Genomic DNA, 57,671 nt, shown 5'->3' on the forward strand with positions numbered 1-57,671 from the left:
AGATCCGGCGAAGGCAAAAGCCTTTACCGGATTATTTTTTTGAAGACAGAAAAAAGCCCCTTACAAAGGACCGGAATTGCTGGTCTTTGTAAGGGGCTGAATCGCTTCAGCTGCAAGTATTAGTATTTCTTCAATTCAGCTTTATCACGCAAGTGAATGTTTTGTTCGTTGTCTTCGATCATTTCGATGACCATTGGTTCGGTTGTTGCATAAGCTTCAGCCAAGGCTGCATCCAATGCTTCTTTTGAACGAACGCGCGTTGCTTTGATACCGTAGCTTTCGGCCATTTCTTTGTAGCCGATATAGTCGATATCAACACCTTCTTCTTGTCCTTGGTAATCTAGTTCTTGTTGGAATTCAACCATGTTGTATTCCTTATCAACCCAGATTACTTGAACAATGTTTAAGTTGTAGTGAGCAACTGTTGCCAATTCTTGTGATGAGAACATGAAGCTTCCGTCACCGCCAGAAGACAAAATCTTTTCGTCTGGACGAAGGAACGCAGCAGAGATTGCCCATGGAAGACCAACACCTAATGTTTGTTCACCATCAGACATCAAGAAATGTTTTGGTTGGTAAACATTTAGGTAAGAGCCCATCCAAACTTCGTGACTACCACCATCCATTACGACAGTTGTATCAGGATGTTTGTCGATGACCTTTTGCAATGAATCAACAATTTCTAATGGGTGCAATGCATCATCAGAAGTTGTTTCTGGAACTTGTTTCTTCGCCATCAATTTTTCTTGCAATGTGCGAATAACAGCTTTCCATTCATCGGTAATGTCTTGTTCAGAAATTGTTTTGGTAATGTTCTTCAGGTTTTTGGCAATGTTACCAAGTACTAGTGTGTCAGGGATATACGTTTCATCCAAGTGATCCACTACAGTATCAATGTCAACCACGGTTTTCTTATCAGCATTCCATACAGATGCCCAATATTCAACCAAGTTCAAACCTAAAGTAATAACCAAGTCACTGTTGTAAACTAGTTCATCACCAGGCAAGTTGTTAAACAAACCAACACGACCAACATAGTTTTCGTTAAATTCGCGAGTCAACAAACCAGTTGCTTCAAAGGTTTCAACCACTGGAATACCGGTTTTTCTTACGAAGGCTTGGATTGCTTCCGCAGCCAATTCATCCATCGCACGAGCACCAATAATAATTACAGGACGTTTTGCTTGTTTGATTTTATCTACTGCAACGGAAATGGTTTCTTCATCACTGATTGTGTTGGTCAATTGATCTGCAATAGTCGTAAATTCAAGACCTTCTTTTTCAGTTTCAGCAAGCAACACATTGCCAGGTACGTCCATAAATACTGCACCAGGGTTGCCGTTGATACTTGCGATGTAGGCATTCGCTACTTCATCAGCAAGAGCATTTGTATCTTCAATTTCTTTTGCATATTTTGTTACGGTTGAATCATTCATCACGCCGGCGATGTTAGGGTTTTGTGGATAAGGTGTTAACAATTTTGCTTGTGGCACTTGTCCAGAAATCGCTAAAACAGGGTCACCGTCAGAAGTTGCTGTGGCTAATGAAGTTACAAGATTCAAAGCTCCTGGACCAGAAGTTGTCATCACAACACCAGGTTTGCCAGTGATGCGGCCAATTCCTTGTGCCATAAAGCCCGCGTTTTGTTCGTGTCTTACAGTCACAACTTCAATTTCTTTTTCACGTTTCTTTAAAGCCATCAATAAAGGACCAAGCTTACCACCAGGTAATTGGAAAACATATTTGACGCCGTTCTTTATCAACGTGTCTACAATTAAATCTGCACCATTCATACTCATAATAAATCTCTCCTAAAAATTTTTTAGCAAGTTTTATTTATTGGAATCACAGATAAGCAAAAGAAATAAATTTGACTTACGAGAAGAAATATAATCTCATTTTGCGAATTTGTAAAATAATAACTCTCGCGAATTTTTTCTAGTGATATTTCAGTAAAGAAAACTTAAACTTCTCGCAGCGTGAAAGTCAGTCAAATTAATCGTATCAATGCGAGCTTTCCTAACGAGCTTTGCTGCTATTTTTAGCTATTAGATGAAAGCATTAGTAAAACAGGTGGCGTATCTTGTCCAAATTCTAATCGCAACGTTTCACAGGAAAAGGAGTTCGCACCGTCTTTTTTTGAGACGGGAGTAAATATTTTACTTTTTGTAAGTAACGTACTAACATAGCTCCATACCTATCAGGGAGGCGAAATTCTTTGGTAAGAAAAATATACAACTGTAAAGAAGGCTGTTCGGTGGAATCCACCTTACAAATCATCTCGGGCCGTTGGAAAAGTGTGCTATTGTACCATTTAATTTTTGATGGTGAATTGCGCTACAGTGAACTGCAACGAATGATTCCGGGAATTACCCGTCGGATGCTTTCCTTACAATTAAAAGATTTAGAAGCAGATGAACTAGTTGAACGAGAAGTTGTTCAGGAAAAACCGTTAATGGTGGTTTATCGAGTGACTGACTATGGTTACTCGTTGAAGCCAGTCATTGAAATGCTGAATAACTGGGGAGAAGCCTACAATCAACGTTACGCCGGACAATTAGAAGAGGAATGCTTAAGCTGCTATTAAGAATTCCACAGGTGAGCGTTCTGATGTATGGAACTGACTATTTTTGTTAAGCTTGTCTGTGAGGAGTGGGTAGCGATGATTGGCAATATCGATAAATTGTATGAACGGTTAGAAGCGAATATGGACAATCGTGTCTGGTGGGATACTGAGAATCTTTGGGAAATTGTCGTAGGGGCGATCTTAGTTCAAAATACCAACTGGAAAAACGTGGATTATTCTTTAGATAATATAAGAGAAGCTATCGGCTTTATTCCAGAGAAGCTTGCAGCTATCGACATACTGGAGCTGCAGGAATTGATTCGTCCCAGCGGTTTTTATAAAAATAAATCGCGAGCGTTAAAGGAAATATTCGCTTGGTTTGAAACCTACAATTTTGACATCGCTGCTATCCAACAAAAAGATTTACCTTCTCTTCGGGAAGAACTGTTAAGCATTCGCGGGATCGGTCAAGAAACGGCGGATGTGCTGCTGATATTTGTCTTCAATAAAGTTTCTTTTATTGCGGATCGTTATGCGCAGCGAATTTTTAATCAGTTAGGTTTAGAGGAAATGCTCAATTATTCAAAGCTGCAGGCCATGATTAAGCTGCCGACTGATTTCACCAATCAACAAGCCCAGAACTTTCACGGGTGGCTGGTTGATTACGGTCAAATCCATTTGAAATCAGAGGAAGCATGGGAAGCTGGTTTTTTAAGTGACTTTGAGTTAGAGCTGGTGTAGGCAAGGACGTATAAATAATTTCCCTAATTTACATTTTTGCCAGGAAGGTTTAGTCTATTGTCGTTGATGAAACATAACATTAGTTTTTTTATAGGAGGATGTACAATGAATAACCCATTTTTAGGTTTACAAGATGTGCCGTCTTTTGATGTCGCAAGTAAAGATATTGTTGATGGTGGACTTTCAGATGTAAAATTTATGTCTGGTGATTTCGGTATCGAAGGTGGACAAGACATTTCACCAGAAGTTAGCTGGTCAGGCGCACCAAGTGATACAAAGAGCTTTGTTGTTACTTTGTATGATCCAGATGCTCCAACTGGTTCAGGTTTCTGGCACTGGGCTGTTTCTAACATCCCTGCTTCAGTAAACGAATTACCACAAGATGCTGGTAACAAAGACAATTCAAAATTGCCTTCAGGTGCGATCCAATTACCAAATGACGCACGTGCGAAAAAATATATCGGTGCTGCTCCTCCCAAAGGACATGGCGTACACCACTACTTCTTAACTGTTTGGGCATTAGATGTAGAAACAGTTGATATTCCAGAAGATTCTACTCCAGCTTTCTTAGGCTTTAACATGTTTGGTCATGTATTAGCTCGCGGAGTATTGAACTTCGAAGTAGAAGTAAAATAAGCTTTATCTCAATCAGAAAGGAAGATGTATGATGAATTATCCTACAGAAAAATTTTTCGGTGAATTAGAACAAGTACACGCTTTTTACGGCGAAATGCCAACAGGCGTTAGCGTAACAGAAACAGGTCGTATCTTCATCAACTTCCCTGAATGGGGCGACGATGTAAAAGCAACTGTTGCTGAAATCGTGGATGGCGAATTAGTCGCTTACCCAAGCCAAGAACTTAACACTTTTGATCCTGAAAACCCTGAAAAAGGCTTTTTAAGTGTTCAAAGTATCGTAGCTGATGGTGAAGGTACTCTATGGGTACTAGATACTGCTGCTCCAAACTTTGACGTTCCTGTTAAAGGCGGCGCAAAATTAGTTGCGGTTGATTTGGAAAGCAACACCATTCGCAAAGTCTATACTTTCTCTAATGATGTTGTCCTAGATTCTACTTATCTAAATGATGTACGGATTGACTTGCGTCGTGGTTCTGAAGGAGTCGCTTACATTACTGACTCTTCCATTACAGGACCAGGTGCGTTGATCGTGGTTGATCTTGGTACTGGCGATGCCTTCCGTATTTTAGATGGTACTCATTCTACTTCTGTTGATCCTGACTTCGTTCCTAAAGTAGAAGGCGAAATCTTGATGAACCGTGAAGCAGACGGCTCAACTTCTCCATGGCAAGTAGCTGCTGACGGAATTGCGATCTCACCAGATGGCAAAACGTTGTTCTTCAGCCCATTATCAAGCCGTCATCTTTACTCTATCGATACTGATTTGATTTTCGATAAAGATATTGAAGATGAAGAACTTGAAAAACATGTCAAAGACTGGGGCGAAAAAGGTGCTTCAGATGGTATGATTACAGCAGCAGATGGTACAATCTACGCTGGTGACTACGAAAACAATAGTATTCGTGTCATTAATACCGATGGTTCAATGGAAACATTGACTCATGACCCTCGTATTTTATGGCCTGATACTTTGTCAATTGGACCAGACGAATACTTGTACTTCAATGCTAACCAATTGCAACGCCAAGCTGGTTTCCACAAAGGCGAAGACTTACGGGAAAAACCTTACAGCTTATTCCGTATCTTTATCGGTAAAGGCCCAGCAAAAGTAAAATAATTATTTGAAGATCGCTGACATATGTTAAATAACTAATGAAATATCCGAACTATAAGATATTGCTCCTACGCTTTTGTAGGTCTTGGTCGCAAAGCTGCGACACTTTGGAGCTTTCATCACTTGTAGTTCGGGTATTTTTATCTGTAAATTACTTATGCCACTGAGTATTCACGAAGGAGAAAAACATGACTGATCAAGCAGAATTACGCAACGAAATATTAGCTGTTCACAAACGCCGCTTTGCGACAAAGGCTTTTGATCCAACCAAGACAATTGCTGAGGAAGACTGGATGACGATTATGGAAGCAGCCCGTTTGTCACCAAGTTCTTTTGGCTATGAACCTTGGAAATTTTTATTAGTTGAAAGCCAACAGGTCAAAGATGATTTGCAAGATGTCGCTTGGGGCGCACGGAATAGTTTGAATGGGGCTAGTCATTTTCTAATCGTACTAGCGCGTAAGAACTTAACCGGTAATAGTCCTCATGTAAAACACATGGTGGAAGATGTATTCGGTGTTCCTTATTCAAAAACATCACCTCAAACAATCTTCTTCAACAATTTCCAAAAGGATGACTTCGGTTTAACGGATGAACGCTCATTGTTTGACTGGGCCTCAAAACAAACCTACCTTCCTTTGGCTAACATGATGACAACTGCTGCTTACCTGGGAATTGACAGTGTGCCAATTGAAGGCTTTAATAAAGAAGCAGTCGAAAACTATTTAGCAGAGAAGAACATCATCGATTTAGATGAGTTTGGAGTTTCTTATATGGCTGGCTTCGGCTACCGTGCTCAGGAAGTTCCTGAAAAGAAACGTCAAAACCTGTCTGATATCTACGATGTGATTAAATAAAAGGCAAAATCTTTTTAAAATGGCGGATTTTGCTTCATAATTAGAACAAAGACAAGGAGGAATTCACATGTCAGAAAAGAAGTTTATGCATGCAGTTGGATTTTTTGAAGGGCTGCCTATCGATGAGGCACAAAGTTTTATTGATGAAAAAGAATTGGTTCCTAATCCTGGCCCTAGAGATGTATTAGTAAAAGTAAAGGCAGTTTCGGTAAATCCGGTAGATACAAAGCTGCGACAAGATACACGTAAGCGAAATGCCTTGCGAGTGTTGGGCTTCGATGCGGTCGGTGAAGTGGTCGGTATAGGAAAAGAAGTCGAAAAATTCAAAGTTGGCGATCGGGTCTTTTATGCGGGTACAACTACTCGTGCCGGCAGTAATCAGGAATATCAAGCAGTCGATGAACGAATTGTAGCATTGGCGCCTGAAAACTTGTCTGATGAAGAAGCTGCAGCTTTGCCATTAACTTCTTTGACAGCTTATGAATTGCTTTTTGAAAAGTTCGGTTTAATTCCTGAAGAAAATGCCAATAAGGGTAAAAAAATTCTAGTTATTAACGGAGCCGGTGGAGTTGGTTCAATCTTGAATCAATTGGCACACTGGGCTGGATTAGAAATTTATGCTACGGCAAGTCCTAAAAACTTTGAATGGCTGGAAAAATTAGGCGTGGATCATCCAATTGATTACCATGATGATTTGAAAGCTAGCTTGCGTGAGCTAGGTGTTCATGAAGTGGAGTATATTGCTGTACTATTTAATATCACTCGTTACTTGGATCAAATCAAACACATGGTCAAACCTTTTGGTCATGTGGGTACTATCGTGGGCATTCATGAACCAATTGATATCAGTGACTGGAAAAACTTGTCGGTCAGCTTTGATTGGGAGTATATGTTTGCGAAAACCGATCATGATTATCAAATTGAAACCCAAGGCCAAGCCCTAGAAGTAATTGCTAACTTGGCGGATGAAGGCAAGTTGGTAACAACGTTGAGCAAAGTTTATTCAGATGGCATCAATGCTGCTAGTTTGAAGCAAGCAACAAAAGATGTCGAAACAGGACATATGCTGGGTAAAGTAGTCATCAGCGGACCATTTAATGGTGGTGAATAAATAGCTGAAAGCTGCCGGTTTATTTTACGTTTTGTAAAATGAACCGGCAGCTTTTTTGTTTAAGTGAGGGTCAATCATGAGTTATCCAACCATTCGCAAACGACTAGACAAATTAATCCAAAAAGTTCAAGTTAGCGACCGGAAGGACAATGATCAAGTCATGCAGCTGATCAACCAATTAGAGAAAGAAGGAAAAATCAATCAAAAGATTGCTGAAACTGTTGTTAGTGAATACAGCAAATCCTTAAATTGTTTGATTGTAGAATAAGAAAGATCCATTAGAATCGCTTAACTAAATGAAAGAAATGCTCAAGACTCGTCGTTGAGGGAGTCTTTTTGTATGCATTTCGACAAAAAAATCTGGAAATTTTAGGTGTTTTTCAAAAATAGAAGAACTTTTTGGTCGTTTATGGCAAAAAAACTTAGCAAATTCTTTCTAAAATTAGAATAAGGAAACGGTTTATCCGACTAATTTTGTCAGAAAACTCAGACAATCTCTCTCATTTATTTGTGATAAAAATAACTATGTTCAGAGGGGTTGAAGATCGTTTGTAGGTTGATATAAAGCTATTTTAAAGATGTGTAGTTGAAGCTACCGACTATTTTGTGAAAACGATTGCTCTTCTGGTCAGTAAATTCTAATTAAAAAATATTTTCGGGTTGTGAAACTGATACATACACGATGTCGCTTAATTAGCGAGGTTAAATAAGAATTATTAGAAGCGTTTGGGTTATTTATTATAATTCAAGGAATGAGGGAGCGTTAGCGTTGTAAGCGATGACAATTAAGATATATACTAAGAATGTAGGTGACAGGAAAACGGTTTATTGATCATGGGTGTTATCTTTCGGATTTTAGTCAAGCAAGAAAGATAACGATTGATCAACAACGCAATCACCCGTAAAAAAAGTGTAATGGAGGAATCAAAATGAGTTCAAAAGTACTGGATCAGTTTCTTGAAACAAATTTGAATGAACTAAAAGAAAAAGGTTTGTTCAATACGATTGATGTGATTGAGGGCAGTAATGGCCCCAAGATCACAATCAACGGAAAGGAATTAATCAATTTAGCTTCAAACAACTACCTGGGATTTGCTACAAGACCTGAATTGATTGAGGCCGATGTGAAAGCAACTGAAAAGTATGGAGCGGGTGCTGGAGCAGTGCGTACCATCAACGGTACATTAGATATCCATCGTCAGTTGGAAGAAAAAATTGCTGAATTTAAAGGAACAGAAGCCGCAATTGCTTTCCAATCCGGTTTTAACTGCAACATGGGTGCGATCTCTGCCGTGATGAAAAAAGGCGACGCCATTCTTTCAGACGAATTAAACCACGCTTCTATCATTGACGGCTGTCGTTTATCTGGCGCAAAAATCATTCGGGTAAATCACCAAGATATGGAAGATTTAGATAAAAAAGCCAAAGAAGCAACAGAAAGCGGCGAGTACAACAAAGTAATGTACATCACCGATGGCGTATTCTCAATGGATGGCGACGTAGCCAAAATCCCAGAAATCGTTGAAATTTGCGAAAAATACAATGTCATTACTTATGTAGATGATGCTCATGGTACTGGCGTTATGGGTAAAGGTGCCGGAACCGTTAAACAATTCGGCATGCAAGACCACATTGATTTCCAAATGGGTACTTTATCTAAAGGGATCGGGGTTGTTGGCGGCTATGTAGCCGGGACGAATGAATTGATTACTTGGTTGAAATCGCAAGCTCGTCCATTCCTTTTCTCAACTTCTTTAACACCAGGCGCAGCCGGAGCATCGATTAAAGCGATCGAGTTGATCCAAGAGCACCCTGAGTATGTGGAAAAACTTTGGGACAATGCCAATTACTTCAAACAAGAGTTGAAACGCATCGGTTATGACATTGGGAAATCAGAAACACCAATTACCCCAGTGATTGTGGGAGATGAAAAATTAGCCCAAGAATTTTCTAAGAAGTTAATTGAAAACGGTGTCTATGCCAAACCAATCGTATTCCCAACCGTACCACTAGGAACTGGTCGAGTACGCAATATGCCAAATGCGGGGCATACGAAGGAAATGCTGGATGACGCCATTAAGATTTACGAAAAAGTCGGTAAAGAATTGGAAATTATCAAATAAAAATTACTCAACTATAGAAGGGAAGTTTTTTAGATGAAAAAAGTATTAATCACAGGTGCTTTAGGACAAATTGGATCAGAATTAGCTGAACGGTTACGTCGCGATTTAGGGGTAGAAAATGTCATTGCCACTGATATTCGCCGACCTGACAACAATCCAACTGTAGAAAATGGACAGTTTGAAACCTTAGATGTTCAAGACTACGACAGCTTTTTAGATATAGCAAAACGTTATGATGTAGATACGATTATTCACCTGGCAGCACTATTGTCAGCGACTGCCGAACAACGTCCAGCCTTTGCTTGGCAATTAAACATGGGTGGATTGATGAATGGTTTAGAAGTGGCTCGTGAATTGGGTGACGGTATTAAATTCTTCGCGCCATCTTCTATCGCAGCTTACGGACCAGATGCTGAACCAGACAGCACGCCACAGGATACGGTGATGCATCCTACTACCATGTACGGAGTGACGAAGGTTGCTGGAGAACTGCTAGAAAACTATTACCATGATAAATACGGTGTCGATACTCGTTCCGTTCGTTTCCCAGGTTTGATTTCTTATAAGGTAGAGCCTGGCGGAGGAACAACCGACTACGCAGTGGATATTTTCTACGAAGCATTGAAAAATAAATCATACAAATCATTCATCGCTGAAGGTACTTACATGGACATGATGTATATGGATGATGCGATTGATGCGATTGTCGATTTAATGAATGCGGATTCAGATCGTTTGGAGCACCGCAATGCCTTCAATATTACAGCAATGTCCTTTGCACCAGAAGAAATTGCAGCAGCAATTAAAAAACGGATTCCAGAATTTGAAATGGAATATGATGTGGATCCCGTTCGTCAAGGAATTGCCGAATCTTGGCCAAATGCCATCGATTGCCAATGTGCTGTTGATGAATGGAACTTCACACCAAGCTATGACTTGGAACGTATGACGGACGAAATGCTGATGCGCTTAGAGAAAAAATTTGAGACTGAAGGCATGGTGGCAAAATAACCAATAGAAAATGATTGAGAAATTTATTAGGCGGTAATAAGAAAAAGGTGAGTGTTTTACTGTCACACCAGCCTTTTTCTGAACCGCGTGATAAAATGTTGGGCAGAGCGCAAAAAGCCGCTTTTTATTTTTTGCTCAATGGCACTTATTAGATACATAAATAGCGGCTTGCATTCACAAAAAATATAAATCGAACGAAAGAGGGGGAGAAAAGCATGGCATCAAACGAACAAGATGTTGTTGCTTCAAAAGCAACCCAAGAAGGTGAATTAAAACGAACGATGACCTTCTTCCCGGCGTTATCCACCGTTATGGGAACGGTAATCGGCGCGGGAGTATTCTTTAAGGCAGCTAGTGTTGCTGCTGTAACCGGATCAACCAGCATGCATATGCTGTCATGGTTCTTAGGAGGATTAATCAGTGTCTGTGCCGGATTAACGGGAGCAGAGCTGGCAGCGGCGATTCCTGAAACAGGCGGAATGCTGCGCTATATTGAACGAGCTTATGGAAAATTTCCAAGTTTCTTACTAGGTTGGGCGCAAGTAATCATCTATTTTCCAGCCAATGTTGCAGCCTTATCCATTATTTTCGCAACCCAGTTTAAAAACCTGTTTGGCTTAGGTAATGGGATGATCGTACCCATTGCGATTGTCGCAGCGGCTTCGATTATGCTGATTAACTTCTTAGGTTCTAAAGCCGGCGGCATGTTCCAATCAGTGACGTTAGTCTTCAAACTGATTCCATTAGCCTTAATCGTTATCTTCGGTTTAATGCGAGAAGGTGCCGTAGAAGTCAGCCTGTTCCCGGTTCAAGCGGGCCCTAATGTAGGCGGATTTGCCTCAGCGTTAGGTGCTGGACTACTAGCGACGATGTTTGCTTATGACGGTTGGATTCACGTAGGGAACTTAGCCGGTGAGTTGAAGAAACCTGCCCGGGATCTACCTCGAGCAATTGCTGGCGGTATTTTAGGGATTATGGTGGTTTACTTATTAATAAACTGGGCGTACTTAAAAACTATGGCCATTCCAGAATTAGCCGGAAATGAAAACGCAGCGATGGAAGTTGCGGGACGAATCTTTGGCGGTATGGGTGGTAAGTTAGTCACGATCGGAATTCTGATTTCCGTTTATGGAACAATCAACGGCTACACCATGACCGGTATGCGTCTGCCTTATACAATGGGGATTGAAAAACAATTACCGTTTTCTAAGCAATTGGCAAAATTGAACAGAAATTCGGTTCCTTATATTGCCGGTATTTTAGAGTTAGTGATTGCAGTCGGTATGATGATGGTGGGCGGCTTTGATATGTTGACGGATATGCTGGTCTTTGTCATTTGGATTTTCTATACGTTAGTCTTTATTGCAGTAATTAAGTTAAGAAAAACCGAACCAGATTTGCATCGACCATATAAAGTTCCGTTGTATCCATTTATTCCAGCGATTGCGATTGTTGGGGGCGTGTTTATCCTAATCATGACCTTGATTAATCAATTCTCATTAGCAATGGTTGGTCTACTGATTACAGCACTAGGCATTCCTGTTTACTTCTATATGATGAAACGTAATGCACGATAATAAATACTTTGACATCAGCGGCTGCGGTTGCTGGTGTTTTTTTCTCTCAAAAAAGACAAAAAAAGATTGCTGGAACTACTCAAGCCCCAACAACCTTAACGTGTTATTCATTTTTAAACATTTGGATTTGATTCTCTTACTTCAGCTGCGCGTGAAATAAGCGGGAAAAAGCGTAAGCAATAGATAGCACAGATACCAACAATTACGTAAATAATTTTTGCAAAAGCTGTCGCTGGTCCGCCAGCAATCGCCGCTACTAAATCATACTCGAACAAACCAACTAATAACCAGTTCAAGCCGCCGACAATTAGTAAACCAAGAGCGATATAGTCTAATGTTTTCATGGGTTTTTCCTCCTTTTTCTTAAGATATTTTATATGTTATAGCTTTTTTCGAGTGCTTACAAAGATATGGACTTGTCATTTCCCAGTATGAGGAAAGTCTAATTCCGAAATAACAAATTGCGAAATAATTAGATGTGAATCGGTTTTTTTCAGCTGAATTCCAAGCAAAAAATGTCAAAAGGAGACTGATCCCACGAATTCACGAATATTTTAGCGAATTCTCACAAAAATCAGTTGCTTTTTCTGGCCTTAAATTATAAGATATTTCAGAAAGTTATGAAATATTGTTAATCGGAGGCTGTTATGGGAAATTATTTAGTGTTGCAAACGGATTTTGGTTTAGGAGATGGTGCGGTCAGCGCAATGTATGGGGTCGCTCACATGGTGAGTTCAGATATTACTATCAGTGACTTAACCCATGATATTCCTCCATATGATATTTGGGTGGCTTCTTACCGCCTGTATCAAACGGTAAAATATTGGCCGCAAGGAACCGTGTTTGTATCAGTCGTCGATCCTGGTGTAGGAAGTACCCGCCGCAGTATCGTATGTAAAACAAGTTCTGGGCATTATATCATCACACCAGATAACGGATCATTGACGCACATTAAGCATTACGAAGGTATCGAAGAAGTTCGAGCGATTGATGAAGTTAAAAGTCGTCTGCCGCATTCTGAAGAGAGCCATACCTTCCACGGTCGGGATATTTATGCCTACAATGGTGCACGTTTAGCCAGCGGCGAAATCACCTTTGAAGAATTAGGCAGTGTCGTTTCTAATGACAGTATTGCTGAATTGGAGATCGTTGAAGCGAAGCGTGAAGGTCATATCCTAAGCGGTAGTATCGATGTCTTGGATGTGCGTTTTGGTTCACTTTGGACAAACATTCCATTAGGCAATTTTAAAGATGAAGGTATTCAACATGGCGACATGCTGCAAGTATCGATTTTCCACCAAGGGAAAAAAGTTTATCAAAACATTATGCAATTTGCGAAATCATTTGCTGATGTAAATGTAGGAGAACCATTGGTGTATATCAATTCACTGGTCAACATCGGAGTAGCGGTCAATCAGGATTCTTTCTCTGATTTATACCATATCGGTACGGGAACTGATTGGAAAATTGAATTGCGGAAGGCACCAAGAATTATTTTTGAGGGGGAATAAAGTATGAAAAAAGAGTTTTCAGTTAAAACAATTGTAGCCATCGGGATAGGTTCAGCGGTATTTGTTATTCTAGGACGTTTTGTGGTAATTCCGACGGGGATCCCTAACACTAACCTAGAAACAGCGTATCCTTTCTTAGCGTTGATGTCAGTCATTTATGGACCGTTTGCAGGTGCATTAATCGGATTGATCGGCCATACCTTGAAGGATTTTACTACTTACGGCAGCGCGTGGTGGAGCTGGATCATTTGTTCTGGCGTTATCGGGTTGATTTTCGGCTTCGTAGGACGTAAAATTGATTTGCAGCACGGAATTTTCGGTAAAAAAGAAATTATTTATTTCAACATTTTCCAAGTTCTTTCTAACGCAGTGGTTTGGGGCTTATTGGCACCAACATTAGACGTTATTATTTACAGTGAACCTGCTAACAAAGTGTACACTCAAGGTATTGTATCTGTAGTGGTGAATGCTTTATCAGTAGGGATTATTGGTACATTATTAATGAAAGCTTACGCAGCGACACAAACCAAACAAGGAAGTCTGAAAAAGGACTAGCTGTCGCTAGCCGGGTGCCTAGCACTCGGCTTTTCTGCGTTTTATTGCCCAAGGAGAAAAACTATGACAAAACCGATGATTACATTTAAAGATTTTACTTTTCAGTACCATAGTCAATCGGAACCAACCTTAAAACAGTTAAATGTCACCATCAATGAGGGCGAAAAAATCTTAGTGGTGGGTCCTTCCGGCAGTGGGAAGTCAACCTTTGCCCATTGTATTAATGGGCTGATTCCTAATCAGTATGAAGGGACAATTGAAGGAGAAGTGCTAGTTGACGGCAAAAATATTGCCGGCAGCTCGCTGTTTGACTTGTCCTTCAGCACAGGAACAGTTTTGCAGGATACCGATGGACAGTTTATTGGTTTGACGGTGGCAGAGGATATTGCCTTTGTACTGGAAAACGACACCGTTCCTCAAGCCGAGATGCAAGAGCAAGTAGCGCGTTGGTCTGAGGTTGTGGATATTGATGGCCATTTAGATAAACGTCCTCAGGATTTATCCGGTGGGCAAAAGCAGCGGGTATCAATGGCGGGAGTTTTGATCAATGAAGCGCCAGTTCTATTGTTTGATGAGCCTTTAGCGAATCTCGATCCTTCAGCTGGTAAAGAAGCGATTGCTTTAATCGATCGGCTGCACAGGGAATCCAAAACTACGATCGTGATTATTGAGCATCGTTTAGAGGATGTTTTGGATCAGCCGGTGGACCGTGTCATCGTCTTTAACGAAGGGGAAATCGTCGCAGATATGACCCCAGATGCCTTGCTACGTTCTTCAGTGCTGGCAGAAAATGGGATTCGTGAGCCTTTGTATGTCACAGCGATGAAGTATGCGAAGGTTGATTTGGATAAAGTGGACAACTTAGCGAATCTGGCTACCTTGAATGGTTCAGAAATCAAAGAAAAAATGGTGACTTGGGAAGCTGAGCATTTCGATCTAGCTGCTTCTGTACAAGGTGAGCCATTATTGGAATTGTCTGACTTAACTTATCGTTACCGCAAACAAGATCCTTTGGTGATTGATCATTTATCAGCTACCATTCATAAAGGCGAACGCATCAGTATTGTCGGTAAAAACGGTGCCGGGAAATCCACCTTGTTTAAAGCAATTTGCGGTTTTATCTCACCGGACGGACAAATGCTGTGGAATGGTCAAGATATCACCAAGGAATCCATCAAGGAACGGGCCGACAAGATTGGCTACGTAATGCAAAATCCGAATCAGATGATTTCGAAAAAAATGATCTTTGACGAAGTTGCATTGGGCTTAGTGTTGCGGGGCGTTTCTGAAACAGCGATTAAAGAACGCGTGGAACACGCCTTAAAAGTTTGCGGTTTGTATCCTTTTAGAAATTGGCCAATCGCAGCTTTGAGTTATGGTCAGAAAAAGCGTGTGACCATCGCAGCGATTTTAGTTCTGGAACCAGAAATGATTATTTTAGACGAACCAACAGCGGGGCAAGATTTCCGCAATTATACGGAAATGATGAGCTTTGTGGAAGAGTTGAACAAGTTAGGAAAAACCGTGGTGATGATTACTCACGACATGCATTTGATGCTGGAATATACGGATCGAGCTTTGGTCATCGGCAAGGGCAAGGTATTAATGGATACTTCGCCAATCGATGTACTGACCTCTCGTGAGCTGGTTGAGCAGTCTTCGTTGAAGGAAACCAGTTTGTTCACCTTTGCCGAAAAAATCGGCTTGGATGATCCGATTGCTTTTACACGTAAATTTATCCACTATGATCGGGAGGTGCGTCAAGGATGAACGAACATCAAACCTTAGGATATCATCCCGACAATACGATGATCCATCGCTTAAACGCGACGGCTAAATTGATCTTCTTGCTGCTGGTATCAGTGGCTTGTATGACGACTTACGATACCCGTTACCTGTTAGTGATCAGTATCTTTTCGCTGTTTCTGTTTAAGCTGGCTAATATTAAGTGGCATCAAATTTCCTTTGTCATGAAGTTCATTTTCTTCTTTTCGGTGTTAAACTTATTGGCTGTTTACGTTTTTGAACCGGAATATGGCGTTCATTTATACGGCAGCCGTCATGTCATTTTAGAAGGTGTGGGTCGTTTTACGTTGACTCAGGAGCAGCTATTCTATCTGTTCAATCTAGTCTTGAAATATTTTTGTACGATTCCATTGGCGCTGGTCTTTTTACTGACCACCAATCCTAGTTCCTTTGCGGCCAGCTTAAATAAAATCGGCTTAAGCTACAAGATCAGCTATGCTGTTTCATTAGCTTTGCGGTATATTCCTGACATCCAAGAGGATTTCTTTAGTATCTCGCAAGCTCAGCAAGCTCGGGGCTTTGAAATGTCGAAAAAAGGCAAATTGACCCAACGTTTGAAAGGAACCGCGCAAATTGTTCTGCCGCTGATTTTCTCCAGCTTGGATCGGATCGAAACGATTAGTACCGCGATGGAATTACGGCGTTTTGGTCAAAAGAAAAAGCGGACTTGGTATGTGGATCAGCCCTTCCTTGGAAAAGATTATGCCTTAATGTTAAGTAGTGTAGTATTGTTTGCAGTAAGTTTGCTGCTGTTTAGAGTAAACGGCGGACGATTTTATAATCCGTTTTAACAGAAATCTAGTTGGACTGAGGTCTAGCTAGATTTTTTTGTTATGAAAGATGAATCGAATCGGCTTTTGTGTTACAATGTAATACAGATAGGAGATGAAAATAATGGCTACTATTTCCGTACGGGTAAGTGATTCAGAAAAAGAATGGCTTCAATATATGGCTGATTTTTATGGGGTGACACTCTCCGAATTAATAAAGAAATATTCAATGGAACAATTGGAAGATGAGTACGATCGTCAAACAGCAGAGGTTGCTCATAAATTATGGGTTGAGTCAGGAAAACAAACAGTCTCAATGCAAGAAGTATTGGCTGAATTTGGTGGATTATAATGAGCTATACGCTGGAGTTTTCTCCCCAAGCAGTGAAACAGTTAAGAAAGCTCGATAAACATCAGGCGGCTTTGCTTACTAGATGGCTTTATCAAACCATTGACGGGGTGGATAATCCCAGAAAGTTTGGTAAGGCTCTGACTGGTAATAAATCTGGTCAATGGCGCTATCGCATCGGAAACTATCGGGTAATCGTGGAAATTGAAGATGATCGAATGGTTGTAACAGCCATCCAGATTGGGCACAGAAAGAATATTTATTTGTAAACCTCCTTTGACTATTGAGTTCAAAGCAGGTTTTTGTTGACCATTATCAAAGGCAGATACTCGGGAAATATGGCATGTTAGTAGGATTGAATGCAGTGAAAAACCGATGAAGACGTTTATTCAGCGTCTTCATCGGTTTTTAGTGTGTAGTAGGACATGAACAATTCATGCAATTCGGGATGCTGGCGTTTGAGATGGATCAAGCGACTAGTTTCACTGGACATAAAGCAGTGATCGCTGGTTCCGATCGTAGCGACAGCACCGGTCGCTTGGTTAATAATCTGGTATTCAAAGTTCAAGCGAGTACCAGTGTATTTGCTGATGGTGGGATGGATAATGATTTCGTCGCCAAAGCGCACCATTTCTTTGTAGGTACTGCTGACCGCCAAGACCGGAACCATGACGCCGATTTCTTCGATTTTTTCAAAGGGATAATCTAAAAACTCAAGTAAATCGACGCGGGCTTCTTCAAACCAGCGAATATAATTCGAATGATGGATGATACCCATTTTGTCGGTTTCATAGTAAAAAGGTTTTCGTTGGTAGCCGGGATAACGTTTCATGATTCTTTCCTTTCATTAGTGGCATATTTTTTCATATAACGGGAGATTTCGTGGCTGATGGAGGTTGGTAAAACGACATAGTGTTCAGCAGCGAGATCATCCCCGATCTTGCTGTGGAGATAGACTGCGGCGCCGATCGTCTCGCTGCTGCCGCCGAATTGTGCAATAAAACCCGCAACCATCCCAGCTAAAGTGTCTCCCATACCGCCAGTTGCCATGGCTGCATCGCCTACTGTATTGTGCCAGATTTGTTCGCCATCGTAAATTTCGGTACGGTGGCTTTTTAACACAATGGTCGCTCCCAGCTCTTTTTGTTTTTCCAGATTGTTTTCAGGTGTCTGATCCGCTATCTCCAGTCCGCTTAGTCGCTGCCACTCCATTTGGTGGGGGGTGAAGACGACTTTCTCCGGATATTTTAAAGTCAACTGATGACTGGCAAATAGGGTAATTGCGGAGCCGTCAATAATGAACCATTGATTTTCCTGCTGAGCCTTTAAGAGCTGCTTTAAAATGGATAAGACGGTAACGCTTAGTCCTAAGCCTGGGCCGATCAATATGACATTGGCGCTTTTTACTAAGTCCGCTACCAATTCCGTATCAGAAAAATCAGCCACCATTGCTTCTGGCAAACGAGCATGCAGGGGCGCATGATTTTTTTCAGCAGTAATCACCGTAGTTAAACCAGCACCGCTGTTAATGCAAGCTTCGGCACTCATCATAATTGCTCCGCCGTATTGTTTATTGCCGCCAAATAAAATCGCACGTCCGAATGTTCCTTTGTGAGAATTGTCAGGACGGATCGTAATTACGTTTGTTAAAATATCTTCGGTTAAATGGTTCATGCGGATCACCTTCTTTGGGTTTTCTTCTATTATAAGGCAATGAAAGCCATCTGTCTTAAATAGTCGATTCATTTTGTTTTCAATTTTGAAGCAGAGTGCTATCATAAAAAGTATAAACAAGGAGGATGAATGCCCATGACCATCGATTGGAAAAAAGAAGTCGAAGCACGAAAAGACGACTTGTTAACAGATTTAAATGACTTATTAAAAATTAACAGTGAACGGGACGACAGCAAGGCAACCAAAGAAGCTCCTTTTGGACCAGGCCCCAAGGAAGCCTTGGAAAAAATGTTGGACATCGCTGAACGCGACGGATTTGCCACCAAAAATGTCGACAACTATGCTGGACACATTGATTTTGGTGAAGGCGACGAAACACTAGGTATTTTCGGTCACTTAGACGTGGTTCCTGCCGGAGAAGGTTGGGATACTGATCCTTATGAACCAGTTGTGAAAGACGGAAAATTGTATGCTCGAGGCTCTAGTGATGATAAAGGCCCGACTGTTGCAGCTTATTATGCAATGAAAATGATTAAAGAATTAGATTTGCCAGTTTCTAAAAAGATTCGCTTCGTTATCGGAACCGATGAAGAAAGCGGCTGGGCAGACATGGATTACTACTTTGAACATGAAGAAAAACCGGATTTTGGTTTCTCACCAGATGCTGAATTCCCTATGATTAATGGTGAAAAAGGAAATGTTACCTTCATTCCTCATTTTGGTGGAACCAATGGTGTGGATTACGTGTTAAGCAGCTTCAAAGCTGGCTTGCGTGCCAATATGGTACCCGGCAATGCCCAAGCAGCTGTCCAAACACCCGATGAAGTAGCAGCTCAAACGTTGGCTAATGACTTTGCTGATTATGTAGAAAATAATCCGGTCAGCGGAACATCCGAAGTGAACGGCAACGAAGTGACGTTGGATCTTGTGGGTAAAGCAGCTCATGGTGCCAGCCCACAATCAGGAACCAACGCGGGTACTTTCTTAGCGGTGTTCTTGAACAACTATGAATTCGACGGGGCAGCCAGAGCCTTTATCGATTATACTGCCAGCTATATTCATGAAGACGTTTATGGTAAAAAACTTGGTGTGGCTTACGAAGATGAAGTCATGGGCGAATTAACTATGAATGCTGGAGTATTCCAATTTGAAAACGGCCAGGACGAAGGCAACCAAATTGTCTTGAACTTCCGTTATCCAAAAGGAACCTCTGCCGAAGAGATTGAAAAAGCCTTAACTGAACTTTTTGCTGACAATGCCAAAGTTGTTTTAGATGGCCATCACATGCTTCCGCATTATGTGCCAATGGATGATGAGTTGGTGTCAACTTTGATGGATGTATTTGAAGAACATACCGGCCTTAAAGGTGAAGAAAAAGTCATCGGCGGCGGAACATTCGGACGCTTATTGGAACGCGGTGTCGCTTATGGGGCACAATTCCCAGGTTATACCGACACGATGCACCAAGCCAACGAATACATGCCAGTTGAAGATATTCTTCGGGCAACGGCGATTTACGCGGATGCTATTTATCGCTTAGCAAAATAAACAAAAAAAGGCCACGAAAATCAAAAAGATTTTCGTGGCCTTTTTTAGATAATGCAAGTTTTTCCAAATGTTAACGTTGTCCGGCTTCTCAAAGCTGAACGAGTTTGCGAAGCCTGCAGCATTACTTACAAAGCAAGACGATCAATTGTTAGAACTGCACCGGTTTTCACGTCAGCCAAGAATTCATAGGCAACCAGCTTGCCGTCTTCTAAACGGGTAATCCCGCCTTCGACGCCATTCATGCGAACGGCAAATTTTCTTAATGGTTTTGTTTCAAAAGAAATCCAAGAGCCTTCAATCGGGCCTTCCTCTAAGAAAGCTTTTTTGATCTGGTTTAGAATTTCATCTGGTGATAAATTTTGGTTTTTCTGATACCAATAACTGCCAGCGATACCGCCAACTAATCCAACAGCTGAACCAATCGCTAAACCTCGCGAAAAATCTGATAGCTTGCCCATATGCGTAACCTCCTTGACATACATTTCCAGTCAATTTTAACATAGATTCCAGCAAAAGGTCTTGCTATTTGATAAAAATACTTTCTTTCGCAAAACAAATGGAAACGTGTATAATTAAGGTAACAATAGAAAAGGTCGTGACGCAAATGATTATTCCAAAAAATATTGAGGAACTTGCTAAGTATGTGGAAAACGGAAAGAATGTTTTCTTTTTCACTGCGGATTGGTGTGGTGATTGCAGCTTTATTAAACCGCAACTGCCTGAGATCGAAGCCGCCTTTCCTCAATTTCAATTCATTCAAGTTGACCGGGATGAGTACATAGAGGTAGCCGCTGAATGGAATATTTTTGGGATCCCCAGCTTTGTAGTAATAAATGACGGTGAAGAATTAGGCCGTTTGGTGAATAAAAATCGTAAAACTAAGGAAGAGATTATGGGCTTTTTAGAAAAAGTAGAAGGGTAGTGGGAATAATGATGACGCAAAATTATCAACGTATTTTAGTAGGGACAGACGGCAGTGAGCAAGCAATGGAGGCCTTTAAAAAAGCGCTGGCGGTAGCTGAACGTAACGGCGGAATAGTCTATATAGCCCATGTGCTAGACCATCAAGCCTATAATATCATGGGATACTCTTCCCTAAATGAAAATATTATTGATCAACAGACAGCCGATGCCAAACAACTGATTACCGAATATCGCAAGCTTGCTAAAGAACTTGGCTATGAGGATGTAGAAGGAATTTTGGCCTATGGTTCAGCTAAAGAAGCGATGGCGCATAAATTACCGGAAAAATACAGCATTGATTTAATCATGGTGGGACAATCAGGTCTGAACGCGGTGGAACGCTTCATGACCGGAAGTGTTGCCAGCCACGTCATCAAAGAAGCCCCTTGCGACGTATTAATCGTTCATCCAAGTAAAGAAGACGCTGGTAAATAGCCAGCTTTCCAAAAGTTGTGATGGGAAATGGTCATTAAACAAAATTTATACTATGAAAAAATTCTCATGCATATTTTTGCTTTTTTTGTTAAGATACCAAAGGATAAAAGGGAGGTCACAGCATGATTTTTGCTTATAATAAAGAAACGATTGGCGATACTTTACTAGTGATTGTTGCCAACGATGAAAACAAAGAAAATCAAACTGAACGTAAGAAAAATGTCGCCCGGATTCAAACGGCTGACGGCAAAACCGTTGCCTGGAATTTCTTTGATGCTTCACAATATGTGACAATTGAAGGAAACGGTCAAGTAACATTAAGCGACGACGATATTGATGTATTGAACAAGCAATTAGAAATGGCTGGTTTTGAAGAACGTTTAGCAGCGGACCACGAACCAAAAATCGTCGTCGGTTATGTCAAAACCTGCGTAGATCATCCAGATTCGGATCATTTACACATTACGGAAACTGAAGTAGACAATGGTCAGGTCTTGCAAATTGTCTGCGGCGCCAGCAATATTGCGGCCGGACAAAAAGTCGTAGTAGCGAAACCGGGTGCCATGATGCCAGATGGTTTAATGATTTGGCCCGGAAAATTGCGGGGCGTAGAAAGCTATGGCATGATTTGTTCAGCCAAAGAGCTGCACCTGCCAAATGCTCCAGAGAAAAATGGAATCTTAGTTTTAGACGATGATGCGGTTGTCGGCGAAGCATTCCCAGTTGGAAAATAGAAAATAGCGGGATGAAGGAAAATCTTCTTTATCCCGCTATTTTTTTATTTTGTAGTGACAATACCCGATCAGTACTCTAAAATTTAGCAGGATCACCAAGCTTTTTCGTCATAAAATTATATTTTGCGAAAATCAGCCGTAAGTCTTTTGACAGAAATTCAGATAATCGCTATTCTTGGTAAGAAGATAGAAAAATTTCAGAAAATATGAAATTTTATACCAAGGAGGATGAAATGACTACGAAGAAAGTTCTGCGGGGACTGGGCAGTTTCCTCGTGCCCTTTAGCATCATGCTTCTGATCTGGCATTCCTTAGCGATAGCGCCATTTGGCGACAACAATTTACTGGTTAGTGATATAGGCACGCAATATTTGGAATTCATGAGTCTGTTCAAGCGATTTTTTGATGAAGGCATCAGCCTATATTCATTTTCCAATGGGATTGGCGGTTCGATCGAGGCACTGAGCGGCTATTATTTGATCAGTCCCTACAATTTAATCTGTTTGTTCTTTCAGGACGAGAATTTGCCAATTGCCTTGATTTGGATTATTACCGCTAAAATTGCCACGATGGGCAGTACGATGTATTTCTATTTAGGCAAACATTTTAAACGGCCCAGCTTTGCGACGATAATCTTTTCAACAGCCTACAGCTTATGCGGCTTTGTAGTAGCCTACAGTTTAAACTTTATGTGGCTGGATGCCTTGATTCTGCTGCCACTGGTTACGTTAGGACTGGAGAAATTATGGCGGAAAGAAACTGGCTCGTTATACGGCATCACGCTGTTCGCAACGATTGTTACTAATTATTATTTAGGCTATATGGTTTGTTTGTATGCCGTGATTTACAGCATTTATCTTTATTGGCTGGCGAATCCTACTCGTGACGCGTGGCGGATAAAGACCTTGTGGCAGGAATGGTGCAAATTTTTGGTTGTGTCTTTTTTGGCGGGGATTGCCACTAGCTTTATTTTGCTGCCGTCGTTAGTGGGCATGCTGCGGACCGCGAAAACTAATTTTGATCCGCAAAGCTTTGTGTTAGCACCCCGGTTTGCCTTTTCAGCGTTTGGGGAACTAGGGATCGGCACGTATCAATTCGATGCGCGGCTTCAGCATTTGCCGACGATGTATTCGGGCATCTTGATGGTGCTGCTGTTTATCAGCTATTTCTTCTGCCGAAGTATCAGCAAGCGGGAGAGAAGAGGCACGTTTGTATTAATGTTTGCCTTGTTCCTGTCTTTTATTGTTCAGCTGATTAATACGGTTTGGCATATGTTCCAAAGTCCTGCCGGTTTTCCATACCGCAATGTCTTTATTTTCAGCTTTTTAATTGTCCGCTTTGCTTACGCTGCCTGGCTTCAACTGCAGGAAAATTCGGACACAGGCAAGATGATTGGCAAATCGGCTTTAGGCTTCAGCTTGATTCTGCTATTGGCACGCTTTAGCTTGAATGTGGAAAAAAGTCTGTCGGATCGCTGGTTTATCGGAAAGGAATTACCGGGAGAGTTTACGTATCTTTGGTACAGCCTCGCGTTAATTTGGATATATGCATTGCTGATTTATTTGCTGCAAAAGAAAAATTATCGTTGGCTGGTTGTTCTGATGGCCGGGATTACTTTCTATGAATTAGGCTTCAACTACCAACAGGCGCTAAAGGCGGTACCTTTTGGCAGTCAAAAGAATTTCGCTAAGTTTTACGACAATCAAAGTGAGCTGATTGATGAGCTGAATGCCTCACCAACCCTGTGGCGGATCAACGAGAAGACCGACCAGTCAAGCGACGGCTTTTCGATTGCTTACAATAGTTATAATGATTCGTTTCTCTATAACTTTGCCGATATCTCCAGCTATACTTCAACGCTGGAAAAGGACGTGTTGGATACTTTAGTAGATCTAGGAATTTATTCCCGGAATGTTCGTCGCTTTACTTATGTAGATGAAAATCCTGTTTTGAACCTGCTGCTGAATGTCCGCTACTCGATTAAGCCGCAAGCTCTAACAGATCGAGTTCCTTTAAAAGAAGCCCACAATATGTATGTGTATCAAAATCCCGAGGCATTAGGGATGGGACTTTTGATAGAAAACAATCAGGTGAAGCTGCAAACGGGAAAGGTGATTGAGAACCAAGAGAATATTCTGCAATCACTGAAAAAACAGGAAAAGCATTATTTCCAGCCAGCAAAAATCGAGGCGAATACGGTAAACAATACGTTGACACTTCAAACCAGTGAAGCTGGCGAATTGTTTATGTATTTACCGAAAGTCCGCTGGAAGCAAGTGGATCAACTGCTGGTGAATGGTGAGAAGCACCAGGAATCTATCGGAATTCAAACCAATCAACTGTTTAATCTGGGACATTTCAAGGCGGGAGAAACAGTAACGGTTGAATTGAAGGGTGACAAAGAGTTTAATTTCAATCAAGCAGAAATTGCAACCTTAGAGGATGCCAGCTTCAATCAATTGTTGGCAGATAAAAATGAGTTAGCCTTTGATCTGATGGGACAGCGGGATGATCAATTGTACGGAGAAGTGACAGCAGATAAAAATGATCAAGCCCTGTACTTGTCCATTCCGTATGATGATGCTTGGCAAGTCTACGTTGACCAGCAAAAAGTACCGACGCAAAAAGTCTTTGGCAGCTTCTTGTCGGTCCAAGTACCAAAAGGCAAGCACCAGCTGAGATTAGTCTATCGACCAACGGCTCCGATGGTGGGCGGAATTGTCTCGATCTTGGTCATGACCGGTGTGATCGGCTATTACGTGATTTACAAACCCATAAAAAGTAAAAAAGGCAAAGTATCCGATTAGAAGGATGCTTTGCCTTTTTGGCTTACAGCTGTCTGAGTGACTGGTTTTATGGAATTCATTTTCCAAGGAAAAATGAGTGTTATCGTCGTACGCTTATCATCCAACTAAACGTTTCGAGTCCATTTATAGATAGGTTAACTGTGAAAACTCCTTCTACCTCAATAAACTGTGAAAAGTTGGGAAGGCAAAAAAAGGATGGCCGTAATAGACCATCCACAAAAATACTATTCACCTTGTTGGGTGTTGCTGTTAGCTTGTTGTAAAGCACTCGCATCTAATGACAATTCCACATCAACGGTGTGTTCTTTGTCTTCGCGATAGTAAGTGATCTTCACTGTGTCGCCAACTTTGTGTTTATACAATGCTGATTGCAATTCCACACCAGTTGTTACGTCCTCACCATCAATTTTTGTGATGACATCGTATTGCTGCAAGCCAGCTTTTTCTGCAGGTGTCGCTGTTTGGACACTTGCTAGTACGACACCTTGGGTAACTGAGCTAGGAACTTTTAGGATTTCTTCTTGCTGTTGACTAGTTAATTCTGACAAGTTGCGCATGGTAATTCCCAATGCTGGACGGGTTACTTCGCCATTGCTTTCCAGTTGATTGATGACATTCACAACATCGTTACTTGGAATGGCAAAACCGATTCCTTCAACGCTGACATTTGATTGTGTTTGAACAATTTTACTTGAGTTGATCCCAATTACTTGTCCGGCGATATTTACTAATGGACCACCTGAGTTACCTGGGTTGATGGCAGCATCGGTTTGGATCGCATTAATATTTACAGATTGACCTTCACTTGTTTGGCTGACTACTTGACGGCCAAGGGAAGAAATAATCCCGGCAGTTACTGAGTTGGCATATTGTGAACCAAGGGGAGAACCTAAAGCAATTGCAGGTTCACCAGCCTTCAAGCTGTCAGAATCGCCGAAGGTTGCTGGTGTAATGTCAGCTACCTTGTCTGAATCGATTTTCAATACAGCTAAGTCAGTGTAAGTATCTGTACCGACTAATTCTGCAGTGACCTTCGAGCCATCGGACAATAGGACTTCCAAACCGTTTTGACCTTCAACTACGTGGTTGTTGGTTACGACATAAGCCGTATTGCCTTCGCGTTTGTAGATGACACCTGAACCTTCAGAAGCTTCAACTAAACTATCATCGGTGCCTTCTTGTTCCTCTTGCTGCTGAGAGCTGTCACCGCCGTTGCCGAAAATATCCGACCAGCTGCCTAAACCGCTTTGCTGCTGTTGTTTCTGCAGGTTAACCACTGAAACAACGGCTCCTTGCACTTTATCAACCGCTTCAGTGATGTCTGAATTGGCGTCCACTTTCATGTTGCTGACTTGAGTTTCGCCAGCACTTGGTGATCCGCTGGCATTTTGACTTGAACCAGCACTTGTTGCCGCATAATAAATACCGAAAACTAAACCGGCACCTACTACACCGCCTAATACTCCAATCGCGAATCGTTTAACAAATCCACCCGATTTTTTAGGAGTTGGTGTCATATCATTTCTTTCCATTATTATTCCTCCATCTTAACTTGAATTTACGTTATATTAAGTATAGTATTTTTGTCTAAGGTTAGTCTACTATGCTGTTTTGACTTTTTTATGAAGAAGTTGGGTAATTATTTTTCTTTAACATGAAAAAAGTTTGACGATTTTTCCACAAGTTCCGTGGAAAAGTCCGGGATAACACTGTAGAAAACTCTAAATGAGTTATCCACAGGTTTGTGGATAACGGGGATAACTTTGGGGAAAACATATGTTTGTAATCAAAATACTGCTAAAATAGGCTTTGTACTCACAGTTTTTGTGGATAAACCTGTGATTAGTGTGGATAAGTAAGTGGAAAAGAGGGACAGAAAAATGAATATCAAAATCATTACTGTGGGAAAGCTGAAGGAAAAGTACCTGGTTCAAGGAATTGCCGAGTACACGAAGCGCTTGTCAAAGTATGCCAAGTTAACGTCTATCGAAGTTCCAGATGAAAAAGCCCCCGAAAAATTAAGCGAAGCCGAAATGGAACAAGTGAAGCAAAAAGAAGGCGAACGCATCCTAGCGAAAATCAAGGACGGCGAATATGTCTTTGCACTAGCGATTGAAGGAAAAAATCCTACTAGTGAAGAATTTGCTGCTCAGCTAGATCGTTTGCAAGTATCTGGGAATAGTCAGTTTGTCTTTGTGATTGGTGGATCATTAGGGCTGAGCAAGGAAGTCATGCAGCGGAGCAATGCGCAGATTTCGTTTGGAAGGATGACATATCCGCATCAGCTAATGAGATTGATTTTAGTAGAGCAGATATATCGGGCGTTTCGGATAAATACGAATGCTCCATATCACAAGTGATGATATCTAGGTGACCAAGGAGTAATCAAGGACTAACCAGGGAGTAATCAAGTAAATAATCTTAACTACTGAAAAGATACAGACGAAAGGATTCTTTTAAAAGAAAATGGTGTCATTCATAGACCGTTGTTGTAAAATGAATTCGACTGACATATGTTGTGTTGAGGTATCGTACCATGTGCCATAAGAGCTTATTTGAATGAAATATAAGTTGAAAAAGGAGAATTATGATGAACAACAATGATAGACTACTACGCCTGAGATATGCAATCGACATCAAGGACACCGATCTGATCAAAGCATTTGAATTGGGTGGGATCACGATTACCAGAGATGAGCTGCGGGATATACTAACAAAAATGGGACCATCTTCCCGGGATGAAGAGAACACTTACTTAAAACCAATTGACAACCAAGAATTAGATGCCTTTCTAAATGGCTTCATTATTCTTAAGCGCGGTCCACAAAAAGATAAGCCTGCAGAAGCAGCCCAACCTAAAAGCGATGAGATCAAATACATCAACAATGTCTTATTGAAAAAGCTGAAGATTGCCTTATTCCTGACTAGTGATGACATGTTAGCTATTCTTGCTGAGGCAGAAGTCTTTCCTTCAAAAGGCGAAATGGGTGCTATTTTGCGCAAAGAAGGACATCGTAACTTCAAACCTTGTGGTGATAACTATGCTCGCAACTTTTTAAAGGGGTTAGGCTTGGTTTATCGCAAGGAAGAGAATAGTCAGAAACAATAACGTTTTTTTACAGTAAAATACAATAAAAAGGTACACGGAATTCAATCCGTGTACCTTTTCAGCATGTCCTCAATCTCATCTCGCACCTTATCCACAAACGATGGCGGCGAAAGCACCTGTACGTTCTTTCCTTGACTCAACAACCACATGATCACACCGGTATCGTAGGCGGTGGCTTCAATAATTACGCTGGCGTCGTCGAATTCTTTGATGACTTTAGAGTTAGGCAATTTATCTAAAGCAGCTTCAACGATGCCCCAAAAACGGAAGGTGAAGGTTACTTCTTTTCCGGCATACATAAAGTGGATTTTTTTCCGCAGTTCTCCATCCTCTAGACGATCCTTGTAGGGGATTTTTATTCTATCGGAAGTCTCGGCAATCTCGCCGAAGCGATCCAAACGATAGATCAGATAATTCTCATACTTTGGGTTATACAGCAGGACATAAAAATAGTACTCGGAAAAAAACAGCGAGACTGGCAAGCCCTTGCGCAAAACCACTTCACCGCGGTTTTTTCGATAGTAAAAGGCGATGACGGTTTTCTCGACAATGTAGCGGCTGAAATCCCAAATCAGCTGGAGCAGGTCTTCTTGATGCTTCAGAGGATAGTAGTTCAGCAGTTCGTTGGCCATCAATGTTTTGATGTGTTTGCTGGATTCTGGAGACAACTCCTGCAATAAATGATTCATGGTTTTTTCTAGTTCTACTTTGGTCAAAGCGCGGCTTTCCAGCAGGATTTTGCCAATCAGTAAAACTTCCTGTGGAGAAAGCTCGTCAGCATTTTGCATCTTGTATCTTTGCTGAACAGGGTCGTATTCCAAGGATAGGGCAACGTCGTGGGCATCCAAAGCTTCACTGATTGCCGCGAAATCTCGCTGAGTGGTTCGTGGGGCAACATCGTAGCGTTCACTTGTTTCAGTGATGGATAGACTTTGCCCTTGATAAAGAGTCAGAAAAGTTTCTAAAATTCGTTGATTGCTATTCATAAAAGCCTCCTTGCGACATAATGTGTCATTACCTAATGATACCATATTGGTGAAGAGGTGGAAGATCGATGGTGGAAAAAGAATTACTGAATGGGTTCTATCGAGAATTAATGGAGCTGTTGGGAGAAGAGGCAATGCTGAAATTCTACGATTACTATCAAGGGCTAGTGATTAGTGTCCCAAAAAAACTTTACAGCGGCGAAAAGCTGGCGGAAAAGTTAGCAGATTTTGACACCATGGATCTTCAGGCGAAGCAGCTGTTTGCCCGAAAATATGGGTATTCGCAACGTCAGATTGATCGGTTGCTCAAGAAAAATCGTGGGAAAAGGGATGATTGATCTGGATGAGTCGGCAAATAGGGTCAATGATCATAGGTCGTTGGCTTTTTATCTAAGGGATTTACGACAAAGGTGATCCTAATGTCGTTGAAAAAATCGCGAGATAAGGTTTCGTTAAAACATTATTATTTTAATTAAGGAGTGACGATTGGGGGAAAGAGTGATGGAGCTTGATACGTCTGGTTGGAATAAAATCTACAAGGACCTGCAAAAAGTCATCGGAACCGAAGCGACCCTCAACTTATTTAACGAATATCGAGGGATCCAGCTGAATTTACCCGTACGTTTGATTTCCCGCTCTCACATGCTGGATGTATTGCGCAGCGACTACGATGGTCATAACAAGCAAAAGCTTGCGCGGACATACGGATATAGCCAGCGCAGCATTGAACGGATGCTGCGGGAAATTAGGGAAGATCAGGAGAGGAGTTAGGGCTCATGGGATTTTGTGAAGAATGTGGGGCGCCATTAAAAGAAGAGGCGGCCTTTTGTGAGCATTGCGGAACGCCGGTAAGTGGTTCGCAGAGTGAAGAACGCATAGAAGAAAATGAAACGGAAGCTGCTGAGGATTCTGTCTACGAAACACCTGCCTCCTCAGCTGAAAAAAGCAGTGAAGAGAATGACGGTTATTACGAAGAACCGCCAAAGAATCCTAAGCCGAAAAATACTGGCCGAAATTTGAGTTTAGTGGGATTGCTCTTGATCGCAGCAATTGGCGGTTATCTTTGGTGGAGCAATCGCGGTTCGGAAGGAGCTGCTCCAACCAGCGAGACCTCTTCACTAACTAGTGAAACGTCTACAACAACTCAGGAAAGCAGCACAACTAGTGAAACGCTGGAATCTACAACGGAAGTGACCGTTGAAACGCTGGAAAATACCTTTAGTGTTGCGGGAGCAAACCGAATTACTGAGGACGCTTTGAAAGGAGCTACGGGGAAATTCAGCGTTGTACTGGCGCCAATTGAAGAAAATGAGACGGGATTTTCTTCAGGAGAGAACCAAATGCGGCGTTCGGCCAGCGTGATCAAATTGTTTGTCATGGCGGCGGTTTATGACCAGGTCAATCAGGACAGCTTAACCTTGAATCAAGAGTATTCTCTAGCCAGTGAAGATATTGTTGGCGGGACAGGTGTTTTACAAAATTATCCCGTGGGCAGTGTCTTGACAATTAATCAGCTGCTGCGCCACATGATCGTCGACAGCGATAATACAGCGGGGAATATTTTGATCCAGGAACTGGGTGGACTTTCGGAACTCAATCGCTATCTTAAGGCACAAGATTTTTCCAATACCGTGATGAATCGACTCTTTTTAGATACGGAAGCGCTGGAGTCGGGAATCGACAATTATACCAGCGCTGAGGATGTGGCAAGGCTGCTGCAAAATGTTTATCAGCAGGAACAAGTTTCACCGGCCCACGATCTGGCGATGTTGGAGCTGTTAAATCAGAACAAAAATCGCAGCAAGCTACCGGCGCAAATCGGCTCCGAGGTTGAAGTCTACAATAAGACCGGGGAATATGCCGATTACGGAGTAGAAAATGATGCCTGTATTTTCGAAAAGGATGAAAAGGCCTATGTGCTGGTGGTGCTCTCAGAGGATGGGAAGTCCAGTGAACAAACGATGGCCATGAATCGTCTGGGAAGGGAATTTTACGATACGTTTATGAGGGGTGAGCAAGAATGAAATTTTGTCCAAATTGCGGGAATCAATTAGGAGAACAAGCGAAGTTTTGCGGGAAATGCGGATCAGCATTGCCGGCTTCGGAACCGTCAATGACAGCAATGTCGCCAGAAGCAGTTAAAAAGAAGGGTCTTTTTAATGAAGCAACACGAGCCATTGGCAAATACGCTGGCGAAGAGGATGGCTTAAAAATCGATTTGAATCAATTGTTCTCGGAGGTTGCCAAAAAGCACACCAATGAAGAAGCAGAGAAGATCTTTATTGCGGGAACCAAACAAACGACACCGGACATTTCCAAGGTATCAGGCGACTGGTCGAAGCCGTGGCTGTTCTCCCGAATTTTTATTGCGGCACTGATTGTGTTCGGGGCGTTGCTGCTGGCGGTTGTGAATTTTGAAAATACTAATGCGATACCAGGTTTGATTATCATTGGCGCTTTTGCCGTCCCATTTTCGGTACTGATCTTTTTCTTTGAGACCAATGTTTATCAAAATATCAGTATTTTTGAAGTCATCAAGATCTTTTTTATCGGTGGGGTTATATCGATTCTCAGTACGCTGTTTTTGTACGAGTTTGTGAGCTTTAGTGACGAGGCGACTTATTTTGGGGTCATGACGGTCACCGATGCTTTTCTGGTCAGCATTGTGGAGGAATTGGGGAAAGCGGTGATTGTTGTCTACTTTATTAATAAGTACAAGATCAACAAGATTCTGAATGGCTTGTTGATTGGTGCAGCTGTTGGCGCGGGCTTTGCGGCCTTTGAGACTTCGGGTTACGTCTTTACTGAGCTGCTGGGATACGGGGACGTAGTAGGGTTGATTATTTTGCGGGGCTGGATGAGCGTCGGCACCCACTTGGCTTGGTCGGCAATTATTGGCGGAGCGGTGATTGTGGTGAAGAAAACCAATTCCTTTGATATCAACCAGTTGTTTGATACCCGCTTCATCTTTTTCTTTGCCTCAGCCGTTGTGCTGCACGGTGTTTGGGATATGGGGATCGTTTTGTTAAACAGCGAGCTGCTGATTTACGTTTTGTTGATTGTGGCAGCTTGGATTGAACTATTTATTTTAATGAGCGCAGGTTTAAAAGAGGTTAATCAGTTTCGCCAAATAAAAAATTACGAGGAGATGGAGTAAAATGGCAGAATCAAAAATGTTCACGTTAGAAGAAGGTATGACGGCAGAGAGTGTCGGTCGAGGGTTAGAAATATTTTTCCGGGAAAAGAAAAAATTTATCGCTGAAGGAATGGTGACGCCAGAAGGTTACCTGGTTCAAGCCAAAGAAGAGCAAAGCTGGAAAAAATTTGCCGGCATGGATCAGGCGACCCAGGTGCAGATCTTCCAATCGACGCCTGAAACGATTACGGTAAATGTCGGAACTGGGAAATGGGTGGATAAAGCTGCCGCTGCAGGTGCCGGCGCAATTTTATTCGCACCACTATTAGCAACAGCAGCATTTGGAGCCTACAAGCAGCAACAGCTGCCGCAAGAAATTTTTGCCGCGATTGAGCATTATATCCAAACCGGCGGGAAACTCGTAACTGTTACCATGACCGGAAATATGGGTGCCGGCGGAATTACCTGTTCTAATTGCCACGCACAAAATCCAGAGGGTACGAAATTCTGCAGTTCTTGTGGGAATTCGCTGTTGGATACTTGTCCAAATTGTCAGGCTTCCATCGACAAGAACACCAAGTTCTGTCCGGAATGCGGGACGAACGTCCAAGCAGCCAAGGAAAAACATTGTGAGAACTGTCAGGCGTTACTAGCAGAAGATGCGAAATTCTGTCCAGAGTGCGGGACAGCTGCTGGGTAGTTTCAATGGGTTATGTAGAATAAATCAGGGAGATACTCATATCATGTAAGTGATTAGAGTATCTTTTTTGTGTTGTTTTTGAGCAGCTACTATTTTAGCAGGAAAAAAATACGTAAATAGATTTCTAGTGATGAATACATATTAATACAAATTGTCTTACGATATTCAGTTGTTACAGATTGGAAAATAGTTCATAATTACAAGAAGAAGTAGTTATATGCATAAAGAATTTGACTTATCAAAAAGTATGTTGCGAAGAATTTAATTATTAGGGAGTGAAGAAGATGATTAATTTAAGTCGAGAAATTAAAGATCGCGTTGGAGGTATCTGTAATGAAGTTGGGAAATTTTATATAGCGCCAGAAATACCTCAAAAAAAATTGAACAATGCAATCAAAGCGATTGCTCCAAATGAAACTCCAGACTATATCATAGCTATTGTCGATACAACGCTGTTAGGTAGCGCTAAAGAAGGTATCGTTTTTTTGGGTGACAAAATAATTATTAAAGAGATGCTTTCCAAACCGATTAATATTGAGTTTTCGCAACTTGAAGGTGTTTCGTATAATGAATTTACGAAAGTCGATACTAAAGGAAAAGAAAAAAAAGAGATAAGTATGGAGGTAACTACTAAAGAAACTTCCTATACGATATCTAGCGGGATGTTTGGCTACGTTAACGGGCAAGCTTTAGAAGAATTTCTCCAAATAATTATTGATGCAAACGCGACTCAAGATATGGCTGAGATAGATAATATTTATACTAAAGAGAATCAATTAATGCCTTTAGAGTTACTAGATGAATCCATAAAAGTTTGTTATGTAAAGGTATTGTGTAACTATGCTATATCTAGTGGAGATATTATCGATTCTGAAGAATACGCAGCGATTATATCTTTTATAGTCAAAATAAATATTTCTTCTGAAAATAGAATCAAATTAAGAGGGTACATGTTGAATGACGCTTTATTAGAAGATACTCAAGATCTTCTAGCTATTCTTGAATCAGCAACCGAAGATACTGAATTTGATATTGTGAAAAAATCCTTGATGAAAGATATTTTAAGTATATACAAAATAAACAACACGCTAACAGAATGGAGAGAGGATGCTTATTTGCTCAATTTAGCATCTATCGTAAAGATAAGCGAGGATGAACTACAAGTTCTTGCAGAAGCAATTCAATATGATGAGGACATTATTGCACAGAGATACGATGATACACAAATTACTAAGTCATTGAAAGACTTGTCTGCAAAAGCTGTAGCAGTAGGTGTTCCAATGACGGCGCTCTATTTTAGTGGAACGGTAGGTGTTAGTGCAATTGGGATGACTACGGGGTTAGCGACGCTTGGAATGGGTGGAGTCTTAGGTTTTTCCAGTATGTTTACAGGGATAGGAGCCATTGCGTTAATAGGAGTTGGTGCCTACCAAGGAATGAAAAAAGTAACTGGGATAAAGGATTTGGAGAATAGCAAACAAAGAGAAAAATTCCTTCAGGAGATATTGAAAAATTCTCAAAAAACACTAAATATACTTATTGAAGATGTCAATACGATTTCAAAAATGCTAATAGCTGAAATCGAAAATGGAAAAGAGACGCAACTAAAAATTAAAAAGCTTGCAGTAATAATAGATATGCTTTCAAATAGTGCTAGCAATGTTGACTCGAAAATCAATTATTTAGAGAGAGAAAAAATTGTCACTAAGTTACCAGTAGAAATAAACAAAAATCGCTTAGAGGAATTAACGAGAGCGGCAACATTGCATGAGGCAAAAGTATATGTAGAAGATTGTTATTCGAAAGATGAAAACAAACTCCGTGATGATTTAGAACTAGCAGACATGCAGCAGTTATATAATGTTCTGAATGAAGTTGGTTATTTGAACTTGAAAGATGCTTCTATTGCTAGTGCAAAATCAGGAGTAAAAAGATTTGCTAAGGGTTTGCTGAATTCAGCAGAAAATGAAGAATAACATGGATAAGTTAGAAAAAAGTATACTAGATGAATTAGGGAATGTTGCAAAAGTACAAAAAGACCAAGCCGACAAGATGACAGATGCTATTTCGGGAGTAAGAACTGGACTAGATAGCCTATCGAAGATAAACAAAGTTAACAATTTAGATCTTGAGGATTTGTTGACGAAAGCAACCAATATGTTAGGAGATGACGAGCTAGACTTTGAGACGGATACGGAGTTTACATCACAATTATTGCAGATAGATCAAACTCAGAAAGAAGAAATACAAAAAGAAGTAGAGCAATACCAAATAAAAACCTTAGAATACATTGAGATTGGATCTGACTGGGAGGATTACAGAAGAAATATAAGTGAGTATGCAACTGAAAATGGAATTGATTTATTAAGTGATCCTTTTGAAGATATGCTTTCTACTGAGCAAAGAAACCATATTATTGATAAGCTAAAAGAAGACTATACTTTGAAAGAAGCGCATTGTGACAAGTATGATTACTTATTAGCTGGTTTTTCAGGTATTGTTACTGGTTTTATCGATATTTTTTTTGTTGGAAGTTCTATTATCGGAGAAAAGGGTAAATTATCCATTCTTAGTGATAAGCAAGCTGAGAAACTTGTCACCAAATTTTCAGATTTTATAATTTCTCAAGACAAAAAAAACGGTGTAACTGTTGGTATGAGTCATGATAAGGCAACTTCGACGTTACAAAATAGAGTTCAATATTTAGAGAAGAGGTTCAAGGTCTCTTATGATGCCAGATATAAGAGCGACCTAGAAAATGGTTCTGGATTGAAGATGAGTCCAAAAAATCATCACACTATTTCTTTGGCGCATTCACCTGGACTTGAAGGATTATTCTTTTCTTTACTAGACCAATTTACTAATTCTGGCACATATTTATCTAACGGAACTTTTAAACGCTCCAAGAATAAATCAAATTCAAAAATTGAACTTAAAGGTAGAACGTTTGTAGAAAAGATATTTTTTGGCTTTGTAAACTGGATTGGTCATAATATGTCTGATTTAATTGGTTCTAATTCAGCAGTAGGTAAAGGAAATCGTGGTTCAGGATTACCAATACCTATGACACAATTCTTCCAATTATTTGATAGAACACGATTAGGATCAGGTGACGATATAGCCAAAATAGCTAGAGAAGTTTTTGAATCTGGATATGATGTTAGACACGGAGCAGCATTAGCTGTTCCTGTGGTTCTAAATAACCTAATCATCCATTTTATGTGGACTATAAAACAATATTTCTACCACAAGAAAACACTTAATGAAGTAAAATCTCAAAAAAATTCGCCAGAATTACGCAGGATGCTATTGATGGGACATGGGTGCTTATGTTTAGTAGATGGCGGAGATGCTGTAATTCAAGGAGGTGGCAATATTATGCTGATTTTCTCTCGAATGAATTTTGTTGCTTGGTCCAAGTTTGCTTATGCTGGATTTAAAGAAGTAAGGGTAATTTATGGACAAAATGTGCTTAATATAGAAGCTTTAGATAAAGATTTAGAGAGTGAGTGGAATGAGATTCTTTCGGATAGTATCAAATATTAATTTGGAAGTTCAATAGTATTGTATTATACGATAGCACTCGACGATAGCACTCGATCGTGATAAGTCGATACATTTAGAGAATTTTTTGATATTCAATATGAAAAAATTCCTCTTCATAAAAATCTTCGTTTTATTAATTGACAGAAGAAAATTCTAGTGTCAGTTAATAAGGCTGTGATATAGGTCAAGTTTCTAAATAGCATTAAAATGGTCGAGTATCAGAAATGTAGCAGAGCTTTCTGATACTCGCCTATTTTATTATTCCCAAAAACCAATGAAGTGGGTATTTTCTCGTCAATTTACCTGTTTTTCTTTAGACTAAGGTCGCAGTCTCTTAATTAAAAAATACTGTTGGAGAAATCATATTTTGAGGATTTTATATTATTAAAAGTTACGTGTTATTGAGCGAAACCAAGTAATTCCCTATATGAAAGCGACTAATGGAATTGTTAAAATAATAAGTCACTCTCATGAAACATGTATCCTACCAGCTAAAATCATCCAATTCTTCTTCTAACAGTTTAATCTGTTCTTGCAGTTCCTGTATCTCATCTTTGATTTCTTCCAAGGTAGCACCACTGGAGCTGTAGCCTTTATAGTAGGCAGTCATATAATCGGTATCTTCTAGACGTTGCAGTTGATCTCGCAGCTGACCGAGAAGAGTCAAGTTGTTTTCATAAGTTAATTCATTCATAGTAAAATTCCTCCCTTACTAGGCTAGGGCATTAGGGCTATGTAGTTGCGGTCCTTTTCCTTCATGAGCCAAAACCCAGTCATCGTTGTCCCACATTTCAGTTTTTCTGCGTCCACGGAAATAATCCCAACGAGAATCAACTTCCATTTCGACCACAGTGCCATTTGCACCCAAGGTTACCCAGTTGTAGCTGCCGTTGCGATGAGCAAATTTGATCCATAGAACTGGGAATTGATGTGTCTTTCCATCGTCATCGATAAAGTCTCGTTGTTGATGTTCGATGCGGATAAAGGATAAGCCGCGAGCATATGAACGATTGGATTTAGAGAAGACACTTTCTGCAAGTTCGCGGGCCCGTTCTGCACCAGGAAGTTTACCTTCAGGAACAGAGGTTAAGTTTTTAATGCTGAGTAAGTCATCATTTTGAAAAACGGCAATAATGCGTGGGCCGTTGTAAACGAATTTTCCATCTTTTTGGTACCGTAAAATGGTCACCACATGTTTGTTTCTAACTTCTTCTGATTCAGTAACCAGTTGATAAGTGTCAGGGATAGTAACAATTTTTTCTATAAGGTCTTGTTTTTTGTTTGTCATGGTCAAGATACTCCTTTTATTTAGCTAAACGGTCAATAAATTCGATGAATAGCTGTTGTTCTTCTTTTGATAAAGGTGCCAGAAATTCATTGTGCACTTTTTTGAGACATTCTTTGATGATGGGGTACATCTTTTTCCCTTCATCAGTTAAGGAAAGTAAAAAGCCGCGTCGATCTTCCGGATTCTCTTTTTTGGTCAGATAATTCAGATCACTAAGCTTTTGAATCGCTCGGGTGACATTGCTGGCGTTAATGCCGGTTAATTGCACCAGCCGATCCTGCGGCAAATCGCCAAATTCGTAAAGCTTAACGATGTAATAGTATAAGCTGGAGTTCAGCTGATACGGGATTAAATAGCGATCGATCAGTTTGACATAGTCGCGACTGATTAAAGGCAGCTTTTTTAATGAGTCAATTCTTTCGTTGTTTGCTTCCATCGAACCATCTCCTTTTGCGGGTTTAATTACTTGCGCAAGCAAATAATATACTCTATAATACCTTTTGTCAAACAAAGTGTTTTGCTTTTTGAGAGGAGTATTCATAATGAAAGAAAATAGAAAAGGCTGGCTTATATTCGCGATCTATTTAGCCACTTTTATGACGGCGATTGAATCGACGATTGTGGTAACTGCAGTTCATGCGATATCGGTCAGTTTAAATAGTACCCAAGCAACTTCACTGATTTTTTCGGTTTATTTATTTTCAAGTGCTGTAGCAACACCGGTATTTGGCCGATTTGCGGATCGGTACGGGAAAAAGCGGATCTTTCAATTAGGTCTGCTGCTGTTTTTAGTCGGAACAACACTGTGTGGAGCTGCCCCGTCGGTGGAAGTATTAATCGCCGCTCGAATCATTCAAGGAATCGGGGCTGGCGGGATTATGCCTATGACCTTTGCTTTGATCGGCGAATTATTCGATCTGGAAACTCGTGGAAAGGTGATGGGATTAAATAATTCAGCCTGGGGAATCGCTTCTTTAGTAGCCCCATTATTAGGCGGCTTCTTGCTGGAACAGCTAAGCTGGCACTGGATCTTCTTGATCAATGTACCAATTGCGATTGTGGTGCTGATTATCTTGCAGTTGTTCTATCACGAACACAATATAATAGAAGGAAAAGTTCGTTTTGCAGAATTGCGGCAGCAGGGATTCTTGGTTTTAGGATTGATTCTTTTGTTGCTGGGCATCCAATATACAGCAAATTCTGCTCTAGTAGGGGCTGGAATATTGATCGCAGGTCTGGTTTATCTGCTAATTTTCTACCGCAATCAAAAGAAACAGGGCAATCCGGTCATTCCGGTAGAAACATTGGGAATTGGCGGCTTTCGCTTATTAATCAGCTGTATTTTTCTAATTAATGGTGCCTTGATCGGTTTTCAAGTGTATTTACCTTTATGGGTTCAAACGGAGCTGGCAATGTCTTCAACTAAAGCCGGCCTTGCTTTACTACCTTCTTCAGTCTTCTTTATCATTGGCTCTTACTATTCAGGGAAGCTGGCGAATATATTTGGCAAAGGAAGAATGCTGGTGGGGGTAGTGGCTCTTTCAATAGTTGGTTTTGTTTTACTGGGAATTCTTCCCGGCACAACCAGCTACATGATCTTGCTGGTGCTGTCTAGTTTATTGGGCTTCACCATTGGAACGAGTGTCACGATTAGTGTGATAACTGCCCAGGCCTACGCAACAAATCAAAATTTGAGTACTGTTTCGGGTTTTATCACACTTTGCCGCACGTTAGGACAAAGTTTTATGATTACTTTTTTAGGAACCATTTATCAAGGTGTGTATCGCAGCACCGGGGTAACGCTGGTTGGTTACCATTATGTGTACTTTACTGTCAGTGTCATCTTTGTCTTGCTAATAATGATCGTAATCGCAAATCGCCGTCAACTTGAATAGTTGTGATTTATCGAGAGGATTACGGCTGATTGACTTAAATTTAGGCTTTGAATGTTACAAAAGCTACGGCATTGAAATGTTTTTGTAACGTTTCTTTTATATGGGTGATATATCCCTATGGTAAAATTGCTACTGTTGTTATACATGAGAACTTATAAAATCAGAGCAAAGCCGGAGGAATTATTAAGTGAAAAAGCGTTTCTTATCAGCAGTATTAGTCTGTGCGATTACTTTATCAGCAGCACCAAATATTGCCTTAGCAGATAACTATGATCAACAGATCCAAGAAAAAGATCAAAAGATTAGTGAATTACAGGGTAAACAATCGGGTGTTCAATCACAAATTAACGAATTAGCTGCAGAGATTGAAACTGTCAGCGCACAAGTAAAAGACTTGGAAGCAAAACATGAGCAATTAAACGAAGAAACAATGAAATTGCAAGATAAAATTGCAACCTTAAAGGTTCGTATTGCTAAACGTGAAGCGTTGATTGAAGAGCAAGCACGTGACGCACAAGTAAACGGTCAAGCAACCAGCTATGTAGATGCTGTGTTGGATGCAGAGTCTATCTCTGACGTAATCGGCCGTGTTCAAGCGATGAACACGATGGTTCAAGCCAACAAATCATTAATGGAACAACAAAAAGAAGACAAACAAGCGGTTGAAACCAAAGTTAAAGCTAACGAACAAAAAGTTGCTGAACTAGTAGAAAACCAAAAAGAATTAGAAACACAAAAAAATTCAATTGCCAACAAGCAAGCTGAATTAAACGTCTTAAAAGCGAACTATGCGGCTGAACAAGCAACCGCTGAACAAGATAAAGCGAAATTGAAACAACAGCAAGAAGCAGCGAAAGCAGAACAAGCTCGCATCTTGAAAGAACAACAAGAAGCTGAAAAAGCGCGTCAAGCAGAAGAAAAACGCCAAGCCGAAGAAGCAGCCAAAGCACAAAAAGCTTTTGAAGCCTCTCAAGCAAAAGCGGAAGCAGAACAAGCAAAAGCAGCAGCTGCTGCAACGCAAGAAAGCACAACTGCACCTTCAAGTTCTGAAGCAACTGCAGATACAACATCAAGCTCAACTGAAACAGCACCAACTCCGACTCCTACGGTGACACCACAAGCACCTGCTACTGGCGGACGTGTGGATCACACTGGATCAGGCAATATGTATTCACCTGGCCAATGTACTTGGTATGTGAAATCAGTTGCTCCATGGGCTGGTACTTACTGGGGAAATGGTTGTCAATGGGGAGCATCAGCAGCTGCTGACGGATTCCAAGTAGATGGCTCTCCTGCAGCAGGTTCAATCGTAGTCTTTGCTCAAGGCCAATCAGTTGGTACTTGGAACGCAGACGGCGCTTATGGACACGTAGCTTACGTGCAATCTTATAACGCATCAAACAACACAATCACCATCACTCAAGGCGGCATGGGCTTCCCAACACCAATGGGACCTAACACAGCAACCTTAAGTGCTTCAGGTTTAACTTATATTCACCCATAAAGATAATTGCTAAAGCCTCCGAATTTTTCGGAGGCTTTTTATTTATGGGAAAATTCCTAAATGCTCTCAACTTCGAAAAAGAAACCCGCTTTACAGATAAAAGTTTGCTGATAGGCGTCAGCTATAGTAAAGTGAATGGGTAGACAATTGTATTTTTCTAACAAGAAGGAGGAATTTACCATGAAATTCACCCAATTATCCATCGATACATTGAAAAGAGCGCAGGAACGTTTGGAAGAGACGCTAGATCAAATGAGTGTCGAGGAAGCTAATACTATGCCAGCACCTATAATCAAATCAGTCACTTGGCTGTTTTGGCATACTGCCCGCGAATTGGATTTACAAATTTCCGATCTCAACAACACTGAGCCATTGTGGTTAACCGATGGCTGGAGCGGCCGCTTTGCCCTAGATTTGCCGGACGATACCGAAGATTGGCGCCATACGCCAGAAGAAGCGGCAAAGGTGGTTGTCACTCACAAAGATATACTGACAGATTACTTAGCTGCCTGTGTAAATCTTACGACAACCTATTTAGAAGCAGTGGCGGAAGAAAGTATGACGGACATTGTGGACGATCAATGGACACCACCGGTTACCCGACAAGTACGAATTGTCTCTGCGATTGACGATGCCGTGATGCACTCGGGACAGGCTGTTTATACAAGAAGAATGGTGATCGGGAAATAGAGCGCAGATTCACCACTGAAAAATGATAGATTAACAACTACTTCAAAACATAGAGGAGCAAATTACAACAGATGAGAAATATTAAACTGACCATCGAATATGACGGCAAACGCTACTTAGGCTGGCAGCGGCTGGGAGATTACGATAAGACCATTCAAGGGAAAATTGAGAAGGTCATCAAACTCATGACGGATGAAAACACGGAAATTATCGGTTCGGGACGGACGGATGGTGGGACTCATGCGCGAGGTCAGGTGGCTAATTTTAAGACTACCAGCGAAATGACCTTAGAAGACATGCTGGCTTTCTTCAACCGTTATCTGCCGCAGGATATTGTGGTCAAAAACGTGGAAGAAGCGACAGAACGCTTCCATGCTCGCTATAATGCTACCGGAAAACAGTACAGCTATTACGTTTGGAATGCTGAAATTCCTTCAGCCTTTGAGCGTGCTTACAGCTTTTATTATCCGCAGCAATTGGATCTGGCTCGGATGGAGGAAGCCTGCGAAAAATTAATCGGCAAACATGATTTTATCGGTTTTTCCGCGCTTAAGAAGTCGAAAAAATCAACGGTTCGTACCATTGAAAGTATCTCCATCGAACAAGAAGGCAGCCTGCTTCACTTTTCTTTTGTGGGGGATGGTTTCCTGCATAAGATGGTGCGAATTATTGTAGGAACTCTGTTGGAGATTGGGGCTGGCTCAATGGACGTCTCAGCGATTGATGAGATATTCGAGAACAAAGTCCGCGAGCACGCCGGCGAGACAGTTCCAGCACAAGGCTTGTTCCTTGATGAAGTGTATTATCGTTAATAACAGAAAAAAGATGCCCACGTGAAGTCACACGCGGGCATCTTTTTTAGTGTGCAGTAGGTTGTGGAACAACGGTGTTTTCTTGTTCGCCTGCTGATTCAAGATCAGCCTCGGCCGCACGTTCTTCTGGCGTAGGATTTAAATTCCTGCGGTTTCTGAAGAATTTTGTCAAAGTCGGCCAAACATAAATGATGGTCAGCATAATTGCCATCGAGGCAACATCAGACCAGCCGATGCTGTAGCCTGACATTGATTCACCAGTGAAATCACCGCTGAAAATCAAGGACAAGTTATTGTTCAAAAAATGAATCACCACAGCGACCCAAATATTATCAGTTTTCATGTAGACAAAACCAATGAAGATGCCCATGGTAATACAAACCACGATTTGATTCGTCACCGAAATCAGTCCGTCTGCCGGCGAAGTATAGAAAAAGAAATTCAGCGGCAAATGCCAAAGACCCCAACCAATCCCCAATAGCAGAACACCTTTGATCATACCGAATTTTTTCTGCAAAATCGGCTGCAGGAAGTAGCGCCAGCCGTATTCCTCACCTAGATAAGGGGTGAAGACTAAAAAGTAATTTACCAAGGTCATAAACAGCATTAGCCAAGTTTGAGCCTGCGAAAAATTCTCTACTAAGGCTGGAAAAGTGCCTCCAAGGACTGCACTACTTGTCATCAATAAGGTGTACAGTGCAACAAACAGCAGAATTAGTCCAAAGGTCAACTTCCAATTTTTCCCCTGTAAACCAAAGGCGGTTCGGCGGTTCTTTTTAGTGACAAAAAAAGCGATCCATAGAGCAATGGTGCCAACAATCATCACCAAATTTCCGATCGTCACTAAACTATCCCCGGCAATAAATAATCCCGAGAGACTCAGCGCCATCATCACGACTGTCTGGATCAGATAAATCAGGAAAAAAGCTTTAGGGATCAGCTTTTTATGTTGGCTGCTGGTTAACAAAGCGATCATGGCTCCAGCCGCTGGATAATACATATGCGTCAGCGAAAATAGATTCAGGTCTTTATCATTACTATAGCCGTACCACATAAACAGTCCCATAATCACCGGTAAGCCAAATGCAATGGTCAGGAAAATCCGTAGTTGTTTGTTCTCGATGCGTGTGTCCATCTTCCTCACTCCTTTTTATTTCTTACTAAAATTTTAGCGGATGTGAGTGGTCTGTAGCTGGATTTGTCTTAAATGGTTTGAATTTTGACCTGAACAGAAAAAAAGGAGATACATCTCAACAGACGTATCTCCTTCACATTAACTTGCTTGTACACTGCTGGTAACAACGACATTGACTCCGGTGTTCAGCAGATTTTCAATGGCAACATCGCCGGTCTTCACTGGTGCTTTTAAGCGCACCTGATTGATCTCTTTCATCGCATCCCGTACGAATTGTTTGGGAATCCCGTCAGCGGTTTTCACCGAGCAGCGGACAGATTCGCCGTTCCTGACTACTACAGTAGAAGTTACCACCCGAACAGGATTAGTCGCTTCGGCTTTTCCGTATTTGACGCCTTTGTTGCAGCTGTAGCCGGTTACTGCGTAATCATTGTCTTCATCCACAGTTAGGTGACAGCCTTTAGGGCACATAATGCAAATAAAATTTTTCATTATTTCACAACCTCCTCAATCGAGATTTCAATTTCGCCATTTTTGACTTTATCCATGACTTTTTTCGAGAGCTTCATTTTTTCCATCTCGCCCGGAACAATGTAGCTTTTCTTCTGTTTGGCGATGACTTCTCCTTGCGAGGTGACAGTGATCTGACTTTCATCAAACACTTTGTTCACCCGGAAGAAGACTTCTACTCGTTTATCGACATTTTCTTGCCGGATTTTTTGCGGAACAACATAGGTTACGTAGTTGCCGTTTTTAATTGTCAAGAAATCGTCTTGCTCCAGTTCTTGCTGCTGCAGGATGTAGTCAGCGGCGGCAGTTCCGGCGCGGGTACTTTCGGCAGTTACGAAATCGACTAAGTCATGAACGTGAACCACATTGCCACAAGCAAAAATACCAGGAATCGAGGTTTCCATATTTTCATAAACAAAGGCACCATTTGTGCGGCGATCTAGTTCAATTCCGGCACTGCGGCTTAGTTCGTTTTCTGGTACTAGTCCGACAGAAAGCAGGACAGTATCACATTCAAAGGTTTGTTCTGTGCAAGGAACCGGCTGGCGCTTTTCATCCACTTCAGAAACGACAACTTCTTCCACCCGGGTTTTCCCGCGAACTTCAGTAATAGTATGGGAAAGCAATAATGGAATATCATAGTCGTCCAAACACTGAACGATATTTCTCGTCAATCCGCCAGAGTAAGGCATGACTTCGACGCAGGCCAACACTTCAGCACCTTCCAGCACCATGCGGCGAGCCATAATCAAGCCGATGTCGCCAGAGCCTAGAATCACCACTTTTTTACCTACCATGTAGCCTTCCATATTCACATAACGCTGAGCAGTTCCGGCGGTGAAAACACCCGCTGGCCGACTGCCGGGGATACCGATAGCTCCACGGGTCCGTTCACGACAGCCCATGGCGAAAACAATCGCTTTAGCTTTTAGAATCTGATAGCCTTGTTCTTTGTTGACAATATGGACTTCTTTTTCTTCTGTAACATCTAAAACCATCGTATCTAAATAAACTTTAATATTGGTGTCTTTCACCATTTCGATAAAACGTCCGGCATATTCCGGTCCGGTTAATTCTTCTTTAAAATAATGCAGGCCGAAGCCGTTGTGAATACATTGATTCAAAATCCCGCCCATTTGGTGGTCCCGTTCAATAATCAAGATGTCTTCAACACCTGCTTTATAAGCCGCCATGGCTGCAGCAAGGCCAGCCGGTCCGCCGCCAATCACGATCAAATCATGCATATTAGATTCCTCCCTTAGTAGCTTCTGCCAAAATATAACTGCCTTCGCGATCCTGTAAAATATCCAACGGCGACAGGCCTAATTCCTCGGATAAAATTTCCACGACCCGCGGACCGCAAAAGCCGCCCTGACAGCGTCCCATCCCAGCATTACATCGGCGCTTAATCCCATCCAGTGAAGCATTAGGAATAGGGGAATGTGCTGCAGCTTTAATTTCGCCTTCTGTAATGGTTTCGCAGCGGCAAATCACTCGGCCGTAGCTAGGATCTTTTTTGATCAGTTCATTTTTCTCTTCAATACTCAACTCTTGGAAAGTAATTTTTTCCCGCGTTTCGATTGCGTCTTCCTTCTTGGTAAATTCCTGTCCAGCTGATTTTTCCAGCAGCTCAACAGCATGAAGCGCGATGGCTGGTGCTGAGGTCAATCCTGGTGACTTGATGCCAGCTAGGTCAATAAAGCCGGGTGCTGCTTCTTGAATCACAAAATCGTGATTGCTGTTGTTGGCCCGGACACCAGAGAAGTTGCGAATCGATTGACGCAGGTTAAGATCAGGCACGGATTTTGCTGCCAACTCAGCAACTTCTTTCAAGCCATCCGGCGTATTGCCGATGTCCAGCCCAGTGTCCAGCTGATCTCTCAAAACACCATGGGAGTTCGGTCCCACGATCAGATTCCCGTGAACGGTTGGGCTGATTAATACCCCTTTGCCGGCAGTAGATGGGCATTGGAAAATCGTGTGATGAACCACGTTACCTTCTGATTTATCCAACAAATAGTATTCCCCGCGCTTCGGTGTAATCTCGAAATTCGGTTCAGCCACCATGTTGTGGATGTCATCTGAATGAACCCCGGCAGCATTAAAGACATATTTAGTTTGGTAAACACCTTGATTGGTTTCGATCTCATAACCATCAGCAATTTTGGTGATATTGGCCACGCGATTATTAAGCGCGATTTCCACGCCGTTTTTCACCGCTGTTTCTGCTAAGGCTAAGCAAAATTCCCACGGATTGACGATTGCCGAACTTGGTGCATGGAGCGCACCGACTGCTTCGTCTGAAAGATTTGGCTCCATTGCCGCCAGCTCTTCTTTATTCACTATTGCTAAATCAGGGACATTGTTTTGCACGCCACGTTCGTACAGGCCTTGAATGGTGGCTAGGTCTTCTTCGGAAAAGGCGACAACCAATGAGCCCACTTGGTTATAGTGAACGTCCAGCTTCGCGCACAGTTCCTTGGCATAGGCTGCACCTTCCACATTTAACTTGGCCATCAGGCTGCCGGGTGCTGGGTCAAAGCCAGCGTGCAAAATCGCACTGTTGGCTTTGGTTGCTCCTTCGCTGACATCGTTCTCGGCTTCTAAGACTAGGGTTTTTAGTTGATATTTGCTTAATTCATAAGCAGTTGCGGCTCCAACAATTCCGCAACCGATGATAATTACATCGTACATAAAGGTTCCTCCTCGTATCAATCTGACAAACTAGAGCACAAAAAAAGAGTATAGTGAACAGACGCCAATGTTTGTTGACGTTTGCTGCTATACTCTTTTGGTCTCTAGCACGTATTTAGTTAACTGTATTATAACACCTTTGTAAGCGCCTAACAATGACTAAATGGACCAAACTTCTTCTTTTGTAGTAGATACTGCCAAACTGCCGGCTCCTAAAGCCCCCATAACGTCTTCTTTGTCGCGAATCAAGCCGCCAACAATCAAGGGTTTTCGGGACTGCTTGATCAAGTCTTTTATGATTTTCGGCGAAACGCTAGGCAGAACCTCGACTAGATCCGCCTCGGTATGGGACAATTGACGCTCGACATTTTCTAACGCTGAAGAGTCCAGCAGGAAAAAGCGCTGGATCGCCAGCAGGTGGTGCCTTTTCGCATGACGGACAATCGCTGATTTGGTGGAAATAATGCCGTCAAAAGAAGTACAGGTCTTGATATAATCAATCGCCGTCTCATCTGAAGACAGCCCTTTAACCAAATCAGCATGCAAAATCGCAATTTTGCCGCTTTTTTTAATTTTTTCGGAAAGATCAGCCAGTTGCATCAGGTGGGATTGCAGAACAAAGACCACCTCCACGTCGGTCAGTAACGCTTTGGCTAATTCATCTTCGCTCTTTACGGCAGCAATCACTGGTGCCAGTTCCAGTTTTTCATATAAGTCATGGCTATTCATCGTCAACACCCGCTTTTTTACTCAGAATTTATACTCTCATCTAATTTTATCATAGATTGATGATAGGAAAGAGCGAAGTTTCGTTAAGGCAAAATCTTGCCATCCCTGTCAAATAATGAAAGTTAGATTAAAACTAATCAGATTTTTCTCTTCTATCTATAGTATAATCGTACTAACAAAGAATGAGGAGTGGAATGAATGACAAAAGTAGCAATTGTAGGTTATGGCAATTTAGGGCGCGGTGTGGAGCGCTCATTAAAACAAAACCCCGATATGGAATTAGTCGGAGTATTTACTAGACGGTCACCTGAAAACGTTTCTACGGAAGGTGCGACTGCCTATCACATGGACGACTTGTTAGGCAAAAAGAACGAAATTGATGTCTGCATTTTGTGCGGCGGTTCCGCAACTGATTTACCAGTTCAGACACCTGAGATCACAAAAAACTTCAACACCATCGACAGCTTTGATACCCATGCCAAGATTCCTGAGCATTTTGCCAATGTAGACCAAGTCGCAAAAGACAATCAGACGGTTTCGATTATTTCTACCGGCTGGGACCCAGGCTTGTTCAGCTTGAATCGTTTGTATGCTCAAAGCATTTTGCCGACTGGCGAAACTACTACATTCTGGGGCAAAGGAGTCAGCCAAGGCCACTCGGATGCACTGCGCAGAATTGAAGGCGTAGCGGATGCGACGCAATATACGATTCCTAATAGTGAAATCATCGACAAACTGAAAGCTGGTGAAAAGCTGGAACTAAGTACTCGCGATAAGCATTTCCGTCAATGTTTCGTAGTGTTAGAAGAAGGCGCCGACGAAGCAGCCATCAAAGAAGAAATCGTGACGATGCCGAATTACTTCTCCGATTACGATACCGAAGTGAGTTTTATCTCGCAAGACGAATTGAATCGTGATCACAAAGCGATGCCTCATGGGGGAACGGTTCTTCACACCGGCACGACTGGGGAAAGTACGAACCAAGTGATTGAGTACAGTCTGCAATTAGAAAGCAATCCAGAGTTCACCGCCAGTGTCTTGGTGGCTTATGCTAGAGCTTGTGTCCGTTTAGCGAAGGAAAAACAATTTGGTGCCTTTACGGTTCTAGATATTGCACCGAAATATTTGTCTCCATTAGACGATGCAACCTTGCGCAAAGAATTACTGTAAGACAATAAGTTACAAAAGTTCGACTTTTCGTTAGAGGAGAGTCGAGCTTTTTTTGCTTTTTTGAACATTCCCACCATAAAAGCATTAATTTTGCCAAATTTTCCATCAGTCATTAAAATTGAACTATAAATAACATTTGTTATTTATAGTTGGAAGGAAGCGAACGCAGAGAAGAAAGGAAGATTACATGATCGATTTAAAAGAAAAAGTAGTCGTCATTACTGGAGCAACCGGCGGTATCGGCGCAGCAACAGCGAAGCTTTTAGCCAAAGAAGGCGCTAAAATTGTGTTAAGCGATATCGATGAGGAAGCCTTGAAGGAAGAAGAGCAGGCCCTTATCGACGAAGGTGGGGAAGTCAGTTACATAGCCGCCGATGTCACTAAAATGAGTGAATTGGAAAACTTAGTGAAGGAGACCTTGTCTAGACACGACAGGATTGACGTGTTCTTTAGTAATGCTGGGCTATTGCTATCTGAAGATATGGTCCACGAAAGTGACAGCGATGAAATTAGTGATCTGATCGACGTGAACGTTAAAGGTGTGATCAACGGCGTGTTGGCTATTTTGCCATATTTCAAAGAGCAAGATGCCGGGCATATCGTTTCAACAGCCTCGATTGCTTCGCATATGGTACAGCCGCAAACCGTCGCCTACTCAGCTACTAAACATGCAGTGCGCATTATGATGGAAGGATTGAAGAAGGAAGAAGCCGAAACGAAAATCCGTTTTACTACTATTTCACCTGGTGTTGTCGACACAGATATGGGTGAAGGATTGGTAGATGATGCGACAGATCGCTTCACCGCGTTAGATCCGAAATCAATTGCCGAAGGGATTTTGTTTGCCCTCACGCGGGACGAAGAAGTCAATGTGCGGGAAATGATCATCAGCCCAACGAAGTCGCCTGATTAATTGAAAAACTTTCTGACCAGCTTGTCTAGCGATAAGCTGGTTTTTCCCGTTTAGGAAGCAAAACAAACCAGTTGGGAAATCCCGCAATAATCCGCTCCTTTATTTAGTATGCTTAATCCATAGAAAACAACAACAAATAAGGGAGCGATTAATCATGGCAAAAGAAACAAAAGTATTGGAATCATTGAGAAAATTTGGGGTAGAGCCTTTAGAAAACAGCAGTATCGTTGTACAATATGCCGCACCGAACTTAAGCGAGAAGGTCGCTCGTTTCTTAATTAAATCAGCACCTTATTATGTCTTACAAATTTGTGAAGAAGACTTGGTTTTAGCACCTATCAGCTGGACTGGCAAGGTGAAGGAGCAACAAGATCCACTAAAAATCCCCATTAACACAATCCAATCAGTGGAGGTTGATCAATCAGGATTTGATTATCAAATTTCGATAAAATTAGAAGACGGCAATGTAGATTTACTAGCGCAGCAAAAAGAGCTGTCAATGTTCCGACAAAGCGGGGCTGTTTCGGTGGAGAATTTCTGGGGAACCAAAAACTGGCATTCCAACAATTTGGACGGCACCTTGAAGCAATTGGAAAGTTTAGGAGCAGAATAAGCATACAGGAAGCACGGCTGAAACTAGCTGTGCTTTTTTGGCGTTCAATCTTCCCGCCACATTGACATAAGTAGATGATCGATATATAATATAAGTAGATAATCTACCTATAAAAAGAGGTGATCCAAATGATTGATAAAGGACTTGTGTCAGGCAGTACTACGTTGTTGCTTTTGAGTTTGCTGGCAGACAAAGACATGTACGGCTACGAAATGATCGAAACCTTGGCTCGACGCTCAGAAAATGTATTCGAACTAAAAACCGGTACCCTCTATCCCTTACTCCACCAGCTAGTGAAAGCCGGCCACCTCATCAGCTATGAAACCGAAGTCAACGGCAAAAAGCGCAAATACTACCAACTCACACCCAGCGGACGCGTTTTTCTAGAAGATAAAGTACAAGAATGGGAGACCTATTCCCAGACGGTTTCCGGCATCATTGGAGGTGTCAGTTATGGACACTAAAGACTATTTGAAAAAGCTGTCGAAACAAATCAGTGTCACCAGCGCCCGCAAAGAAATTCTCCAAGAATACGCTAATCACATTGAGGATCACAAAGAAGCTTTAATGAAGCGTGGCCTAAGCGAAGAGGCCGCACTAACTGAAGTCCTGCAGCAGCTGGGCAATCCTGTCAGCACCGGCCGGCAATTAAACAAAATCCATCGACGGGGAATTGAGTGGCGCATGACCGGCTACTTTCTGCTCTGTGCCTCCTTAATCAACCTGGTTCCATACTTTTTCGGCTATGGCCGAACCAGCGCTTCCGCACCTGATTTTATCCTGTATGCCATTTTCGGTATTCTCGCTGCCAGCGGCTTTTTCCTTTCCTTCATTGAAAAATACACCGACTCTGATTTATTTTACGCCTGGGCCGAAAATTGGGATGGCGGCGGTCTTTCCAACAGCGGCTTGATTTTAGCCATTGCGATTTTCCCAATCACCGGATCGTTTCAGTTCAAACTTTTCTGGATTGTATTGATTGCCGTTCTTCTGACCATGCAACGCTACATTATCGCGGTATTTCGTGACCGCAAAGAACAACGGCTGCTTTGGGAAATCGGGGTAGCTGCTACGGATATTTCTTACAAGGGAACCGGCGTAGTCGGCGGCAAGAAAATTCGCCTGAAAAGCAGCAGCGAGGTAATCAAGAAAGACACACCATTTATCATTGTCGGACTGGAAGGCTTTAAACCCATCGCGATAGCAATATAGAAAATCTGGAAGCATGGCTGAAAAGTCATGCTTTTTTTCTGCACATATTCAATGACGAAGAGTCTATCTATGACACCAGCATAGAGGCGTGAGTAAAGGATTCTTTTATTTTAGAAATTGAGAAAATCAAATGTTTAACCTCAAAATATGATTAGATCAATATCTGGCTGCGACTAGCAGTTTGGGGGAGACGCAGCAGTTCTTTTTTATCCAATTTAGGATCAAAAAGCAGTGATACAATAATTAAAGAAAACGTTTTCTCGGAGCGGTTAGGAGGACTATCAATGAAGCAAGCAGACTTGATTTTGTTAAATGGAAAAATAGCGACAGTCGACGAACAATTTTCCTTTGTGGAGGCAGTCGCTGTTGTCGATGGCTGGATTATTGACACCGGAACGACAGAAGAAATCAAAAAGTATAGCAATAACCAAACAAAAGTAATCGATTTAGAAGGGAAGGTAATGTTACCTGGCGTTCACGATGCCCACATGCATGGGGTACACACCGGACTGTCCTTAAGCACGCACTTTTTAGATGTCAGTTTTCCAAAAGTCCAAAGTATTGCCGACCTGCAGGCAGTGATTCAAGCAGCGGTGGATCAGACACCGGCAGGTACGTGGATTATGGGCATGGGCTGGAACGAAATGCTGATCAAAGAGTGTGCCGCAGAAAATCGGACGCCGAAAAAATGGGATTTAGATCCAGTCTCGCCGGATCATCCAGTGGTAATCAACGACTACGGTGCACATCGCATGGTTGTAAACAGCAAGGCTCTAACGGTATGCGGGATCACAGCCGAAACACCGGATTTGAAATTAGTGGAAGGTCAAATTGAGCGCATCGAAGGGACCCGAGAACCTAGCGGCTACTTAAATGAATGGGGTGCGCAGGTCTTGGTTTGGCAACACATCCCGGCATTAACAGATGAAGAGCTGGAATCCTGTATTTTGCGTATGAACAGCGAACTGAACAAGTATGGCATCACCAGTCACGTGGATATTCTGGGCATTGGCGGCAATCAATTGTTCTGCGGTGCCTGGGGCGAAAAGAGCATTGCCATTTACGAACGGTTAGCCAGAGAGAAAAAACTAACCGCTCGGGTAAGTGTCAATTTACTAGCCGGCATCGATGGGATTCAAAGCTATCAAGCAATTATCGAAGGCTTGAAGCAAACAAAACTACCCGAATTTAAAGATCGTAATTGGGTAAAAGCTGAAACAGTCAAAATCTTCGGCGACGGCGGCGGCTGGCTGCGAGCAGATAATCAAGTCGTTGAGGATCACAGTCGATCAACATTCCCCGGAACTACCGACGAAGAACAAGAAGCAGAGATCATCAAAACGATTGTTGAAGTTCATCGCCAAGGCTGGCAATTAGGAATTCACGCGATTGGCGGTCGAACCATCGATACAATTATCAAGGGCTATATCCAAGCGTTTCAACAATATCCGCGTGAATGTCCACGTCATTTTGTGATTCACGGGGATGATATGACGTTGGAAAATGCCCGAGATGCTGGAAAATTTGGAATCGGCATGTCGGTTCAATCGATTGCTGCTTATACGATTATGGATTTTATGAAGATGCGCTTTGAGCCAGCCCGGGGCGAGTCGCTGTTTTCTTGGCGAGAGTATCAAGAAGAAGGCGTCAACGTCGCCAATGGTTCGGATTCAAATATCTTTTCGTTGAACTGGCTGCAGGGCGTTCAATTTGCCGTTACCCGCACGACCATCAACGGTAATAGTTACCGGCCAGATTTAACCAGTTCATTAGCGGATGCGATCCGCATGTACACCATCAATGGTGCCAAACAAGAGCATTTGGAAAATGTCCGCGGCTCCATTGAAATCGGAAAAGTCGCCGATTTCCAAGTGTTAGATCAGGATATCTTTTCCATCCAGCCAGAAAAAATTGGTGAAACTAATGTCTTAATGACGATCGTCGATGGCACGGTCGTTTATGAAAAATAATAGAAAGAAGGAATCAACATGAGAGAATACCCGCATTTATTCAGTCCCAAAAAAATCAAGAACATCACGTTTCGCAACCGAATTTTCGCTTCACCCACCTCATTAGTTTGGCCCGATTACTACACCGGAATGCCTGACGAAAGTACCGTTTTCTACTATGAGGACAAGGCCCGCGGGGGAGCGGCCAGTGTAACCTTGAGTGAAACAGCGATTAATCGCTACGATTCCAGCCGCCGACCTAACGATGACATTTTAGTCCCTGACTTTGAACGGGCAATTTTCCCAACTTCCGGCTGGTTGAAGGTAACAGATGCTATCAAACGCCATGGCGCCGTGCCATCTATCCAAATCTTCCACGGCGGGGATACAAGTGAACCGATTTTCACCCGCGGCCATCAACCGATTGGACCCAATGGCTTTACTAAAGAAAATGGGACCGTTGTTCGCCAAATGAATGAAGAGGATATGCGCAGAGTGGCCGATGAATTTGCGGAAACAGCTTGGTACGCAAAATACAGTGGCTTCCAAAAGGTCATGATTCATGGGGCTCACGGCTGGCTGTTGGCGCAGTTTTTATCACCGGCAACCAATCACCGCACAGACGAGTATGGCGGAAGCTTAGAAAATCGCGCCCGCTTCCCATTAATGGTGGTGGACGCAATCCGGGCAAGAGTCGGCGAAGATTTTCTATTGGAATATCGCATCAGCGGGGATGAATATTTAGAAGGCGGCTTGGAAATCGACGAAGCGGTAGAATTTGCTAAAATGCTGGATGGAAAAATTGATTTGCTGCATGTGTCAGCGGGATCTTATTATGCTACCAAGCAATACACCTTCCCATCGGTTTATCTGCCTCACGGTTGCAACTTGCCATTGGCTGAAGCAATGAAAAACGGTGGCGTGAAGACACCAATCGTAACCGTGGGGGCTCATTACAATCCAGCCGACATGGAAAAAATCATCGCTGAAGGAAAAGCTGATTTCATCGCCATCGGACGGGCTATCGTGGCCGATCCGCAGCTGCCTAACAAATTATTTGCCGGCCGTCCTCAGGATGTGACGCCATGTCTAAGATGTACCAATTGTCTGGGTGGAAAATACGACGGCCACAACGAATGTGATGTCAATCCGTTGGCGGGGAATGAATTGTACACCTTAAGAACGCCAAACGTAGTCAATCACAAACGGGTTCTGGTTATCGGCGGCGGACCTGGCGGAATGAAGACAGCCATTACGGCAGCCCAAAGAGGCCATACTGTTACGCTAGTTGAGAAGGAAGCACAGCTAGGGGGCAATCTTAAATTTACCGACATTGATGCTCATAAAGGGGACCTGCGCCGCTTCAAGGATTACTTGATTTATCAATTGGAAAAACACGCAGTGGATGTGCGCTTGAACACAACCGCAGATTTAGAGCTAGTTCGCAAACTGAATCCTCAATCGATCATTGTGGCATCCGGTGCCACTCCAGTGGAACTGAAACTAGAAGGCAGCGACGCTTATCCAATGATCCATGCGACAGAAGTCTACACCCACCCTGAAAAAGTCGGCAAAAAAGCCGTAATGATCGGCGGCGGACTAATGGGCTGTGAAGTGGCCTTGCATTTAGCCGAAGCTGGAGTAGATGTGACGGTTCTTGAGCTTCAAGAAGGACTAGCCAACGACTCAAACCGCATCCATCAAGCGGCACTATTCGAAATGATGGAAAAAATGAGTGATTTAGTTCATTCAAAAACTTCGGTGAAGGTGACCGAAGTAACAGCAACTGGTGTGAATTATCTAGATGCCGATGGCAATGAGCACTCGGTAGAAGCCGATACCATCATTTACGCGGTAGGAATGAAGCCAAACGAAGACATTGTGGAAGAAATTCGTCAGTGGGATGGTTGGGAAACCTTCATGCCTGTCGGCGACTGTACCGGAGCTTCCGTGGTCCGAAAAGCCGTTCACACCGGCTATCATGCTGCCATGGATATTATTTAAGCCGCATAAACAGAAAATTTAACGTATATCCGAAATCGTGTTAAGGTGAAAAATAGAAGCATACACAGGTGCCAGTCCAACGTGAAATATTCTCTGTAAAAGAACAGAAAAGAATCGTTGACTGGTATCTGTGCTGGAAAAATGATTACCTTATCAACGGGAGGAATACGTAATGGAAATACCAACAAAAACCTTAAACGATGGACACATCTTACCAACTTTAGGCCTAGGGACCGTAGCAATTCGCGGCGATAAAGGCATGGATAAGATCGTTACTGCGATCCAAAACGGCTATCGTTTAATCGATTCATCCACTAATTATGACAATGAAGGTGTCGTAGGAGAAGCGATCCGTCGCTCAGGCGTCCCTCGGGCTGACCTGTTTGTGACCTCGAAATTACCTGGGAAATATCATAAATATGACGATGCCTTAATGATGATTCAAGAATCACTACATCGCATGGGTTTGGAATATTTTGACCTGTATCTGATTCACTGGCCGCTGCCAAAACGCGATCACTATGTGGAAGCTTGGAAAGCCTTAATTACCGCTCAAAAGATGGGCTTGATTCGTTCCATTGGCGTATCTAACTTTGAACCCGAGCACTTGGATCGGATTATCGAAGAAACTGGCGTCACCCCTGCCGTGAACCAAATCGAAATCCATCCGTACTGGGTACAGGAAGAACGCTTGGCTGAAAATAAAAAACGCGGCATTGTCACGGAAGCTTGGAGCCCATTAGGTCGGGGCACTGTGTCATTGGATGAAGATGTCCTGCAAAAGCTAGCGAAAGAATATGACAAAACGCCAGGCCAAATTGTTGTCCGCTGGCACTTGGACCGTGGGATTTTACCAGTTGTAAAAGCCGGCAGTCCGCAGCACCAACGGGATAACTTAGACGTGTTTGATTTCCACTTAACTGAAGATGAAATTGCTTCGATTAACCAATTGAACAAACCAGACGGTCGTGTCGACGGACAAGACCCCAACGAATACGAAGAGTTTGAATAGAAAATAAGCTAGTGAGCTTACTGGGACATTCCAAAACGGTCATCAGTAAGCTTTACTTTCCACTTAAAATACGCTAGGCTTAGAGTATTAAATAGACCGAAGAGGAGATTGTACCATGACTGCATCCATGAAATTGCGCAACGAACTTTTGAATAGCTAATTAAATAAATTCAAAAGTCTTAGGAAGAGCGATTTCAAGGGAGAAGTGTGTACTTTTTCTGAATATAGAAATCAAGGGATAGTCCTAGGCTGTCCCTTTTTGTGTGCTCTTTTTCCTGAGAAGAAAGAGCAGGAAAACAATGGAAAACTTAGCAATCAAATTTACAGATGTTCGAAAGAATTTCGGTGGAAAAGACGTCGTGAACATACCAGAATTAACCGCCTATGAAAACAACCGCATCGGCATTATTGGCGACAATGGATCGGGAAAATCTACCTTACTAAAGCTGATACAAGGTGAAATACAACCAGAAACTGGCAGCATTCAACGAGAAGTAACCTTCAACTATTTTTCGCAAATAGCAGAAGCAGCAGAGGTCACTGATTCAGAGGGAATCGATTGGGAATTAGTCAGTCGCTTCAAGGTTCCTAAAAACGAAGTCAGCACATTAAGTGGTGGTGAAGAAACAAAGTATCGCTTAGCGCAAGTCCTGTCCACATATCAAATGGGTCTGCTGCTGGACGAACCAACCACGCATCTAGACCGCAAGGGAATTGATTATTTAATCGAAGAACTGGAGTATTATTATGGCACACTCATTTTTGTTAGTCATGATCGCTATTTTCTCAATCAATTGGCGACAAAAATCTGGGAAGTCAAAGACGCTCAAGTTACTGAATATGTCGGAAATTACGATGCCTACAAGCAGCAAAAAGAAATCCAAGAGCTGGAGCAGCAGCGAGCAGCCGAGAACTATACTAGAGAAAAAAATAACCTGGAAGCCGCAATTTCCCAAAAAAGGGAACAAGCGGCAAAAGCTGAAAAAGTATCTGCCAAGAAAAAACAGCAGAATACCCGCCCTGATCGACTGTCCTCTTCGAAGCAAAAGGATACCGTGCAAAAGGGCTTGCAAAAATCAGCCAAAGCAATGGCGTCTCGCTTAGCTCAGTTGGATGAGACTGCCCAACCAGAACGTAAACAGCGAATCCTGTTTCCGAAAGTTAAATCAGTAG

58 protein-coding genes (1 of these 58 cut by a window edge) are annotated in these 57,671 nt (G+C 42.1%); 43 read left to right on the top strand and 15 right to left on the bottom strand.

Annotated features, from left to right (window positions below; translation table 11 throughout):
- Nucleotides 1-119: 119 nt before the first annotated feature.
- Nucleotides 120-1,799 carry an acetolactate synthase AlsS gene (gene alsS / locus JZO70_RS17000; protein ID WP_207674865.1) on the bottom strand — a complete coding sequence of 560 codons (1,680 nt, stop codon included), beginning with the start codon at nt 1,797-1,799 and terminating at the stop codon, nt 120-122.
- 419 nt (nt 1,800-2,218) lie between these two features.
- Here alsS and JZO70_RS17005 point away from each other — a divergent pair, with 419 nt between their 5' ends.
- From JZO70_RS17005 to JZO70_RS17050, 10 genes are all read left to right on the top strand, one after another.
- Nucleotides 2,219-2,587, top strand: coding sequence for a winged helix-turn-helix transcriptional regulator (locus JZO70_RS17005; protein ID WP_207674866.1), 369 nt, complete (start codon nt 2,219-2,221; stop codon nt 2,585-2,587).
- 75 nt (nt 2,588-2,662) lie between these two features.
- On the top strand, nt 2,663-3,307 hold the full coding sequence (locus JZO70_RS17010; RefSeq protein WP_207674867.1) for an endonuclease III domain-containing protein: 645 nt from the start codon (nt 2,663-2,665) through the stop codon (nt 3,305-3,307).
- Between the two features lie 105 nt (nt 3,308-3,412).
- Nucleotides 3,413-3,943, top strand: coding sequence for a YbhB/YbcL family Raf kinase inhibitor-like protein (locus JZO70_RS17015; RefSeq protein WP_207674868.1), 531 nt, complete (start codon nt 3,413-3,415; stop codon nt 3,941-3,943).
- A gap of 31 nt (nt 3,944-3,974) precedes the next feature.
- Nucleotides 3,975-5,063: an L-dopachrome tautomerase-related protein gene (locus JZO70_RS17020; protein WP_207674869.1), complete on the top strand. Its 1,089-nt coding sequence runs from the start codon at nt 3,975-3,977 to the stop codon at nt 5,061-5,063.
- A 185-nt stretch (nt 5,064-5,248) separates the two neighbouring features.
- Nucleotides 5,249-5,917 carry an NAD(P)H-dependent oxidoreductase gene (locus tag JZO70_RS17025; RefSeq protein WP_207674870.1) on the top strand — a complete coding sequence of 223 codons (669 nt, stop codon included), beginning with the start codon at nt 5,249-5,251 and terminating at the stop codon, nt 5,915-5,917.
- A gap of 67 nt (nt 5,918-5,984) precedes the next feature.
- The gene (locus JZO70_RS17030; RefSeq protein ID WP_207674871.1) at nt 5,985-7,028 is read left to right on the top strand and encodes a zinc-binding alcohol dehydrogenase family protein; all 1,044 of its coding nucleotides are present in this window, start codon (nt 5,985-5,987) and stop codon (nt 7,026-7,028) included.
- 76 nt (nt 7,029-7,104) lie between these two features.
- Nucleotides 7,105-7,296, top strand: a complete 192-nt coding sequence (locus JZO70_RS17035; protein WP_242703997.1) for a DUF2089 domain-containing protein — start codon at nt 7,105-7,107, stop codon at nt 7,294-7,296.
- A gap of 661 nt (nt 7,297-7,957) precedes the next feature.
- Nucleotides 7,958-9,151, top strand: a complete 1,194-nt coding sequence (locus tag JZO70_RS17040) for a glycine C-acetyltransferase (RefSeq protein WP_207674872.1) — start codon at nt 7,958-7,960, stop codon at nt 9,149-9,151.
- Nucleotides 9,152-9,184: 33 nt separating this feature from the next.
- Nucleotides 9,185-10,162, top strand: coding sequence for an NAD-dependent epimerase/dehydratase family protein (locus JZO70_RS17045; protein WP_207674873.1), 978 nt, complete (start codon nt 9,185-9,187; stop codon nt 10,160-10,162).
- 215 nt (nt 10,163-10,377) lie between these two features.
- On the top strand, nt 10,378-11,739 hold the full coding sequence (locus JZO70_RS17050) for an APC family permease (RefSeq protein WP_207674874.1): 1,362 nt from the start codon (nt 10,378-10,380) through the stop codon (nt 11,737-11,739).
- Nucleotides 11,740-11,852: 113 nt separating this feature from the next.
- Here the strand turns inward: JZO70_RS17050 and JZO70_RS17055 are convergent, their stop codons facing one another.
- Nucleotides 11,853-12,083 (bottom strand): DUF378 domain-containing protein, encoded by a 231-nt coding sequence (locus tag JZO70_RS17055; protein ID WP_207674875.1) that lies wholly within the window; start codon nt 12,081-12,083, stop codon nt 11,853-11,855.
- 303 nt (nt 12,084-12,386) lie between these two features.
- Between JZO70_RS17055 and JZO70_RS17060 the strand changes: the two genes are divergently transcribed.
- The 6 genes from JZO70_RS17060 (at nt 12,387) to JZO70_RS17085 (ending at nt 16,999) form a co-directional block, all read left to right on the top strand.
- Nucleotides 12,387-13,250: an SAM hydrolase/SAM-dependent halogenase family protein gene (locus JZO70_RS17060; protein ID WP_207674876.1), complete on the top strand. Its 864-nt coding sequence runs from the start codon at nt 12,387-12,389 to the stop codon at nt 13,248-13,250.
- Nucleotides 13,251-13,253: 3 nt separating this feature from the next.
- Nucleotides 13,254-13,805: an ECF-type riboflavin transporter substrate-binding protein gene (locus JZO70_RS17065; protein WP_207674877.1), complete on the top strand. Its 552-nt coding sequence runs from the start codon at nt 13,254-13,256 to the stop codon at nt 13,803-13,805.
- Nucleotides 13,806-13,868: 63 nt separating this feature from the next.
- Nucleotides 13,869-15,575 (top strand): ABC transporter ATP-binding protein, encoded by a 1,707-nt coding sequence (locus JZO70_RS17070; protein WP_207674878.1) that lies wholly within the window; start codon nt 13,869-13,871, stop codon nt 15,573-15,575.
- On the top strand, nt 15,572-16,402 hold the full coding sequence (locus tag JZO70_RS17075; protein ID WP_207674879.1) for an energy-coupling factor transporter transmembrane component T family protein: 831 nt from the start codon (nt 15,572-15,574) through the stop codon (nt 16,400-16,402). Before JZO70_RS17070 ends, JZO70_RS17075 begins: the two co-directional genes overlap by 4 nt.
- A gap of 103 nt (nt 16,403-16,505) precedes the next feature.
- Complete coding sequence (relB, locus tag JZO70_RS17080; protein ID WP_207674880.1) at nt 16,506-16,733, top strand: type II toxin-antitoxin system RelB family antitoxin; 228 nt, start codon at nt 16,506-16,508, stop codon at nt 16,731-16,733.
- Nucleotides 16,733-16,999 (top strand): type II toxin-antitoxin system RelE family toxin, encoded by a 267-nt coding sequence (locus tag JZO70_RS17085; protein WP_207674881.1) that lies wholly within the window; start codon nt 16,733-16,735, stop codon nt 16,997-16,999. The genes relB and JZO70_RS17085 overlap by 1 nt, the downstream gene beginning before the upstream one ends.
- Nucleotides 17,000-17,115: 116 nt before the next feature.
- Here the strand turns inward: JZO70_RS17085 and JZO70_RS17090 are convergent, their stop codons facing one another.
- On the bottom strand, nt 17,116-17,562 hold the full coding sequence (locus JZO70_RS17090) for an acyl-CoA thioesterase (RefSeq protein ID WP_207674882.1): 447 nt from the start codon (nt 17,560-17,562) through the stop codon (nt 17,116-17,118).
- A complete protein-coding gene (locus JZO70_RS17095) occupies nt 17,559-18,404 on the bottom strand; it encodes an NAD(P)H-hydrate dehydratase (protein ID WP_207674883.1) in 846 nt (281 codons plus the stop codon). Before JZO70_RS17095 ends, JZO70_RS17090 begins: the two co-directional genes overlap by 4 nt.
- A 135-nt stretch (nt 18,405-18,539) precedes the next feature.
- Between JZO70_RS17095 and pepV the strand changes: the two genes are divergently transcribed.
- Nucleotides 18,540-19,952 (top strand): dipeptidase PepV, encoded by a 1,413-nt coding sequence (pepV, locus tag JZO70_RS17100; protein ID WP_207674884.1) that lies wholly within the window; start codon nt 18,540-18,542, stop codon nt 19,950-19,952.
- Nucleotides 19,953-20,077: 125 nt separating this feature from the next.
- Here the strand turns inward: pepV and JZO70_RS17105 are convergent, their stop codons facing one another.
- Complete coding sequence (locus JZO70_RS17105; protein WP_207674885.1) at nt 20,078-20,410, bottom strand: hypothetical protein; 333 nt, start codon at nt 20,408-20,410, stop codon at nt 20,078-20,080.
- A gap of 98 nt (nt 20,411-20,508) precedes the next feature.
- Between JZO70_RS17105 and JZO70_RS17110 the strand changes: the two genes are divergently transcribed.
- From JZO70_RS17110 to JZO70_RS17125, 4 genes are all read left to right on the top strand, one after another.
- The gene (locus JZO70_RS17110) at nt 20,509-20,874 is read left to right on the top strand and encodes a thioredoxin family protein (protein ID WP_207674934.1); all 366 of its coding nucleotides are present in this window, start codon (nt 20,509-20,511) and stop codon (nt 20,872-20,874) included.
- Between the two features lie 11 nt (nt 20,875-20,885).
- Nucleotides 20,886-21,350: a universal stress protein gene (locus JZO70_RS17115; RefSeq protein WP_207674935.1), complete on the top strand. Its 465-nt coding sequence runs from the start codon at nt 20,886-20,888 to the stop codon at nt 21,348-21,350.
- Between the two features lie 122 nt (nt 21,351-21,472).
- Nucleotides 21,473-22,084: a YtpR family tRNA-binding protein gene (gene ytpR / locus JZO70_RS17120; RefSeq protein ID WP_207674886.1), complete on the top strand. Its 612-nt coding sequence runs from the start codon at nt 21,473-21,475 to the stop codon at nt 22,082-22,084.
- 233 nt (nt 22,085-22,317) lie between these two features.
- Entirely contained in the window at nt 22,318-24,891 is a 2,574-nt protein-coding gene (locus tag JZO70_RS17125) for a YfhO family protein (protein WP_207674887.1), read from the top strand.
- A gap of 224 nt (nt 24,892-25,115) precedes the next feature.
- Here the strand turns inward: JZO70_RS17125 and JZO70_RS17130 are convergent, their stop codons facing one another.
- Complete coding sequence (locus JZO70_RS17130; protein ID WP_207674888.1) at nt 25,116-26,423, bottom strand: S1C family serine protease; 1,308 nt, start codon at nt 26,421-26,423, stop codon at nt 25,116-25,118.
- A 348-nt stretch (nt 26,424-26,771) separates the two neighbouring features.
- Here JZO70_RS17130 and rlmH point away from each other — a divergent pair, with 348 nt between their 5' ends.
- Nucleotides 26,772-27,251: a 23S rRNA (pseudouridine(1915)-N(3))-methyltransferase RlmH gene (rlmH, locus tag JZO70_RS17135; protein ID WP_207674889.1), complete on the top strand. Its 480-nt coding sequence runs from the start codon at nt 26,772-26,774 to the stop codon at nt 27,249-27,251.
- A gap of 230 nt (nt 27,252-27,481) precedes the next feature.
- Entirely contained in the window at nt 27,482-28,000 is a 519-nt protein-coding gene (locus JZO70_RS17140; RefSeq protein ID WP_207674890.1) for a YehS family protein, read from the top strand.
- A 41-nt stretch (nt 28,001-28,041) separates the two neighbouring features.
- Here the strand turns inward: JZO70_RS17140 and JZO70_RS17145 are convergent, their stop codons facing one another.
- Entirely contained in the window at nt 28,042-28,986 is a 945-nt protein-coding gene (locus JZO70_RS17145) for a helix-turn-helix transcriptional regulator (protein WP_207674891.1), read from the bottom strand.
- Between the two features lie 68 nt (nt 28,987-29,054).
- On the opposite strand from JZO70_RS17145, the gene JZO70_RS17150 reads away from it, so the two are divergent.
- From JZO70_RS17150 to JZO70_RS17180, 7 genes are all read left to right on the top strand, one after another.
- Nucleotides 29,055-29,324 (top strand): hypothetical protein, encoded by a 270-nt coding sequence (locus tag JZO70_RS17150; protein ID WP_207674892.1) that lies wholly within the window; start codon nt 29,055-29,057, stop codon nt 29,322-29,324.
- A gap of 163 nt (nt 29,325-29,487) precedes the next feature.
- Complete coding sequence (locus JZO70_RS17155) at nt 29,488-29,757, top strand: Mor transcription activator family protein (protein WP_242703999.1); 270 nt, start codon at nt 29,488-29,490, stop codon at nt 29,755-29,757.
- 5 nt (nt 29,758-29,762) lie between these two features.
- Complete coding sequence (locus JZO70_RS17160) at nt 29,763-31,010, top strand: serine hydrolase (protein WP_207674893.1); 1,248 nt, start codon at nt 29,763-29,765, stop codon at nt 31,008-31,010.
- Nucleotides 31,007-32,143: a PrsW family glutamic-type intramembrane protease gene (locus JZO70_RS17165; RefSeq protein ID WP_207674894.1), complete on the top strand. Its 1,137-nt coding sequence runs from the start codon at nt 31,007-31,009 to the stop codon at nt 32,141-32,143. Before JZO70_RS17160 ends, JZO70_RS17165 begins: the two co-directional genes overlap by 4 nt.
- Before the next feature lies 1 nt (nt 32,144).
- Nucleotides 32,145-32,822: a zinc ribbon domain-containing protein gene (locus tag JZO70_RS17170; protein ID WP_207674895.1), complete on the top strand. Its 678-nt coding sequence runs from the start codon at nt 32,145-32,147 to the stop codon at nt 32,820-32,822.
- 284 nt (nt 32,823-33,106) lie between these two features.
- A complete protein-coding gene (locus JZO70_RS17175) occupies nt 33,107-34,798 on the top strand; it encodes a hypothetical protein (protein WP_207674896.1) in 1,692 nt (563 codons plus the stop codon).
- A 1-nt stretch (nt 34,799) separates the two neighbouring features.
- Nucleotides 34,800-36,368 carry a hypothetical protein gene (locus tag JZO70_RS17180; protein WP_207674897.1) on the top strand — a complete coding sequence of 523 codons (1,569 nt, stop codon included), beginning with the start codon at nt 34,800-34,802 and terminating at the stop codon, nt 36,366-36,368.
- A gap of 484 nt (nt 36,369-36,852) precedes the next feature.
- Here the strand turns inward: JZO70_RS17180 and JZO70_RS17185 are convergent, their stop codons facing one another.
- The 3 genes from JZO70_RS17185 to JZO70_RS17195 are packed head-to-tail and all read right to left on the bottom strand — an operon-like array spanning nt 36,853 to nt 38,092.
- On the bottom strand, nt 36,853-37,062 hold the full coding sequence (locus JZO70_RS17185; RefSeq protein WP_207674898.1) for a hypothetical protein: 210 nt from the start codon (nt 37,060-37,062) through the stop codon (nt 36,853-36,855).
- Between the two features lie 18 nt (nt 37,063-37,080).
- Nucleotides 37,081-37,656, bottom strand: coding sequence for a hypothetical protein (locus tag JZO70_RS17190; protein WP_207674899.1), 576 nt, complete (start codon nt 37,654-37,656; stop codon nt 37,081-37,083).
- 16 nt (nt 37,657-37,672) lie between these two features.
- Nucleotides 37,673-38,092, bottom strand: a complete 420-nt coding sequence (locus JZO70_RS17195; RefSeq protein WP_207674900.1) for a MarR family winged helix-turn-helix transcriptional regulator — start codon at nt 38,090-38,092, stop codon at nt 37,673-37,675.
- Between the two features lie 106 nt (nt 38,093-38,198).
- Between JZO70_RS17195 and JZO70_RS17200 the strand changes: the two genes are divergently transcribed.
- The 4 genes from JZO70_RS17200 (at nt 38,199) to truA (ending at nt 42,557) form a co-directional block, all read left to right on the top strand.
- The gene (locus JZO70_RS17200; protein ID WP_207674901.1) at nt 38,199-39,551 is read left to right on the top strand and encodes an MFS transporter; all 1,353 of its coding nucleotides are present in this window, start codon (nt 38,199-38,201) and stop codon (nt 39,549-39,551) included.
- A gap of 187 nt (nt 39,552-39,738) precedes the next feature.
- A complete protein-coding gene (locus JZO70_RS17205) occupies nt 39,739-41,055 on the top strand; it encodes a PcsB-like coiled-coil domain-containing protein (RefSeq protein ID WP_207674902.1) in 1,317 nt (438 codons plus the stop codon).
- 180 nt (nt 41,056-41,235) lie between these two features.
- Complete coding sequence (locus JZO70_RS17210) at nt 41,236-41,745, top strand: mycothiol transferase (RefSeq protein ID WP_207674903.1); 510 nt, start codon at nt 41,236-41,238, stop codon at nt 41,743-41,745.
- Nucleotides 41,746-41,816: 71 nt separating this feature from the next.
- Nucleotides 41,817-42,557: a tRNA pseudouridine(38-40) synthase TruA gene (truA, locus tag JZO70_RS17215; protein WP_207674904.1), complete on the top strand. Its 741-nt coding sequence runs from the start codon at nt 41,817-41,819 to the stop codon at nt 42,555-42,557.
- Between the two features lie 46 nt (nt 42,558-42,603).
- On the opposite strand, the gene JZO70_RS17220 is transcribed toward truA, so the two are convergent.
- The 5 genes from JZO70_RS17220 to JZO70_RS17240 form a co-directional block, all read right to left on the bottom strand.
- Complete coding sequence (locus JZO70_RS17220) at nt 42,604-43,692, bottom strand: type II CAAX endopeptidase family protein (RefSeq protein WP_207674905.1); 1,089 nt, start codon at nt 43,690-43,692, stop codon at nt 42,604-42,606.
- 138 nt (nt 43,693-43,830) lie between these two features.
- Nucleotides 43,831-44,184 (bottom strand): DUF1667 domain-containing protein, encoded by a 354-nt coding sequence (locus JZO70_RS17225; RefSeq protein WP_207674906.1) that lies wholly within the window; start codon nt 44,182-44,184, stop codon nt 43,831-43,833.
- Nucleotides 44,184-45,446, bottom strand: coding sequence for an NAD(P)/FAD-dependent oxidoreductase (locus JZO70_RS17230; RefSeq protein WP_207674907.1), 1,263 nt, complete (start codon nt 45,444-45,446; stop codon nt 44,184-44,186). Before JZO70_RS17230 ends, JZO70_RS17225 begins: the two co-directional genes overlap by 1 nt.
- Nucleotide 45,447: 1 nt before the next feature.
- Nucleotides 45,448-46,896 carry an NAD(P)/FAD-dependent oxidoreductase gene (locus tag JZO70_RS17235; protein WP_207674908.1) on the bottom strand — a complete coding sequence of 483 codons (1,449 nt, stop codon included), beginning with the start codon at nt 46,894-46,896 and terminating at the stop codon, nt 45,448-45,450.
- A 159-nt stretch (nt 46,897-47,055) separates the two neighbouring features.
- Nucleotides 47,056-47,625, bottom strand: coding sequence for a glycerol-3-phosphate responsive antiterminator (locus tag JZO70_RS17240; protein WP_207674909.1), 570 nt, complete (start codon nt 47,623-47,625; stop codon nt 47,056-47,058).
- 198 nt (nt 47,626-47,823) lie between these two features.
- Between JZO70_RS17240 and JZO70_RS17245 the strand changes: the two genes are divergently transcribed.
- The 9 genes from JZO70_RS17245 to abc-f all read left to right on the top strand — a co-directional run.
- On the top strand, nt 47,824-48,795 hold the full coding sequence (locus JZO70_RS17245; RefSeq protein ID WP_207674910.1) for a diaminopimelate dehydrogenase: 972 nt from the start codon (nt 47,824-47,826) through the stop codon (nt 48,793-48,795).
- A gap of 187 nt (nt 48,796-48,982) precedes the next feature.
- On the top strand, nt 48,983-49,708 hold the full coding sequence (locus tag JZO70_RS17250) for an SDR family oxidoreductase (protein ID WP_207674911.1): 726 nt from the start codon (nt 48,983-48,985) through the stop codon (nt 49,706-49,708).
- Between the two features lie 154 nt (nt 49,709-49,862).
- Nucleotides 49,863-50,321 carry a hypothetical protein gene (locus JZO70_RS17255; protein WP_207674912.1) on the top strand — a complete coding sequence of 153 codons (459 nt, stop codon included), beginning with the start codon at nt 49,863-49,865 and terminating at the stop codon, nt 50,319-50,321.
- 128 nt (nt 50,322-50,449) lie between these two features.
- Nucleotides 50,450-50,785, top strand: coding sequence for a PadR family transcriptional regulator (locus JZO70_RS17260; RefSeq protein ID WP_207674913.1), 336 nt, complete (start codon nt 50,450-50,452; stop codon nt 50,783-50,785).
- Nucleotides 50,775-51,533, top strand: a complete 759-nt coding sequence (locus tag JZO70_RS17265; protein ID WP_207674914.1) for an NfeD family protein — start codon at nt 50,775-50,777, stop codon at nt 51,531-51,533. The genes JZO70_RS17260 and JZO70_RS17265 overlap by 11 nt, the downstream gene beginning before the upstream one ends.
- 284 nt (nt 51,534-51,817) lie before the next feature.
- Nucleotides 51,818-53,503 carry an amidohydrolase gene (locus tag JZO70_RS17270; protein WP_207674915.1) on the top strand — a complete coding sequence of 562 codons (1,686 nt, stop codon included), beginning with the start codon at nt 51,818-51,820 and terminating at the stop codon, nt 53,501-53,503.
- An 18-nt stretch (nt 53,504-53,521) separates the two neighbouring features.
- Entirely contained in the window at nt 53,522-55,486 is a 1,965-nt protein-coding gene (locus JZO70_RS17275; protein WP_207674916.1) for an oxidoreductase, read from the top strand.
- Nucleotides 55,487-55,658: 172 nt separating this feature from the next.
- Nucleotides 55,659-56,498 carry an aldo/keto reductase gene (locus JZO70_RS17280; RefSeq protein ID WP_207674917.1) on the top strand — a complete coding sequence of 280 codons (840 nt, stop codon included), beginning with the start codon at nt 55,659-55,661 and terminating at the stop codon, nt 56,496-56,498.
- Nucleotides 56,499-56,797: 299 nt separating this feature from the next.
- A protein-coding gene (gene abc-f, locus JZO70_RS17285) for a ribosomal protection-like ABC-F family protein (RefSeq protein ID WP_207674918.1) crosses the window boundary here: on the top strand, nt 56,798-57,671 show its 5' portion. 596 nt of this gene lie beyond the right edge of the window; only the first 874 of its 1,470 coding nucleotides appear in the window; its start codon is at nt 56,798-56,800; the stop codon falls past the right edge of the window.

The organism is Candidatus Enterococcus moelleringii (genome assembly GCF_017377575.1).
Lineage (GTDB): Bacteria > Bacillota > Bacilli > Lactobacillales > Enterococcaceae > Enterococcus_A > Enterococcus_A moelleringii.

Bases quoted from the DNA above. Each gene is read 5' to 3' on its own strand.
- alsS (WP_207674865.1), bottom strand. From the start codon at position 1,799: ATGAGTATGAATGGTGCAGATTTAATTGTAGACACGTTGATAAAGAAC.
- JZO70_RS17010 (WP_207674867.1), top strand. From the start codon at position 2,663: ATGATTGGCAATATCGATAAATTGTATGAACGGTTAGAAGCGAATATG.
- JZO70_RS17015 (WP_207674868.1), top strand. From the start codon at position 3,413: ATGAATAACCCATTTTTAGGTTTACAAGATGTGCCGTCTTTTGATGTC.
- JZO70_RS17020 (WP_207674869.1), top strand. From the start codon at position 3,975: ATGAATTATCCTACAGAAAAATTTTTCGGTGAATTAGAACAAGTACAC.
- JZO70_RS17025 (WP_207674870.1), top strand. From the start codon at position 5,249: ATGACTGATCAAGCAGAATTACGCAACGAAATATTAGCTGTTCACAAA.
- JZO70_RS17030 (WP_207674871.1), top strand. From the start codon at position 5,985: ATGTCAGAAAAGAAGTTTATGCATGCAGTTGGATTTTTTGAAGGGCTG.
- JZO70_RS17035 (WP_242703997.1), top strand. From the start codon at position 7,105: ATGAGTTATCCAACCATTCGCAAACGACTAGACAAATTAATCCAAAAA.
- JZO70_RS17040 (WP_207674872.1), top strand. From the start codon at position 7,958: ATGAGTTCAAAAGTACTGGATCAGTTTCTTGAAACAAATTTGAATGAA.
- JZO70_RS17045 (WP_207674873.1), top strand. From the start codon at position 9,185: ATGAAAAAAGTATTAATCACAGGTGCTTTAGGACAAATTGGATCAGAA.
- JZO70_RS17050 (WP_207674874.1), top strand. From the start codon at position 10,378: ATGGCATCAAACGAACAAGATGTTGTTGCTTCAAAAGCAACCCAAGAA.
- JZO70_RS17055 (WP_207674875.1), bottom strand. From the start codon at position 12,083: ATGAAAACATTAGACTATATCGCTCTTGGTTTACTAATTGTCGGCGGC.
- JZO70_RS17060 (WP_207674876.1), top strand. From the start codon at position 12,387: ATGGGAAATTATTTAGTGTTGCAAACGGATTTTGGTTTAGGAGATGGT.
- JZO70_RS17065 (WP_207674877.1), top strand. From the start codon at position 13,254: ATGAAAAAAGAGTTTTCAGTTAAAACAATTGTAGCCATCGGGATAGGT.
- JZO70_RS17070 (WP_207674878.1), top strand. From the start codon at position 13,869: ATGACAAAACCGATGATTACATTTAAAGATTTTACTTTTCAGTACCAT.
- JZO70_RS17075 (WP_207674879.1), top strand. From the start codon at position 15,572: ATGAACGAACATCAAACCTTAGGATATCATCCCGACAATACGATGATC.
- relB (WP_207674880.1), top strand. From the start codon at position 16,506: ATGGCTACTATTTCCGTACGGGTAAGTGATTCAGAAAAAGAATGGCTT.
- JZO70_RS17085 (WP_207674881.1), top strand. From the start codon at position 16,733: ATGAGCTATACGCTGGAGTTTTCTCCCCAAGCAGTGAAACAGTTAAGA.
- JZO70_RS17090 (WP_207674882.1), bottom strand. From the start codon at position 17,562: ATGAAACGTTATCCCGGCTACCAACGAAAACCTTTTTACTATGAAACC.
- JZO70_RS17095 (WP_207674883.1), bottom strand. From the start codon at position 18,404: ATGAACCATTTAACCGAAGATATTTTAACAAACGTAATTACGATCCGT.
- pepV (WP_207674884.1), top strand. From the start codon at position 18,540: ATGACCATCGATTGGAAAAAAGAAGTCGAAGCACGAAAAGACGACTTG.
- JZO70_RS17105 (WP_207674885.1), bottom strand. From the start codon at position 20,410: ATGGGCAAGCTATCAGATTTTTCGCGAGGTTTAGCGATTGGTTCAGCT.
- JZO70_RS17110 (WP_207674934.1), top strand. From the start codon at position 20,509: ATGGAAACGTGTATAATTAAGGTAACAATAGAAAAGGTCGTGACGCAA.
- JZO70_RS17115 (WP_207674935.1), top strand. From the start codon at position 20,886: ATGACGCAAAATTATCAACGTATTTTAGTAGGGACAGACGGCAGTGAG.
- ytpR (WP_207674886.1), top strand. From the start codon at position 21,473: ATGATTTTTGCTTATAATAAAGAAACGATTGGCGATACTTTACTAGTG.
- JZO70_RS17125 (WP_207674887.1), top strand. From the start codon at position 22,318: ATGACTACGAAGAAAGTTCTGCGGGGACTGGGCAGTTTCCTCGTGCCC.
- JZO70_RS17130 (WP_207674888.1), bottom strand. From the start codon at position 26,423: ATGGAAAGAAATGATATGACACCAACTCCTAAAAAATCGGGTGGATTT.
- rlmH (WP_207674889.1), top strand. From the start codon at position 26,772: ATGAATATCAAAATCATTACTGTGGGAAAGCTGAAGGAAAAGTACCTG.
- JZO70_RS17140 (WP_207674890.1), top strand. From the start codon at position 27,482: ATGAACAACAATGATAGACTACTACGCCTGAGATATGCAATCGACATC.
- JZO70_RS17145 (WP_207674891.1), bottom strand. From the start codon at position 28,986: ATGAATAGCAATCAACGAATTTTAGAAACTTTTCTGACTCTTTATCAA.
- JZO70_RS17150 (WP_207674892.1), top strand. From the start codon at position 29,055: ATGGTGGAAAAAGAATTACTGAATGGGTTCTATCGAGAATTAATGGAG.
- JZO70_RS17155 (WP_242703999.1), top strand. From the start codon at position 29,488: ATGGAGCTTGATACGTCTGGTTGGAATAAAATCTACAAGGACCTGCAA.
- JZO70_RS17160 (WP_207674893.1), top strand. From the start codon at position 29,763: ATGGGATTTTGTGAAGAATGTGGGGCGCCATTAAAAGAAGAGGCGGCC.
- JZO70_RS17165 (WP_207674894.1), top strand. From the start codon at position 31,007: ATGAAATTTTGTCCAAATTGCGGGAATCAATTAGGAGAACAAGCGAAG.
- JZO70_RS17170 (WP_207674895.1), top strand. From the start codon at position 32,145: ATGGCAGAATCAAAAATGTTCACGTTAGAAGAAGGTATGACGGCAGAG.
- JZO70_RS17175 (WP_207674896.1), top strand. From the start codon at position 33,107: ATGATTAATTTAAGTCGAGAAATTAAAGATCGCGTTGGAGGTATCTGT.
- JZO70_RS17180 (WP_207674897.1), top strand. From the start codon at position 34,800: ATGGATAAGTTAGAAAAAAGTATACTAGATGAATTAGGGAATGTTGCA.
- JZO70_RS17185 (WP_207674898.1), bottom strand. From the start codon at position 37,062: ATGAATGAATTAACTTATGAAAACAACTTGACTCTTCTCGGTCAGCTG.
- JZO70_RS17190 (WP_207674899.1), bottom strand. From the start codon at position 37,656: ATGACAAACAAAAAACAAGACCTTATAGAAAAAATTGTTACTATCCCT.
- JZO70_RS17195 (WP_207674900.1), bottom strand. From the start codon at position 38,092: ATGGAAGCAAACAACGAAAGAATTGACTCATTAAAAAAGCTGCCTTTA.
- JZO70_RS17200 (WP_207674901.1), top strand. From the start codon at position 38,199: ATGAAAGAAAATAGAAAAGGCTGGCTTATATTCGCGATCTATTTAGCC.
- JZO70_RS17210 (WP_207674903.1), top strand. From the start codon at position 41,236: ATGAAATTCACCCAATTATCCATCGATACATTGAAAAGAGCGCAGGAA.
- truA (WP_207674904.1), top strand. From the start codon at position 41,817: ATGAGAAATATTAAACTGACCATCGAATATGACGGCAAACGCTACTTA.
- JZO70_RS17220 (WP_207674905.1), bottom strand. From the start codon at position 43,692: ATGGACACACGCATCGAGAACAAACAACTACGGATTTTCCTGACCATT.
- JZO70_RS17225 (WP_207674906.1), bottom strand. From the start codon at position 44,184: ATGAAAAATTTTATTTGCATTATGTGCCCTAAAGGCTGTCACCTAACT.
- JZO70_RS17230 (WP_207674907.1), bottom strand. From the start codon at position 45,446: ATGCATGATTTGATCGTGATTGGCGGCGGACCGGCTGGCCTTGCTGCA.
- JZO70_RS17235 (WP_207674908.1), bottom strand. From the start codon at position 46,896: ATGTACGATGTAATTATCATCGGTTGCGGAATTGTTGGAGCCGCAACT.
- JZO70_RS17240 (WP_207674909.1), bottom strand. From the start codon at position 47,625: ATGAATAGCCATGACTTATATGAAAAACTGGAACTGGCACCAGTGATT.
- JZO70_RS17245 (WP_207674910.1), top strand. From the start codon at position 47,824: ATGACAAAAGTAGCAATTGTAGGTTATGGCAATTTAGGGCGCGGTGTG.
- JZO70_RS17250 (WP_207674911.1), top strand. From the start codon at position 48,983: ATGATCGATTTAAAAGAAAAAGTAGTCGTCATTACTGGAGCAACCGGC.
- JZO70_RS17255 (WP_207674912.1), top strand. From the start codon at position 49,863: ATGGCAAAAGAAACAAAAGTATTGGAATCATTGAGAAAATTTGGGGTA.
- JZO70_RS17260 (WP_207674913.1), top strand. From the start codon at position 50,450: ATGATTGATAAAGGACTTGTGTCAGGCAGTACTACGTTGTTGCTTTTG.
- JZO70_RS17265 (WP_207674914.1), top strand. From the start codon at position 50,775: ATGGACACTAAAGACTATTTGAAAAAGCTGTCGAAACAAATCAGTGTC.
- JZO70_RS17270 (WP_207674915.1), top strand. From the start codon at position 51,818: ATGAAGCAAGCAGACTTGATTTTGTTAAATGGAAAAATAGCGACAGTC.
- JZO70_RS17275 (WP_207674916.1), top strand. From the start codon at position 53,522: ATGAGAGAATACCCGCATTTATTCAGTCCCAAAAAAATCAAGAACATC.
- JZO70_RS17280 (WP_207674917.1), top strand. From the start codon at position 55,659: ATGGAAATACCAACAAAAACCTTAAACGATGGACACATCTTACCAACT.